The following is a 56,581-nucleotide window of genomic DNA, read 5'->3' as shown; positions in this document are numbered from 1 at the left end:
CGGGCACCGCGCCCGCGCGGCCGTCGGTGGCCTCGTTGCCCGCGATGACCAGGTCGTAGCCCTCCACCGTGCCGATGGCCTTGGCCAGCACCTTGGCGGTGGTCAGCGCGTCGGAGCCGTGCAGCGACTCGTCGGAGACGTGGACGGCCTTGTCCGCGCCCATGGACAGCGCCTTGCGGATGGCGTCGGTCGCGCGGTCGGGGCCCATCGCGACGACGGTGACCTCGCCGCCGTGCGCCTCCTGGAGCAGCAGCGCCTCTTCGACCGCGCGCTCGTTGATCTCGTCGAGGACGGCGTCCGCGGCGTCGCGGTCGAGGGTGTGGTCGGTGTCGCGGAGCTTGCGCTCGGACCAGGTGTCAGGCACCTGCTTGACCAGGACGACAATGTTCATAGGTCCTCTTCGACCTCCTGCGGACGGGGCTGCGGCGTGACGGGGCGGCGGGAGTGGGACGGGTTCCGCCGGGGTCGTTCGTGACCCTGCCACGTCATCGCCGCGGTGGCACGGTGGTGTCGACCACCCCGATGTTACCCGCCAGTAGCCCAGGTGCAAGCCGCAGCAAGCACCGCCCGCGCGTGACGATGCTCACGGGAAACTCTGCCCGAGCTGCACCGAACGCCGTTAGGGGCCAACATCCCCCACCCCCTATCCGGCTAGGTTCGATCTCATGATCCGGCGAGTTGCGATCATCACCGACTCCACCGCGTGCCTGCCCGACCAGCTGGTCGAGAAGCTGGGCATCGTCGTGGTGCAGATCCAGGTCCGCGTCGGCGACCGGGTGGACGACGAAGCGCGCGTCCCGGTGCCCGAGCTGGTCGACGCCATGCGGCAGCGCCTGGACGTGGCCACCACCCCGCCCGACCCCGGCGCGTTCTTCTGGGCCTACCAGGAGGCCGCCTCGGCGGGCGCGGAGGCGATCGTGTCGCTGCACGTGTCCTCCGGGCTCTCGCGGACCGCGGAAGCCGCCCGCGCGGGCGCGGCGCAGGTGCGCATCCCCGTGCACGTGGTCGACACGGGCACGTGCGGGATGAGCCTGGGCTACGCGGTGGTGGCCGCGGCGACCGTGGGGCAGATCGGCGGCGACGCCGAGCAGGTGGCGGCAGCGGCGCGGCACAGCGCCGCCCGCAGCACCGAGCTGATCTACGTCGACACCCTGGAGTACCTGCGGCGCGGCGGGCGGATCAGCGCCTCGGCGGCGTTCCTGGGCTCGGCGCTGTCGATGAAGCCGCTGCTGACCGTGTCCAAGGGCCTGATCTCGCCGCTGGAGCGGGTGGTGGGCGCGGAGCGCGCGATGCGCAGGCTGGTCGACGTCGCGGTGAAGCGGGCGGGCGAGCAGCAGGTGGACATCGCCGTGGAGCACTTCGACGCCGCCGAGCGGGCCCAGGCCGTGCTGGAGCAGCTCACCGAGCGGCTGCCCCGCGCGCGCCGGGTGCTGCTGACCCCGGTGAGCACCGCGATCGGCGCGCACGTCGGCCCTGGGGCGCTCGGGGTGACCGTTTCGCCGGTTTAGGAACTCCTCGCCAGGTTTGCGCGTTGAGCGGACGGGGAAGGAGGTAGTCATGGCATCGCTGTTCAGCAAACTCGCGGCGTTCGCACGCAGCCCTCAGGGACGCCGGGTTACCGAAAAGGTCAAGTACGCCGCCCAGGACCCGCGAAACCGGGCCAAGGCGCAGCAGCTGCTGCGCAAGTTCAAGAAGCGCTGAGGGACCCGATCTAGGTCGACGGTCTCCGCGCCACCCCGGTCCCCGGCTCCGGCTCCGCCGCGCTCTCCGGCGGCGGTTCCGGAGCCTCTTCCGGCGCCTTCCGCACGGTCGCCTCCGAAGTCGCTTCCCAAGGCGCCTCCGCGAGCTCCTCGCCCGCCGGGCGCACCGGCAGGCCGACCACCGGGTTGCGGAAGATCGGCCGGGTGGCGAAGTCGTCCTCCGGCCAGCGCAGCTCCAGCCGTTCCCCGTCCGGTTCCGGGGCGGGCGCGGGCTGCGGCGGCGCGGGCTCCGCGGGCGCGGGCTCCGTCACCATGCCGTCCTCGCCCTCCTCGGCTCGCTCGACCTCCTCGGCCTCGGTGCGCCTGAGCATCACCGCGGTGAGCACGCAGCCGACCGCGAACGACAGCGCGCACAGCCCCAGCACGACGGCCGCCGTCACGCTCATCGCCCGCCGCCCACCTTGCCCCGGCGCCGCATCAAGCACCCACCCGCTGGTCGACCAGCCCGGTGATCGGCGCGGGCGCCTCCGGCGCGACGCCGCCCGCGCGCAGCCGTCGCAGCTGCGCGGCGGCCAGCCGCGCCTCGGCGATGTGCCGCCGCGCCCGGCGCGCGGCGACCTCGACCACGAAGGCGGCCCGCACCCTGGTCAGCTCCTCCTGCTCGGCCAAGCGCCGGACGGTTTCCGCGCGTCTGCGGATCATGGTGCGCTCGAACGCCTCGCGCTCGTGCTCGCGCCGCGAGCGGGACTCCTCCTCCAGGTGCCTGCACCGCTCGGCGGTCTCCCGCAGCACCCGGTCCACCTGCCCGCGCACCCGGTCCGCGTGCGCCCGCAGCCGCCGCTCCTGCTCCCGCTGCCTGCGCGCCAGCTCGGCCTCGCGCCGGTCCAGCTCCGCGGTCCGGCGGGCGGCGGCCTCGCGCAGCTCGACGGCCTCCCGCACCAGCTCGCGGCGCAGCTCGGCGACCTGGGCGGCGACCTCCGGCGCGGGCGTCCCGGCATCCGCCCGGTCCGGGCGGGTGGCCTCCAGCAGCTCGCGCAGGTCCGCCACCCGCGCCAGCGCCGAGGCCCGGTCGGGGTCGGCGCGGCGCAGCTCCTCCTCCAGCCGGTCGACCCGGTCGAGCAGCTGTCGTCGGCGGAAACCCCGGAAGGCGATGCCGAAATCCGCGCGACGCGGAATGGTCCCCGACTCTTTCGCACCCATGCCCGCCCCATCGGCTCCGGTTATCAAGATTCGCCGAGGATAGCGACGCACTGATCAGTCGTCCTGAACGCCGTATGAACCCGCTCATGGGTAAAGTCACCCGTTAGAGTGGATTTTTTCCGACAACTTTCCGAAACTACCCCAACAGAACGTTACTTCTCGTCACCCGATGAGGCTAATTATGGTAAAAAGTGTGGGGTACGAAAAAATGTGTGTTGCAGCAAACAATCAGTTGACCGGCAGTCGGGATTCACCCGAACCGGTGACATGCGGACCGGACGGCCGGTGCCTACCCGCCAGTAACGGGCAACTACCCTGGGCCGGGTGACCGTCGAGCCACTGCCCCTCACCGGTGAGCGGACCGTGCCGGGCGTCCCGCAGGAGAACTACTGGTTCCGCCGCCACGAAGCCGCCTACCTCGACCTGGCCCCCCTGTGCGCGGGCGCCGAGGTGCTGGAGGCGGGCTGCGGCGAGGGCTACGGCGCCGCCCTGCTCGCCCAGGGGGCCGCGCGGGTGGTCGCGCTGGACTACGACGAGCTCACCGCCGCGCACGCCCACCGCGCCTACCCCGAGTTGGCGGTGCTGCGCGGCAACCTGGCCGCGCTGCCGCTGCGCGACGCCTCCGTGGACGTGGTGGCCAACCTCCAGGTCATCGAGCACCTGTGGGACCAGGAGGGCTTCCTGGCCGAGTGCGCGCGGGTGCTGCGCCCCGGCGGCAGGCTGCTGGTCACCACCCCCAACCGGCTCACCTTCTCCCCCGGCCGCGACACCCCGCTCAACCCGTTCCACACCAGGGAGCTGGCCCCCGACGAGCTGGCCGGGCTGCTGGTCGGCGCGGGGCTGCGGGTGGAGCGGCTGGCCGGGCTGCGGCACGGCCCCCGGCTGCGCGAGCTGGACGCGGCCTTCGGCGGCTCGCTCATCGACGCCCAGGTCCGCGTGGTCGTCGACGGCGGCGGCCGGTGGCCCGCCGACCTGCTGGCCGCCGTGAGCGCGGTGCGCGGCGACGACTTCGAGATCACCGACGACGACCTCGACACCAGCCTCGACCTGGTGGCCGTGGCGGTGCGCCGGTGACCGGGCAGGGGTCCGAGGGGACGTTCTGCCTGGTGCTGCACAGCCACCTGCCCTGGCTGGCGCACCACGGCGCCTGGCCGGTCGGCGAGGAGTGGCTCTACCAGGCGTGGGCGCACTCCTACCTGCCGGTGGTGGACCTGCTGCGGCGGTTCGCCGACGAAGGCCGTGAAGACGTGCTCACCCTCGGCGTGACACCGGTGCTGGCCGCCCAGCTGGACGACCCGTACTGCCTGCGCGGCCTGCACGACTGGCTGGGCAACTGGCAGCTGCGGGCGCACGGCGCGGCTCGCGGGCTGCCCGACCTGGCCGCCCGCGAGCACCGCGCCTCGCGGTGGGCGCTGGAGGAGTTCGAGACCCGCTGGCGGCACGGCTTCTCGCCGCTGCTGCGGTCCCTGGTGGACTCCCGCGTGGTCGAACTGCTCGGCGGCCCCGCCGCGCACCCGTTCCAGCCGCTGCTGGACGAGCGGCTGCGCGCGTTCGCGCTGCGCACCGGCCTGGACGACACCCAGCGGCGGATCGGCACCCGCCCCGAGGGCATCTGGGCCCCGGAGTGCGCGTACGCGCCGGGCATGGAGGCCGGGTACGCGGCGGCGGGCGTGCGGCGGTTCGTGGTGGACGGTCCGTCGCTGCGCGGGCAGACCTGGGCGGGCCGCACCGTCGGCGACTCGGACGTGGTCTGCTTCGGCCGCGACCTGGAGGTGTCCTACCGGGTGTGGTCGCCCAAGGTCGGCTACCCCGGCGACCCGGCCTACCGCGACTTCCACACCTACGACCACCCCAGCGGCCTCAAGCCGTCGCGGGTGACCGGGGTGCACGTGGACCCGCGCGACAAGAAGCCCTACGACCCCGACCTGGCCGCGGCGGCGGTGCGGCGGCACGCCGAGGACTTCGTCGACGTCGTGGTCGCGCGGCTGAGGTCGCTGCGCGAGCGGCACGGCCGCGCGCTGGTCGTGGCCGCCTACGACACCGAGCTGTACGGGCACTGGTGGCACGAGGGCCCGGCCTGGCTGGAAGCCGTGCTGCGCGCGCTGCCCGAGGCGGGCGTGCGCGTCACCACGCTGCGCGGCGCGGTCGAGGCGGGCCACGTGGCCGGGCCGGTGGAGATCCCGCCGTCGTCGTGGGGCGCGGGCAAGGACTGGCACACCTGGCACGGCCCGCAGGTCAGCGACATCGTGCACGGCAACGCCGAGGTGCAGCGGGAGCTGCTGGAGCTGGACCTGTCCGGCCCGGTCCGCGACCCGGTGGCCGACCAGGCGGTGCGCGAGGCGCTGCTGTCGCTGTCCAGCGACTGGGCGTTCATGGTCACCAAGGACTCGGCCGCCGACTACGCCCGCTACCGCGCCAAGGTGCACGCCGACCGGTTCGCCGAGCTGGCCGCGCTGTGCCGCACCGGACGGGGCAGCACCGGACGGGGCCACGAGCGGGCCGCCGAGCTGAGGCGGGTGGACGGCCCGTTCGGCCACCTCGACGCGCGGTCCCTCTGATGCCCGCCCACCGGGAATGGGAGGATGCGCCATGCGCGTGCTGATGTTGTCGTGGGAGTACCCGCCGGTGGTCGTGGGCGGTCTGGGCAGGCACGTGCACGCCCTGGCGGCGCACCTGGCGCGGCAGGGGCACGAGGTGGTGGTGCTGTGCCGCCAGCCCGCGGGCACCGACGCCATCACCCACCCGACGACCGACGAGGTGTCCGGGGGCGTGCGGCTGATCCGCGTCGCCGAGGACCCCGCGCACCTGGTGTTCGAGCGCGACCTGGTGGCGTGGACGCTGGGCATGGGCCACGCGATGATCCGCGCGGGCCACGCGCTGCTGCGCGACTGGCGGCCGGACGTGGTGCACGCCCACGACTGGCTGGTGACGCACGCGGCGGTGGCGCTGGCCGAGGCGAGCGGCGCGCCGCTGGTGGCCACCGTGCACGCCACCGAGGCCGGGCGGCACAGCGGGTGGCTGTCGCACGTGCTCAACCAGCAGGTTCACTCGGTGGAGTGGTGGCTGGCCAACCGCGCCGACGCCCTGATCACCTGCTCGGCCGCGATGCGGACCGAGGTGGCGCACCTGTTCGACGTGGACCCGGCGGCGATCACCGTGCTGCACAACGGGATCGAGCCAGGGCGCTGGCGGGTGCGGCCCGCCGACGTGGCCGCCGCGCGCGAGCGGCACAGCCCCGACGGCGCCCCGCTGCTGCTGTTCTTCGGGCGGCTGGAGTGGGAGAAGGGCGTGCAGGACCTGATCGCCGCGCTGCCCCGCGTGCGCCGGTGGCACCGGGGCGCGCGGCTGGTCGTGGCGGGCGAGGGCACGCACCGCGACTGGCTGGTGGAGCAGGCGCGCAAGCACAAGGTGCGGCGCGCGGTGGACTTCGTCGGCCACCTGTCCGACCGGGAGCTGGCCGGGGTGCTGGCCGCGGCGGACGCGGTGGTGCTGCCCAGCAAGTACGAGCCGTTCGGCATCGTGGCCCTGGAGGCCGCCGCGGCGGGCGCGCCGCTGGTGGCGTCCACCGCGGGCGGGTTGGGCGAGGTCGTGCTGGACGGCCAGACCGGCCTGTCCTTCGCGCCCGGCGACGTGGACGCCCTGGCGCGGGCGGTGCGCTCGGTGCTGGCCGACCGCCCCGCCGCCCAGCGCCGCGCCCGCGCCGCCAAGACCCGCCTGGCCACCGACTTCGACTGGTCCCGCATCGCCGCAGGCACCGCCGAGGTCTACCGCGCCGCCACCCCCGGCCCGCCCCGCGCGCTGGGCCGCCCCAAGATCGCCACCGGCAACGCCTTCCTCTGACCCGCGAGTCGAACGCTCAGGACCCCCGAGTTCAACGCTGAGGACCCCCGAGTTCAACGCTCGCGGGTTGCGTGCGTCAGGCGAAGCTCCGGACCCAGGCCCGCTGCCACGGCGTCTCCACCGCGCGGTGGTTCAGGTGCTCCCGCGTCCACGCCACGGCCTCGTCCGCGGGCACGCCGGACAGGATCGCCAGGCACGCCACCACCGTCCCGGTCCGCCCCACGCCGCCCCCGCAGGCCACCTCGACCCGCTGCCCGCTCTTGGCCCGCTCGTGCAGGTCCTTGATCAGCGCCACGGCGGCGGCGCGGTCGGTGGGCAGCAGGAAGTCCGGCCAGTGGACCCACTCGTGCGGCCAGGTCAGCCGGTCGTCGAACTTGCGGCGCAGCGTCTTCCCGCCCAGGTAAAGGCCGTAGTCGGGGACGCCGTCGGCGGTCGAGCGCTTCAACCCGCGACCGCGCACGCGGGTGCCGTCGGGCAGTTCTATCGCGCCTGGCAGGGTTTTCACAGGTTGCTCCCGTTCCGTGCTCGTTCCAGGGCTTCACGGGCCTTGCGGGCCATGTCCTCGACGGCGGCGCGGCGCACCGCGTCCGCCTCGTAGTCCTCGCGCCGGTCGCGCACCACGCGCGCGGGAATCCCCACCGCGACCTTGTAGTCCGGGATGTCCCCCCGCGCCACCGCGTGCGCGCCGAGCACGCAGCCCCGGCCGATCCTGGTGCCCCTGGTGACCGTGACCTTGGTGCCCAGCCAGCAGTCCGGGCCGATGCGCACCGGCGACTTCACGATGCCCTGGTCCTTGATCGGCCGGGTGATGTCGGCGGTCACGTGGTCGAAGTCGCAGATGTAGACCCAGTCCGCGACCAGCGTCGCCGCGCCGATCTCGACGTCGAGGTAGCAGTTGACGGTGTTGTCCTTGCCGAACACCGCCTTGTCGCCGATGCGCAGCGAGCCCTCGTGGCAGCGGATGGCGTTGCCGTCGCCGATGTGCACCCACCGGCCGATCTCCAGCCGCCCGTAACCGGGGCGGCAGTGCAGCTCCACCTTGCGGCCCAGGAACACCATGCCGCGCAGCACCACGTGCGGGTTGGCCAACCGGAACTTCAACAGCCGCCAGTAGCGGACGAGGTACCACGGAGTGTACGCACGGTGGCGCAGCACCCAGCGCAGCGACGCGAGGGTGAGGAAGCGGGCCTGCGCCGGGTCGCGGCGGCTGCCGCGCCACCTGGTCCACACGGGAGCACCCCACATGCTGGTCATGCCGGCACCCTAACCAGCGCGCCACCGCCGGACTCGACGAACCCGTGCCGCAGGTACAGCGCCAGTGCGTGCCGGTTGCCTTCGGCCACCCGCAGCACGACCCGCCTCGGCGCGGCCCAGCGCACCACCGAATCCACCAGCGCGTCGCCCACGCCGCGTCCGCGCGCGGACGGCGCGACCCACAGGGAGATCAGCTCCACGTGCCCGTTGTCGGGCATCCCGCTGACCATGCCCACCGGCTCGCCGCCCAGCCGCGCGACCGCGTTGTACGAGCCGGTCAGCCGCTCCCGCCAGCGCCGTTCACCCGCGTCCTGCCAGTCCGCCAGGGACGAGCCGAACGCCTCCGGGGCGTCCCGCAGCGCCGCCAGCCGCAGATCGCGCCATAGCCGCCAATCGGCCACCTCCAGCGCGCGCACCTCGATCACCCGTCCAGGATGGTGCACATGACGACCCCGCTCATCATCGACACCGACCCCGGCGTGGACGACGCGTTCGCGCTCGCGCTGGCGGTGGCCAGCCCGGAGGTCGAGCTGCTCGGCGTGACCACCGTGTTCGGCAACGTCGGCCTGGAACGCACCACGCAGAACGCGCTGCGGCTGCGGGCCCTGCTCGGGCGCGAGGACGTGCCGGTGGCGGCGGGCGCGGACCGGCCGCTGGTGCACCCGCAGCCGCACCTGTCCACCGCGCACGGCTCCGACGGGCTGTCCGGCTTCGCCCACACCCTGCCGGAGCCGACCACCGGCGTCGACGAGCGCGACGCGGTCTCGCTGCTGCGAGAGCTGCTGGAGGCCGCCGACCGGCCGGTCACCGTGGTGCCCATCGGCCCGCTGACCAACATCGCCGCCCTGCTGGCCGCGCACCCCCGGCTGAAGCCGAAGATCGGCAGGCTGGTGATCATGGGCGGCGGGATCGGCGGCGGCAACGTCACCGCCCGCGCGGAGTTCAACCTGTGGAGCGACCCGGAGGCGGCGCGGCGGGTGCTGGTCGAGGAGGACGTGCCCACCACCCTGGTCACCGTGGACCTGACGTGGCGCTGCGCGGTGGACGGCGCGTGGCTGGAGCGGGTGGGGCGCGCGGGCGCGGGCCGGGCGCTGGTGGGCCTGACCCCGGACTACCGGGAGTCCTACCGGCGGTCCCTGGGCTGGGACGGCATGGCGCTGCACGACGCCGTCGCGGTCGCCGAAGCGGTGCGGCCCGGCCTGCTGCGGACCACCCGCTACCCGGTCGAGGTGGACTGCGCGTTCGGCCCCAGCCGCGGCGGCCTGGTCGTGGACCAGCGGCTGACCACCGACCAGGCGAAGAAGGTGGACGTGGCCACGGACGCCGACCTGGACGAGGTCCGCGCGTTCATCCTCGACCGCCTGACCACCCTTTCCTAACCCCTCCCGGCGAGTCGAACGCTCAGGTACCGCGAGTTCGTCGTTGGGGTGTGGTGGGGGTGCGCTCGCCGCGCGGCAGGTCGCCAAGGATGGCGGGTCGCGCCGTCCCCGCTGCCCTGAGGCGTCGGCAAGTACCACCCGACGGGGGCGGAGAGGTCGGTAGCTACTACCCGAGGCACGGAAAGCGCGGGGTCGGAGGGCGCGAAAGTGCGGGTCGGGGTGCGCGAATGTTGAATTCGGGGGTTCTGAGCGTTCGACTCGCGAGGGCGACACGCCCAACACGCCCATAAGTGGATGACACCGAGGGTGGGCATGGCGCGTCCTAGGTGCGCTCGGCGTGGGTGAGCAGGTAGACGGGGCGCCTGCCGACGCGGGTCAGGGCCACGGTCGCCTCGGCGGAGCCGGACGGCTTGAGCCTGCGGCGCAGCGCGTTCGGGTCGACGTCCAGGCCGCGCACCAGGATCTCCAGCCTGCCCACGTCGTGCGCGCGCAGCACGGACCGCAGCGCCTTCTCGGTGTAGTGCCCGTGCTCCACCACCCGGAACGCGCGCACGCCCGGCGGGGGCTCGGGGCCGGTCAGGTAGGCGATCCGCTCGTCGAGCTGGGCCAGGCCGAACCGGGCCGCGTAGTGGCGCACCAGACCGGCCCGCACCACCGCGCCGTCCGGGTCCACCAGCCACTCCCCAGGCGGCGTCACCGGGCAGTCGTCGGGCTCGGCGTCGGTGATGGTCCACGCCGGGGCCCCCGAGCGCAGCACCGTGGCGCGGCGGGACACCCCCGGCGTGGCCAGGCCGCCGGTCCACAGGCACGCCTCGCGCACCTGCCCGTCCAGCGACACCAGCTCCACCTCGTCCGCCCACGGCGCGACGGCGAAGTCCACGCCCGGCGCGCACTTCACCGCCAGGTCGCGGCCCCGGTAGGCGGCGGCCAGCTCGTCCAGCGGGGGCGCGAAGTCCTCCGGCCGCCACGTGCGGCGGCCCGCCGAGTCGCGGCGGGCCGGGTCGGCCAGCACGGCTGTGCCGCGCGAGACGGGGCGCAGCGCGTCGGCGCGCAGCAGCACCTTGTCCGGGCCGAGGTTGTGCCGGGCCATGGCCAGCCGCACCGGGTCGAGGTCCGAGCCGAGGGAACCCTCGGGCAGCGCGGCCAGGTCCGCGCCGATCGAGCACGTCACGTCGTGCACGACGCGGCCCGCGAACCGGGCCGCCCGGTGCCGCGCCACCTCGGCGGCGGTCGCCTGCTGGAGCGCCTCGTCGGTGAACAGCCCGTCCGCGAAATCCACTTTGGACATGGCTTTTCGGCGCAGCAGCAGGGTTTCCAGCACCGCCGCGAAGTGGTCCGGGGCGACCCGGCGGGCGGCGGCCACGTCCGCCAGCCGGGACTCGGGCGTCAGCGGCAGGTCCGCCAGCGCCGACAGCGCGGCGCACCCGGCGTCGGAACGCAGGTACGCCACGTCGTCGAGGCTGAAGCCGTAGCCCACTACAGCGGCTTGCGGCCGGTCACCGACACGTTGTAGAAGACCTCTCTGGGCAGCACCTTGGCCAGCACGTTCTCGTCCAGCCAGGACAGCCGCTGCCAGGTCCGGTAGGCGAACATCGCCCAGCCGAAGCCCAGCTTCTCCCTGGGCACCGCGGCCTCGAAGGTGCGCACCGGCCAGCCGAACAGCGCCGCCGACAGCTCCTCGGTCACCGCGCGCACCTCGACCGCGCCCGCGCCGCGCGCGGTGCGCTCCAGCTCCGACGGGTCGAAGGTGTGCAGGTCCACCACGGCCTCCAGGGCCGCGGCGCGGGAGGACTCGTCCAGCTCGGCCTGCGGACGCCGCCACGAGTTCAGCGCGGGCACCTGCTTGGTCACGTTGGTGGTCAGCCACCAGGTGAGCTGGCCGAGCTTGCGGGCGTAGAAGTTGCCGATGTTGGTCGGGTCGCCCGCGAAGACGAACCGGCCGCCCGGCTTGAGCACCCGCAGCACCTCGCGCATCGCGGCGGGCACGTCCGGGATGTGGTGCAGCACCGCGTGCCCGACGACCAGGTCGAAGGTGTCGTCGTCGTAGGGGATGCGCTCGGCGTCGGCGACCCGGCCGTCCACCGGCAGGCCCAGGTTCTCCGCGTTGCGCAGGGCCACCTCGACCATGCCCGGCGAGAGGTCGGTGACCGAGCCCTTCTCGATGACGCCGCCCTGCATCAGGTTGAGCAGGAAGAACCCGGTGCCGCAGCCGAGTTCCAGGGCGTGCCGGTAGGGGCCGACGCCGCCGGAGACGGCGCGGAAGCGGTCCGTGGCGTAGGTGATGCAGCGCTCGTCGTAGGAGATCGACCACTTCTCGTCGTACGTGCCCGCTTCCCAGTCGTGGTAGAGCACGTTGGCGAGCTTGGGGTCGGCGTAGGCCGCCTGGACCTCCTCGGCGGTGGCGTGCGGATGCGGCTTGGGGTCACTTTCCACTGAACTGCGCCTTCCCCGGACCGTTCTCGATGAACGACTTCATGCCCGCCTTCTGGTCCTCGGTGGCGAACATCGCCGCGAACAGGTGGCTCTCCAGCTTCAGCCCGCTGCCCAGGTCGGTGTCCAGCCCGCCGTCGATGGCGGCCTTGGCGGCGGCGTAGGCGCGCGCCGGGCCGTTGACGAACTGGCCCGCCCAGCGCTTGGCGGCCGCGTACACGTCGTCGGGGGCGACGACCTCGTCCACCATGCCGATGCGCAGCGCCTCCTCGGCGCCGACGAACCGGCCGGTGTAGATCAGGTCCTTGGCCCGGCTCGGGCCGATCAGCCGGGGCAGCCGCTGCGTGCCGCCCATGCCGGGGATGACGCCGAGCAGCACCTCCGGCTGGCCGACCTTGGCGTTGTCGCCCGCGATGCGCCGGTCCGCGCACAGCGCCAGCTCGAACCCGCCGCCCAGGGCGTAGCCGGTGATCGCGGCGACGGTCGGCTTCGGGATCTCCTCGACCGCGCGCAGCGCCGAGCTGAACGCGCCCGCGCGGGCGGCCATCTCGGCGTAGGACAGCTCGGCCATCTCCTTGATGTCCGCGCCCGCGGCGAACACCTTCGGCCCGCCGTAGACGATCACGGCGCGCACGTCGTCGCGCTGGGCCGCCTCCTGGGCGGCGGCCCGGATCTCCTCCTGGACCTGCCGGTTGAGCGCGTTCATCGGCGGGCGGTCCAGCCGGATGGTGCCGATGCCGTCCTCGACTTCCAGCCCCACGAACTCGGCCACGGGTCCTCCTCGACCTCTCGGGCGGTGCGCCCCGCAGGTTACTACTGGGTAGGGGCGGCGCCGTCCTTGCGGCGGGCGAAGTAGCGCTCACCCGACCGGGTCAGCTCCAGCGGCTGGTTGAACGTCTTGGACAGGTTGTCCTCGGTGAGCACGTCGTCGAGCAGGCCCTGCGCGACCACACCGCCCTCGCGCAGCAGCAGCGCGTGGGTGAAGCCCGGCGGGATCTCCTCCACGTGGTGGGTGACCAGCACCATCGCGGGCGCGTCCGGGTCCAGCGCCAGCTGCGACAGCCGCGCCACCAGGTCCTCCCGGCCGCCCAGGTCCAGCCCGGCCGCGGGCTCGTCGAGCAGCAGCAGCTCCGGGTCGGTCATCAGCGCCCTGGCGATCAGGGTGCGCTTGCGCTCGCCCTCGGACAGCGTGCCGTAGGCGCGGTCGGCCAGGTGCTCGACGCCCAGCGCGCCCAGCAGCTCCCTGGCCCGGCCGGTGTCGAGCTTGTCGTACTCCTCGCGCCAGCGGCCCAGCACCGCGTACCCGGCGCTGACCACCACGTCCACGACCTTCTCGTCGGCCGGGATGCGGCCCGCCAGCGCCGCCGAGGACAGCCCGATGCGCGGGCGCAGCTCGAACACGTCGGTGCGGCCGATGCGCTCGCCCAGCAGCGACACCCTGCCCTTGGTCGGGTGCAGCTCGGCGCCCGCCAGGCGCAGCAGGGTCGTCTTGCCCGCGCCGTTGGGGCCCAGCACCACCCAGCGCTCGTCCAGCTCCACGTCCCAGTCGACGTCCCCGACCAGGGTGGTCCGGCCACGTCGAACGGACACACCCTGCATGTGGATGACCAGATCCTCGTTTTCCACGCCTGCCCTGCCTCGCCCCGTCGACGCCACGACGAGGGCCATTGTTTCCGACCCGCCCGGAGACCGGGGACGGCGGGGCAGGTGTCGGGGAACACGTCCGCCGCGCGGGCCGCGCGGCGCTGTGCGCGTCGGTCACCCCTGCCAGGATCAAGGGCATGGCTCACGACTCCACGGTGCTGGCAGGTCGACCGTTCCCGCTGGGCGCGCACCCGGAAGCCGGTGGCGTGCGCTTCGCCGTGTCCGCGCCCCCGGCCGAGGCGGTCGAGGTGTGCCTGATCGGCGAGGACGGCTCCGAGGAGCGGGTGGAGCTGCCCGAGCGCACGTTCGGCGTGTGGCACGGCCTGGTCCCCGGCGTGACCCCCGGTCAGCGCTACGGCTACCGCGTGCACGGCCCCTACGACCCCTCGCGCGGCCTGCGCTGCAACCCGGCCAAGCTACTGGTCGACCCGTACGCGCGGCGGGTGGAGGGCAAGGTCACCGACCTGGACGCGGCGCTGGGCTACCTGGACGACCCGATGCTGGGCCCGCCCTCGCCGGTGGACACCCTGGGCAAGGTGCCGCTGTCGGTGGTGACCTCGCCGGGCGGGCCGGACACCGGCGCGAAGCCGGAGGTGCCGTTCGAGGAGGCGGTGATCTACGAGCTGCACGTGCGCGGGTTCACCAAGCGGCACCCCGGCGTGCCCGAGCACCTGCGCGGCACCTACCTGGGGCTGGCGCACCCGGCGGCGGTGGAGCACCTGGTGCGGCTGGGCGTGACCACGGTGGAGCTGCTGCCGGTGCACGCCTTCATCGACGAACCCGCCCTGGTCCGCGGCGGCAGGCACAACTACTGGGGCTACTCGACGCTGAGCTACTTCGCCCCGCACCCGGACTACGCCGCCGAGCCGGGCAAGGAGGTCGAGGAGTTCCGCACCATGGTGGCCGCGCTGCACGCGGCGGGCATCGAGGTGGTGCTGGACGTGGTCTACAACCACACCTGCGAGGGCGGCCCGGACGGCCCCACGCTGTGCTACCGGGGCTTCGACGCGCCGGGCTACTACCTGCACATCGCGGGCGGCGGCACGCTGGACATCACCGGCTGCGGCAACACCACCGAGGCGGGCTCGCCGCAGGTGGTGCGGCTGGTGACCGACTCGCTGCGGTACTGGACCACCGAGATGGGCGTGGACGGGTTCCGGTTCGACCTGGCCTCCACCATGGGCAGGCCCGGCGGCGGCTGGTTCGACCGCTCCTCGGCGCTGCTGACCGCGATCACCTCCGACCCGGTGCTGTCCCGGTGCAAGCTGATCGCCGAGCCGTGGGACGCCACCGGCGACGGCTACCGGGTGGGCGACTTCGGCGTGCAGTGGGCGGAGTGGAACGGCCGCTACCGCGACACCGTGCGGGACTTCTGGCGCGGCTTCACCGGCGTGCGCGACCTGGCCTACCGGCTGTCCGGGTCCTCCGACCTGTACGCGGGCGACCTGCGCAGGCCGTGGCAGTCGATCAACTTCGTCACCGCGCACGACGGGTTCACGCTGCGGGACCTGGTGTCCTACAACGACAAGCACAACGAGGCCAACGGCGAGGACAACCGCGACGGCACCAACGACAACCGCTCGTGGAACTGCGGCGCGGAGGGCGAGACCGACGACCCGGCGGTGCTGTCGCTGCGGGCGCGGCAGGCGCGCAACCTGCTGGCCACGCTGCTGCTGTCCACCGGAACCCCGATGCTGACCGCGGGTGACGAGATGTGGCGCACCCAGGGCGGCAACAACAACGCCTACTGCCTGGACGACGAGACGTCGTGGGTGGACTGGAAGCTGTCCGACGAGGCCGAGTCGATGCTGGCGTTCGCCCGGCGGGTGATCTCGCTGCGGGCGACCAGCCCGGCGCTGCGGCAGCCGGAGTTCTTCGAGGGGCGCTCCACCCCGGACGGCGCGCCGGACCTGGTGTGGTTCCGGGCCGACGGCGAGGAGATGGCCGAGACCGACTGGTTCGACGAGGGCAGGCGGTTCCTGGGCATGTGGGTCGACGGGTCGACCAGCCTGTCGCGCACCCGCGAGGGCGAGCTGGTCTCGGACGACTCGTGGCTGCTGCTGCTGCACGCCGGTGCGGACCCGGTGCCGGTGGTGCTGCCGGGGCCGGAGTACGGCCACCGGTACGAGCCGGTGATCGACTCCACCACGGCCGACGGCGCGCCCGCCACACCGGGGGCGTTCACGCCCGGCTCCACCCTGACCCTGCCCGCCCACTGCCTGCTCCTGCTGCGCATCCCCGGCTGAGACCGTCCGGGATGGATCGGGGTCGGAGGCAATCCTGGCTGGTGGGAGGAAGTGCGGGCGGCCGGTGGCCGTGCCACGATCCGAGGGGTGAACCGCCCGTTGCTGACCTGGTGCGACCGGACGATCGACCTCCTGCTGGTGGCGTCGTGCGGGTGTAGCCGGACGCGACGCGGCCGTTGAAAGCGCACCGAAGCGCACCGCCCTCCCAGTGCCGTGTCGCGTCTTGATCGCTACCCCGAACCCGAGTAGCCATCCGGAGCGATCTCACCATGACCTCCACCCTCATCCGCGCCGACCTGCACCCCGCGCTGGACGGCGCGCCGCTGCGCGGCCTGGTCCACCCCGAGCGCGACCTGTGGACGCCCCGCCAGCTGCGCGAGCTGACCTCCACCGTGGCCCGCGAGCTGGCCGCCCCGCTGCACGAGATCCTGCGCTACGACCCCGACCGGCGCTGGTGGGCCCGCCTCGGCCTGACCGAGGGCGTCGAGCTGTGGCTGCTGTCCTGGCTGCCCGACCAGGGCACCGAGCCGCACGACCACGGCGGCTCGTCCGGCTCGTTCGCCGTGCTCACCGGCGCCCTCGACGAGGACTACCGCTACCCCGGCGGCCCGATCCGCAGCGCCCGGCGGCGGACCGGCGCGGCCATCGGGTTCGGCGCGGGCCACGCCCACCGGGTGCGCAACACCGGCCGGGTCGGCGCGGCCAGCGTGCACGCCTACTCACCCCCGCTGGTCCCCACCCGCGAGTACCCGAGCTTGGCCGACATCCCGGCCGAGATCCCACCCCTGCCCGCGCTGCGGCTCCCGCTGGAGCGGCTGCGCGAGCTGGCCGACCAGGAGGGGCCGTGACGGTTCTGGACGAGGTGCTGGCGCGGGCCCGCGCCGGACTGCGGCGGGTGGCGCCGCGCGAGGTGCCCCAGCTGCGCGACGCGCTGCTGGTGGACATCCGGCCGCACCACAACCGGGTGACCGAGGGCGAGATCCCCGGCTCCATCCCGGTGGAGCGGATCGTGCTGGAGTGGCGGCTGGACCCGCACGGCGAGCACCGGCTGCCCGGTTTCACCGCCGACACCACGGTGGTGGTGCTGTGCAACGAGGGCTACGCCTCCAGCCTGGCCGCCCGCGACCTGCAGCGCATCGGCCTGCGCAACGCCACGGACCTCGACGGCGGGTTCCGCGCGTACGCCGCCGAGGGCCTGCCGATCCGCGCGGGCGGCACCACGCCGGTGACCTGAGCCGGTAGCGTCTCCAGCTCCGTGTGGAAGGTGCTGACGGCGGCGGTCCTGGTGGCGCTGCTGGTGTGGGAGCCGCGTTCGTTCCCGGTCGGGCTCGGCGGGGCCGCGTGCGGCCTGCTGGCCGCGCTGACGGCGTTGCAGGTGGGCCAGGTGCTCGGCGCGCTGCTGTTCCGCGTGCGGGTGTCGCTGCTGGTGATCGGCGTCGGCGGCGAGCTGCGCACGTGGAACGGCCCGCGCAGGCGGGTGGTGCTGCGGTCGGTGCCGCTGCTGATGACCGTGGGCCTGACGTCGGTGCGCGCGCCGGTGCGGCCCAGGCTGTGGCTGACCGCGCTGGTGTCGGTGCTGCTGACCGCGCTGCTGGTGGCGGCGAGCTGGCTGCCGGGCGGCCCGTTCTGGCGCGGGTTCGCCGTGGCCGGGACCGCGGTGCTGGTCAACGCGCTGGTGCCGCGCCGGGGCGCGGGCACCACCTCCCCCGGCTGGTTCCTGTTCGCGCTGCCCCGGCTGACCGGGCGGCCGGTGGCCGAGCTGGAGGCCACGCCGATGGTCAACGAGGTCTCCGACGCGCTGAACGCGGGCGAGCTGGACACCGCCGAGCGGGTCGCCGAGCAGCTGCTGCGCGAGCACCCGGACCTGCTGGTGGCGATCGGCTCGCGGATCGGCGTGCTGACCCTGCGCGGCCGGTACGCCGAGGCGCTGCGGGCGGTCAGCGCGCTGGCCGGGCGCACCGAACTGGACCAGCGGGACATGGCGTTCGTGATGGCGGAGATGGCCAGCTCGGCGGCCAACGCGGTGGAGGCGGGCCAGGTGCCCGCCGAGGTCGGCCTGCCCGCCGCCCAGCGGGCCGCCGAGGGCGCGCTGCAGCTGGGCTACCCGACGCACCGCTTCGCCGGGACGCTGGCGCAGCTGGCCCTGCTCGGCGGCGACCCGGCCCGCGCCGAGGAGCTGGCCAGGCAGGCCGCGTCGGCCAGCGAGAGCGGGCTGAGCCGGGCCGACGCGCTGGCCACCGTCGCGCGGGCGCAGATGGCCTCGGGCGACAACGCCGCCGCCCGGCGGACCCTGGTCGAGGCGGTGGAGCTGGCCGGGTGGTCGCCGCGCGTGGCCGAGACCAACGCCCGCCTCACCATCGACTGACCCCACCCCGAACCGAGCGTCCGGGCACCGCGAACCGGGCGTTCGGGCCGTCGGGTGGTGCTTACCGGCCCGCGACGGCGTGCCGGGTGGTACTTGCCGACGCACCCAGCCGGGCCGGTAGTGGTTACCGGCCCGGCGGAGGGTGTCGGGTAGTACTTGCAGACGGGGTTAGTTGGCCAGGACCACTCGGCCGAGTTCGGCGCGGGAGGCGAGCAGGTCGTGCCGGGGCAGCACGCGCACGGTGTAGCCGACCGAGCCCGCGTGCGGCAGCGGCACCTCGACCTCGTAGTTGCCGTTGCCGACGTAGCGCATGGTCTCCGCCACCGCGTCGTGCAGCTCGTCGGAGTCGCCGACCCTGCCCAGCACGGCCTGCACGTCCACCTCGGACGGCTCCAGCCCGGCCAGCTCGACCCGCGCCCGCACCCGCACCGGCGCGCCCAGCAGCGGCGTGGCCGAGCCCTCCGGCTCCAGCTCGGAGTCCAGCACCCGCACCCGCGTCCAGGACGCGCGCAGCCGCTGCCGGTACGCGGCCACCTCCTTGGCGCCCCGGTAGCCGTCGCCGACCACCGAGGCCGCCGAGGCGGCGGCGGGCGCGTACAGGTCCTGCACGTACTCCCGCACCATCCGGGTGGCCTGCACGGCCGGGCCCAGGGTGGTCAGGGTGTGCCGGACCATGGCCAGCCAGCGGGTCGGCACGCCGTCCTCGCCCCGGTCGTAGAACAGCGGCGCGACCTGGCTGCCCAGCAGGTCGTACAGCGCCGCGGCCTCCAGGTCGTCGCGCCGGTTCGGGTCGCCGACGCCGTCCGCGGTCGGGATCGCCCAGCCGTTGCCGCCGTCGTACAGCTCGTCCCACCAGCCGTCCCGGATGGACAGGTTGAGGCCCCCGTTGAGCGCGGACTTCATGCCCGAGGTGCCGCACGCCTCCAGCGGGCGCATCGGGTTGTTCAGCCACACGTCGCAGCCCCAGTACAGGTAGCGGGCCATCGACATGTCGTAGTCGGGCAGGAACACGATGCGGTGCCGCACGCCCGCGTCGTCGGCGAACCGCACGATCTGCTGGATCAGCGCCTTGCCGCCGTCGTCGGCCGGGTGCGACTTGCCCGCCACCACCAGCTGCACCGGCCGCTCCGGGTGCAGCAGCAGGGCGCGCAGCCGCTCCGGGTCGCGCAGCATCAGGGTGAGCCGCTTGTAGGTGGGCACCCGGCGGGCGAAGCCGACGGTGAGCACGTCCGGGTCGAACACCGAGTCGGTCCAGCCCAGCTCCAGGGCGGAGGCGCCGCGCTGCAGCCACGAGGCGCGGGTGCGCCTGCGGACCTCGTGCACCAGCTTGGCGCGCAGCCCGTTGCGCAGCTCCCACAGCCGCTGGTCGCTGACCTCGTCGCCGCGGCCCTCCCCGAACAGCTCACCCATCTCGGTGGCCGCCCAGGTGGGGCCGTGCACACCGTTGGTGACCGACCGGATCGGCACCTCGGCGGCGTCGAAGCCCGGCCACAGGCCGCGGAACATGTCCCGGCTGACCGCGCCGTGCAGCTTGGACACGCCGTTGGCGCGCTGGGCCAGCCGCAGGCCCATGTGGGCCATGTTGAACAGGCCGGGGTTCTCCTCCGCGCCCAGCGCCAGCAGCCGCTGCGTGTTCACCCCCGGCACCAGGGTCTCCGCGCCGAAGTAGTGCTGCACCAGGTCCACCGGGAACCGGTCGATGCCCGCGGGCACCGGGGTGTGGGTGGTGAACACGGTGCCCGCGCGCACCGCCGCGAGCGCCTGGTCGAAGTCCAGGCCCTCGCCGGTGATCAGCTCGCGGATGCGCTCCAGGCCCAGGAAGCCCGCGTGTCCCTCGTTGGTGTGGAACACCTCGGGGGAGGGGTGGCCGGTCAGGTCGCAGAACGTGCGCACCGCGCGCACGCCGCCGATGCCCGCCAGGATCTCCTGGCGGATGCGGTGGTCCTGGTCGCCGCCGTAGAGCCGGTCGGTGACCCCGCGCAGGTCCTCGTCGTTGCCCTCGACGTCGGAGTCGAGCAGCAGCAGCGGGACGCGCCCCACCTGGGCCTTCCACACCTTGGCCCGCAGCACCCGGTCGCCGGGCATGGCCACGTGCACCAGCACCGGGGCGCCGGAGGACTCGGTGAGCAGCTCCAGCGGCAGGCCCTGCGGGTCCAGCACCGGGTAGTGCTCGATCTGCCAGCCGTCCAGCGACAGCGCCTGGCGGAAGTAGCCGGAGTGGTAGAGCAGGCCGACCGCGATCAGCGGCACGCCCAGGTCGGAGGCGGCCTTGAGGTGGTCGCCCGCCAGCACGCCGAGGCCGCCGGAGTAGTTGGGCAGCGCCTCGGTGACGCCGAACTCCATCGAGAAGTAGGCGACCGCGCCGGGCAGCGGGGCCGCGTCCGGCTCGCCGTGCTCGCGGCGCTGCCGCAGCTCGTCCTGGCGCTGCTGGTACCAGCGCGGCTCGGTGGTGTAGCGGTGCAGGTCCTCGGCCAGCCCGCGGACCCGCCCGAGGAACTCCTCGTCGCGGGCCAGCTCCTCCAGCCGTCCCCGGTCGACCACGGACAGCAGCCGCAGCGGGTCGCCGCTGTCGGCCCACGCCGCGGCGTCCACCGACGCGAACAGGTCCTGCGTCGGCTGGTGCCAGGTCCAGCGCAGGTTCGTGGCGAGCGCGCCCAGTGCGGACAGCGGCTCGGGCAGGCTGGCTCGGACGGTGAACCGGCGAAGTGCTCGCATGGCGTCGGACCTTATCCCCCATCCAGCGGTGCGAAGCAACAGTCACCCGAACCGATGCAGGGACCGATCCAGTCCGACCTGCGGAAACACCGTGATCACCCGACCGGCGCGACAACTGTGAAGCACCGCCGGGGCCCGCCGCCGACGCTGCTCCACCCGCGTGACGCGGTCGCCCGCGCGCGGGAGTTCGCGGTCCGATCGAGGAACCTTCATGATCAGCGGGTGTGAGATTCATCCGGACGGGGTAGGAAGAGCAGTGATAACAGTCCCCGGTGGCGCACGCCTTGATCGAAGAGGGCAAGATTTGACCAGCAAGCGTCACACCAGGTGGAAGGGGCGCTGCCGATGAGCGGCCGACTCGGCATCGACGATGTCTCCCCCGCGGTCAGCTGCGGCCGCTACCCGGCCAAAGCCGTGGTGGGCGAGCACATCCCGGTCCGCGCGACGGTGTGGCGCGAGGGCCACGACGCCGTGGCCGCCACGGTCACCTGGCGCGGTCCCGGCGACCGCGTCGCCAGGCAGACCAGGATGACCCCGGACGGGGCCGGCCTGGACCGCTGGGCCGCGGTGATCGTGCCCGACGCGGAGGGCGAGTGGACCTTCCGGGTGGACGCCTGGAGCGACCCGTGGGCCACCTGGCTGCACGCCGTCGAGGTCAAGATCGCCGCCGGGCAGGGCCCCGGCGAGCTGGCCAACGACCTGGAGACCGGCGCGCGGCTGCTCGACCGCGTCTCCCGCAGGCCCGACCGGCGCAAGGACAAGCCGCTGCTGGCCAACGCCGCCGCCGCGCTGCGCGACGAGGACCGGCCGCTGGCCGAGCGGGTCGCCCCCGCGCTGGCCGCCGACGTGCGCCGGGTCATGCACGAGCACCCGGTCCGCGAGCTGGTCACCAAGGGCAGGCCGCAGCGGGTCTGGGTGGACCGCAAGCGCGCCGCCTTCGGCTCCTGGTACGAGTTCTTCCCCCGCTCGACCGGGGGCGTGGACGAGTCGGGCGTGCCGGTGCACGGCACCTTCGCCACCGCCACCAAGGAGCTGGACCGGATCGCCGCGATGGGCTTCGACGTGGCCTACCTGCCGCCGATCCACCCCATCGGCCGGGTCAACCGCAAGGGCCCCAACAACACGCTGACCGCCACCGAGGACGACACCGGCTCGCCGTGGGCGATCGGCGCCGACGAGGGCGGCCACGACGCGATCCACCCGCAGCTGGGCACCATCGACGACTTCGACGCCTTCGTGGCCCGCGCCCGCGAGCTGGACCTGGAGATCGCGCTGGACCTGGCCCTGCAGTGCGCGCCGGACCACCCGTGGGTGCTCAAGCACCCGGAGTGGTTCACCACCCGGCCCGACGGCACCATCGCCTACGCCGAGAACCCGCCCAAGAAGTACCAGGACATCTACCCGGTCAACTTCGACAACGACCCCCAGGGCATCTACAACGAGGTGCTGCGGGTGGTCCTGCACTGGGTCGAGCACGGGGTGCGGATCTTCCGGGTCGACAACCCGCACACCAAGCCGCCGGACTTCTGGGCCTGGCTGATCTGGACGGTGAAGGACGCTCACCCGGACGTGCTGTTCCTGTCCGAGGCGTTCACCCGCCCGGCCCGGCTGTACGGCCTGGCCAAGCTGGGCTTCACCCAGTCCTACACGTACTTCACCTGGCGCACCACCAAGGAGGAGCTGACCGAGTTCGGCGAGGAGCTGGTCCGGCACTGGGACGAGGCCCGGCCCAACCTCTTCGTCAACACCCCGGACATCCTGCACGAGTCGCTGCAGCACGGCGGCCCCGGCATGTTCGCGCTGCGCGCCGCGCTGGCCGCGACCATGTCCCCCACCTGGGGGGTGTACTCCGGCTACGAGCTGTTCGAGCACGAGGCCGTGAAACCGGGCAGCGAGGAGTACCTGAACTCGGAGAAGTACCAGCTGCGCCCGCGCGACTACGCGCGCGCGGTGGCCGAGGGCAGATCCCTGGAGCCCTGGCTGCGCAAGCTCAACGCCATCCGCCGGGCGCACCCCGCGCTGCAGCAGATGCGCACCCTGAAGTTCCACCACGTCGACAACCCCGCGCTGATCGCCTACTCCAAGCAGGACCCGGAAACCGGGGACACGGTCGTCGCGGTGGTGAACCTGGACCCGCACAACGCCCAGGACGGCACCCTCTGGCTCGACCTGCCCTCCCTCGGCCACGACTGGCACGAGCGCTTCATCGCGCACGACGAGGTCACCGGCGAGACGTGGGACTGGGGCCAGGCCAACTACGTCCGGCTGGAACCCTGGCGCGCGGCGGCGCACGTCGTGGGGTTGCAGCGCAGGTTCAGCAGCTAGTCCCATTCCGGATCTGACCGGTCCCCGCGTCCACCAGGTGCGCGGGGGCCGGTCGAACGTACCCCCGACGAGGTGGGGCGAAGGTGGAGCACATGCAGGAAGAACCCCGACCCGACGCGGCGCTCGGCCTCACCGGCGTGCCGCACACGGGTGAGGCCGTCGGCGCCGACGGCCTGCTGGTCGAACCCCAAGCGGAGGACTTCCGCTCCGCGAGCCTCGTCCCGCGCGACCCCGCCTGGTTCAAGGGGGCGGTGTTCTACGAGGTCCTCGTGCGGGCCTTCAGCGACTCCAACGGCGACGGCACCGGCGACCTCAGGGGCCTGGCCTCCCGGCTGGACTACCTGGAGTGGCTGGGCGTGGACTGCCTGTGGCTGCCCCCGTTCTACGCCTCGCCGCTGCGCGACGGCGGCTACGACATCTCCGACTTCCGGGCCGTGCTGCCGGAGTTCGGCACCGTGGAGGACTTCGTCTACCTGCTCGACGAGGCGCACCGCCGGGGCATCCGGGTGATCACCGACCTGGTGCTCAACCACACCTCCGACGCCCATCCCTGGTTCCAGCAGTCCCGCGCCGAGCCCGACGGCCCGTACGGCAACTTCTACGTCTGGAGCGACGACGACTCCCGCTACTCCGACGCGCGGATCATCTTCGTCGACACCGAGACCTCCAACTGGACCTACGACCCGGTGCGCGGCCAGTTCTACTGGCACCGCTTCTTCTCCCACCAGCCGGACCTGAACTACGAGAACCCCGACGTCCAGGAGGCCATGCTGGACGTGCTGCGGTTCTGGCTGGACCTGGGCATCGACGGGTTCCGGCTGGACGCGGTGCCCTACCTGTTCGAGCAGGAGGGCACCAACTGCGAGAACCTGCCGCGCACCCACGACTTCCTCAAGCGCTGCCGCAAGGTCGTCGACGACGAGTACCCCGGCCGGGTGCTGCTGGCCGAGGCCAACCAGTGGCCCTCCGACGTGGTGGAGTACTTCGGCAACCCCGAGGTCGGTGGCGACGAGTGCCACATGGCCTTCCACTTCCCGCTGATGCCGCGCATCTTCATGGCGGTGCGCCGGGAGTCGCGCTTCCCGATCTCGGAGATCCTGGCGCAGACCCCGCGCATCCCCGACGGCTGCCAGTGGGGCATCTTCCTGCGCAACCACGACGAGCTCACGTTGGAGATGGTCACCGACGAGGAGCGCGACTACATGTACGCGGAGTACGCCAAGGACCCGCGGATGAAGGCCAACATCGGCATCCGCAGGCGGCTGGCCCCGCTGCTGGAGAACGACCGCAACCAGCAGGAGCTGTTCACCGCGATGCTGCTGTCGCTGCCCGGCTCGCCGGTGCTGTACTACGGCGACGAGATCGGCATGGGCGACAACATCTGGCTGGGCGACCGGGACGCGGTGCGCACGCCGATGCAGTGGACCCCCGACCGCAACGCCGGGTTCTCCGGCTGCGATCCCGGCCGCATCTACCTGCCGGTGATCATGGACCCGGTCTACGGCTACCAGGCGCTCAACGTCGAGGCGCAGCTGAACAACCAGTCCTCGCTGCTGAACTGGACCCGCCGGATGATCGAGGTGCGCAAGCAGCACCACGCCTTCGCCGAGGGCGACTTCGACGACCTGGGCGGCTCCAACCCGAGCGTGCTGGCCTACCGGCGGCGCTGGCGCAGGCCCGACGGGCAGGAGGACGTCGTGCTGTGCGTCAACAACCTGTCGCGCTTCCCCCAGCCGGTGGAGCTGGACCTGGCCGAGCACCGCGGCGCGCGACCGGTCGAGCTGACCGGCGGGGTGCGCTTCCCCACCATCGGCGAGCTGCCGTACCTGCTGACCCTGCCGGGGCACGGCTTCTACTGGTTCCAGCTCGTGGACTCCGGCGACGACGGCGAGGGCAGGTGAACGACGTGACCGACGCTCACGACCTGGTGAAGAAGGTGCTGGCGGAGCTGCCCGCCTGGCTGCCCGCCCAGCGGTGGTTCGGCGGCAAGGACCGTCCCGTCACGGGGGTCCGGGAGCTGACCTCCACCGTGCTCAACGCCGAGGACCCGGTGCTGGTGCACCTGGTGGTGGAGGTGGAGCAGCAGGACCGCCGCGCCCCCTACCAGCTGCTGGCCACCGACCAGGTGGAGCACTGCGACGCGACCGCGGACCTGGAGCTCAACGGGCGCCTGCTGGACCTGGTGGCCCGCGACGCGCGGATCGGCGACCTGCGCTTCGAGCGCGAGCCGGGCGTGGAGATCCCCACCGGTCTGCGGGGCAGGCCGGTCACCTCCGAGCAGAGCAACACCTCGCTGGTCTACGGCAGCCAGTACATCCTCAAGCTGTTCCGCAAGCTCACCCCCGGCCCCAACCCGGACCTGGTGCTGCAGCGCGCGTTGCAGGAGGTCGGCTGCGAGCACATCGCCCGCCCGCTGGGGTCGATCACCGGGGTGCTCGACGGCCGGGAGACCACCGTCGCGATGCTCCAGCAGTTCGTGCCCGACGCGGTCGACGGCTGGGCCATGGCCACCACCAGCGTGCGCGACCTGATGGCCGAGGGCGACCTGCACGCCTACGAGGTGGGCGGCGACTTCGCGGGCGAGGCCAGGCGGCTCGGGCAGGCCGTGGCGACGGTGCACGCCAACCTGGCCGACGCGCTGGGCAGCCAGCGCGCGGACGCCGACGACATCGAGCGCTCGGTGCGCGCGATGGGCGAGCGGCTGGACCGCGTGGTGGCCTCGGTGCCCGAGCTGGAGCCGTACGTGCCCGCCCTGCGCGAGGCGTTCGAGCAGGCCCGCGACACCCCCGGTGGGGTGGTCATCCAGCACATCCACGGCGACCTGCACCTGGGCCAGGTGCTGCGCACCGTGCACGGCTGGCTGCTGATCGACTTCGAGGGCGAGCCCGGAGCGCCGATCTCGGAGCGCACCGCGCTGCGCTCGCCGCTGCGCGACGTGGCCGGGATGCTGCGATCCTTCGACTACGCGGCGCACCAGCTGCTGGTCGGGCAGCCGGAGGACCACCAGCTGGCGGTGCGCGCGCTGGAGTGGTCGCGGCGCAACCGCGCGGCGTTCACCGAGGGCTACGCCGAGGCCGCGGCGGAGTCGGTGGGCGACCCGCGGCAGCGCGGCTACCTGCTGCGGGCGTTCGAGCTGGACAAGGCGGTCTACGAGGTGGCCTACGAGTACGCGAACCGGCCGGAGTGGTTGACGGTCCCGCTGTCGTCGATCGCCCGGATCACAGGAGAGGGAGCGTGAGCGGCAAGTGAGTGCCATCCAGCCCCACGACGTCGACCGGCTGCTGGCCGGCTCGCACCACGACCCGCACTCCGTGCTCGGCGTGCACCACGTGCGCGAGGGCGTCGTGGCGCGCGCGCTGCGGCCGGGGGCCCGCGCGGTGTCGGTGATGGCGGGCGACAAGCGGTTCGAGCTCGACCGGGTGGCCGACGGGCTGTTCGCGGGCGAGCTGCCCGACCACCCCGGCGACTACCGGCTGGAGGTCGACTACGACGGCCACCTGGTCGAGGTCGACGACCCGTACCGGTGGCTGCCCACGGTGGGCGAGCTGGACCTGCACCTGATCGGCGAGGGCCGCCACGAGCGGCTGTGGGACGTGCTCGGCGCGCACGTGCGCAGCTACGACACCCCGAACGGGGAGGTGCGCGGCGTGTCGTTCGCGGTGTGGGCGCCGACCGCGCGCGGCGTGCGGGTGTGCGGCGACTTCGACGGCTGGGACGGGCGGGCCAACCCGCTGCGGTCGCTGGGGTCCTCGGGCGTGTGGGAGCTGTTCATCCCGAACCTGCCGGTGGGGTCGCGGTACAAGTTCCGCATCCTGGGCCAGGACGGGGTGTGGCACGAGAAGGCCGACCCGATGGCGTTCGCCACCGAGACGCCGCCCGCCACCGCGTCGGTGGTGACCGAGTCGTCCTACCAGTGGGGCGACGACACCTGGCAGGCGCGGCGCGACGCCACCCAGTGGGTCAACGCGCCGATGAGCGTCTACGAGGTGCACCTGGGGTCGTGGCTGCCCCAGAAAGACGGGCGCAGCCTTGGCTACCGGGAGCTGGCCACCGAGCTGGCCGACTACCTGGAGGAGACCGGGTTCACCCACGTCGAGCTGCTGCCCGTCGCGGAGCACCCGTTCGGCGGGTCCTGGGGCTACCAGGTGACCTCCTACTACGCGCCGACCTCCCGGTTCGGCTCGCCGGACGACTTCCGGCACTTCGTGGACGTGCTGCACCAGCGGGGCATCGGCGTGATCGTGGACTGGGTGCCCGCGCACTTCCCCAAGGACGCCTGGGCGCTGGCCCGCTTCGACGGCACGCCGCTGTACGAGCACGGCGACCCCCGGCGCGGCGAGCACCCCGACTGGGGCACGCTGGTGTTCGACTTCGGCCGCAACGAGGTGCGCAACTTCCTGGTGGCCAACGCGCTGTACTGGATCGAGGAGTTCCACGTCGACGGCCTGCGGGTCGACGCGGTGGCCTCCATGCTGTACCTGGACTACTCCCGCGAGGAAGGGCAGTGGCTGCCCAACCAGTACGGCGGCCGGGAGAACCTGGACGCGGTGCGGTTCCTGCAGGAGCTCAACGCCACGGTCTACAAGCGGCACCCCGGCGTGGTCATGATCGCCGAGGAGTCCACCGCGTGGCCGGGCGTGACGCGGCCGACCCACCTGGGCGGGCTCGGGTTCGGCTTCAAGTGGAACATGGGCTGGATGCACGACACGCTGCACTACCTGTCGCGCGAGCCGGTGCACCGCTCCTACCACCACAACGAGATCACCTTCTCGCTGGTGTACGCCTGGAGCGAGAACTTCGTGCTGCCGCTGTCGCACGACGAGGTGGTGCACGGCAAGGGCTCGCTGTGGCAGCGGATGCCCGGCGACGACTGGAACAAGGCCGCGGGCCTGCGCTCGCTGCTGGCGTTCATGTGGGCGCACCCCGGCAAGCAGCTGCTGTTCATGGGCGGCGAGTTCGGCCAGCCGCAGGAGTGGTCGGAGTCGCGGTCGCTGGACTGGCACCTGCTGGACGCGCCGCTGCACGCGGGCGTGCGCAGGCTGGTGTCCGACCTCAACGCCGTCTACCGCGCCACCCCGGCGCTCTACAGCGTCGACGACCGGCCCGAGGGCTTCGAGTGGATCGACGCCAACGACTCGGGCGGCAACGTGCTGAGCTTCCTGCGCCGGGGCCAGGACGGCTCGCTGCTGGCGTGCGTGGCCAACTTCGCCGGGCAGCCGCACCACGACTACCGGGTGGGTCTGCCGCTGGCGGGGCGGTGGCGCGAGGTGGTCAACACCGACTCGGGCGACTACGGCGGGTCCGGCGTCGGCAACATGGGCGCGGTCGAGGCCGAGGAGCGGCCGTGGCACGGCCGCCCGGCCTCCGCGGTGCTGCAACTGCCGCCCGCGGGCGTGCTGTGGCTGGTGCCCGAGGCCAAGCCGGTGGCGGCGATCCCCGAAGAACCGTCGACCCTGCTGTGAGCCGGTCGCGGGGCGGTGTCCGCCTGGCACCGCCCCGCCGCGGTCCTCAGCCGCCGGAGCAGGTCGCTGAGCGCTGCGATCGGCTTCACCCACCGTAAGATCGGCTCATGGCGCTGGCCGACGACGAACTCAACGCCCTGCTCGCCGACCTCGAATCGGATCGGGTGGAGCGCAAGGAGTCCGCGGGGAACACCGACAAGATCGCCCAGGCGATCTGCGCGTTCGCCAACGACTTGCCCGGCCACCGCGAGCCCGGTGTGCTCTTCGTCGGCGTCAAGGACGACGGATCGCCCGCGGGCACACCGATCACCGATCAACTGCTGCAGAACCTGGCCTCGTACCGCGATCAGGGCAACATCCTCCCACCCCCTTCGATGGCGGTGCGGAAGGTGGAGCTGCCCGGCGGCGAGGTGGCCGCCGTCGAGGTCCAGCCCAGCAACTCCCCCCCGGTTCGGTACAAGGGGCAGATCTGGGTCCGCGTCGGTCCTCGGCGCGGCGTCGCCAATTCCGAGGACGAGCGGATGCTCAACGAGCGCCGCCGGTCGCTGGACCTGCCGTTCGACAGCAGGCCGATCAACGGCGCGACCCTCGACGATCTCGACCTCCAGCTCTTCCAGGAGGTGCTCATACCGCAGTTGGTGCCGCCGAACGTGCTGTCCGCCAACGGTCGAACGGTCCACCAGCGCCTCGCCGCGCTGCGGTTGACCTCACCGGACGGCACTCCGACAGCGGCGGGGATCATCACGATCGGCAAGGACCCCCTGCAGTGGGTGCCCGGCGCCTGGGTCCAGTTCCTGCGGATCGCGGGCACCACGCTGGCCGATCCGGTGAAGGACGAGAAACGACTCGACGGCCCGCTGCCCACCGTCCTCCGCCAATTGGACGAAATCCTCGGCCTCAACATCAGCTCGGTGGTCGACTTCACCTCCGAAGCAACTGAACGGCGGGTTCCCGACTACCCGATAGCGGCGCTCCAGCAGGTTGCGCGGAACGCGGTCATGCACCGCAGCTACGAGCACACCAATTCCCCGGTGCGCATCACCTGGTACGAGGACAGGGTGGAGGTCGTGAGTCCGGGGGGACCGTTCGGCGCGGTCACGGTCGACACCTTCGGCAGCGGCATGACCGACTACCGGAACCCGACGTTGGCCGAGGTGATGCGCGGACTCGGCTACGTCCAGCGCTTCGGCGCGGGAATCCCCACGGTCTTTTCGAGCCTGGCCAGGAACGGCAACCCCGAACCGACTTTCAGACCGACCGAGTCCTACGTGGCAGTCGCGCTGAGGAGGCGGTAGTGAGTGCTCCGGTGATCGCCTTCTTCAACAACAAGGGCGGGGTCGGGAAGACGTCACTGGTGTACCACTTGGCCTGGATGCTGGCCGACCTCGGCAACCGCGTCGTGGCGGCGGACCTCGATCCCCAGGCGAATCTCACCTCGGCTTTCCTCGACGAGGAGCAGTTGGAGGAACTCTGGACGAGGCCGGGACCGCGGCAGACCGTCTGGGGGAGCATCCAGCCGTTCCACGCAGGCGAGGGCGGCATCGCACCCGTCGAGCCCACCCCCACCGCGGAGGAACGGCTGAAGCTCCTACCGGGTGATCTCGACCTCTCCTCGTTCGAGGACGACCTCAGCAGCGCTTGGCCGAAGTGCCTGGACGGGGACGCGCGCTCCTTCCAGGTCATCTCCGCTTTCTGGACGATCGTGCAGGAAGCGGCGCGCGCGCACCGGGCGGATCTGGTCCTGGTGGACGTCGGGCCGAGCCTGGGAGCCATCAACCGGGCCGCTCTGGTGGCGTCGGACCACGTGGTCGTCCCGGTGGCCCCCGACCTGTTCAGCTTGCAGGGGTTGCGGAACCTCGGTCCGGCCCTGCGCTCCTGGCGGTCCGGGTGGCAACAGCGACTGACCGCCCGCCCTTCCTCGGCCGCCGCATCACCGGCGGGGCGGATGAACGCACTCGGTTACGTGGTGCTGCAGCACGGCATACGCCTCGACCGGCCGATCAAGGCGTACCAGAGGTGGATGGACGAAATCCCGCGCGAGTTCCGCTCGGCGGTTCTGGGCAGCACCGGCGAAGCGCCCGCCATCGACGTCGACCCGCAGTGCCTGGGACAGCTGAAGCACTACCACGGCCTCATGCCGCTGGCTCAGGAGGCGAGAAAACCCATCTTCCACCTCACCAGTGCGGACGGCGCGTTCGGCGGGCACTTCCAAGCGGCTCTTGACGCGTACGGCCATTTCGAACAACTGGCGCGGAGGATCGCCGCAGAGGTGCGGGCACAACCCCCGTCGCCGTGATCACCTCCGCCGACAGCCCGCACGCAGGGGGTGCCGCGGGGCACAATGGACCGATGCGGCGCGCTTCGGCTCGGCTGGTCAACGCGGTGGTGCTGGTCGCCCTGGTGGTCTCGGGGTGCACCCAGGCGGTCCGGGGCTTCCCGGTGGCGGGTTCGGTGATCACCAGGGGCGAGGTGGACACCGGGTTCATCAGGGGCACCGACGGCGGCCCGATCGACCAGCTCGCCGCGACCGCCATCACCGACGTGGAGGACTTCTGGGAGCAGGCGTTCCCGGCCACGTTCAACCAGCCGTGGCGCCCGGTGTCCGGCGGCATCTACTCGGTCGACACCGCCGACCCGGCCGCGAAGCCGCCGCCGTGCACGGAGAAGGCCAGCGACGTGGAGGGCAACGCGTTCTACTGCCCCAGCGCCGACGCCATCGCCTGGGACCGCGCGGCGCTGCTGCCGGTGCTGCAGGACCGGTTCGGCGACACGGCCGTGGTGATCGTGCTGGCCCACGAGATGGGGCACGCGGTGCAGCGCCGCATGGGCATCACGCCCGAGGCGGAGCGCCGCGACCCGCAGCGCTACCCGACCATCCTGACCGAGGCGATGGCGGACTGCTTCGCGGGCTCGTTCCTCAAGTGGGTCAACGACGGCAAGGCCGAGCACCTGGACATCGGCGCGGACACGCTGGACTCGGCGCTGGGCGCGCTGGTCGACTTCCGCGACCCGGTGGGCACCTCCCCCAACGACCGGTCCGCGCACGGCAACGCCTTCGACCGGGTGTCCGCGTTCCAGGACGGCTACCAGCAGGGCGCCAAGTTCTGCGCGGGCATGACGGTGCAGAACCGGGCGTTCACCCAGCAGTCGTTCACCACCGCCGACGACCGCGACCGCGGCGGCAACCTGCCGTTCGACGAGATGCTGACCTCGATCACGCCCGATCTGAACACCTACTTCCAGGCGCTGGTGACCACCTCGGGCGGGACGTGGGCCCAGCCGAGGGCGACCACCACCGAGCAGGAGCCGGACTGCTCCGGCGACCAGGGGCCGGTGGCGTTCTGCCCGGCGGACAAGGCGGTGGAGATCGAGGTGGAGGAGGACCTGCCGGAATTGCACGCCAGGATCGGCGACTACGCCACGGGCGTGCTGCTGGCCAGCCGGTACGGCCTGGCCGCGATGGCCGCGCTGAACAAGGACCTGCGCGGCGAGGACGCCGCCGCCACGGCGCTGTGCCTGGCCGGGGCCTACACCAACGAGGTGTTCACCCGGCAGCAGGGCTTCGGCCTGTCCCCCGGCGACCTCGACGAGGCCGTGCAGGTGCTGCTGGCCTACGACTACGCGGCGCGCGACGCGCAGGGCGGCTCGGCGATCGAGCCGGGCTTCAAGCGGGTGGAGGTCTTCCGCGGCGGCGTCCTCGAAGGCTCCAAGCCCTGCGGCCTCACCTGACCCCGTCGGCAAGTACTACCCGACGGGGTCGGGAGGGCCGGTAACTACTACCCGAGGTGCGGCAGCGCGGGGTGGGAGTGCGCGAAAGTGCGGGTCAGGGTGTCCGAACGCTCGGTTCAGGTGTCGGAACGCGCGACTCGCGGGGGCGACACGCCTGACACGCCCATGAATGGGTGACACTGAGGGGCGGGCGTGGCGGTCCTGAGCGTTGACCTCGGGGGTGCCGGGGTCCGACTCGCGAGGTGGGGATGGGGCGGCAGGTCAACGCAGTAGTGTTCACCCCGCAGGAGCGGCACGGATCTGGACGGGGCTTGGTGATGGCTCGACGGGCTTGGGGTGGCGCGGCGCTCGTCGCGGCGGTGGCGGTGCTGCTCAGCGCGTGCACGCAGAGCGTCCCCGGGGTCGCGCGGTTCGAGCGCCCCGACGTGAGCAAGGTGGCGGGGCTGGAGATCACCACCGGGGAGAGCGGGCCCAAGCCGGGCGTCCCGGACGCCGACCTGGCGGTGGAGAACGGCGACGGCGGCGAGATGGACCGGCTGGCGATCAACGCGCTGGCCGACGTCGAGGAGTACTGGACCGAGCAGCTGCCCGCCAACTTCGGCGGCAAGAAGTTCGAACCGGTCAAGCGGCTGGTGTCCTACGACTCGACCGGCCGGGGCGTCGACATCTGCCGCACCAACACCGCGGGCGTGGCCAACGCGTTCTACTGCTCGCTGGACGACAGCATCGCCTGGGACCGCGGCGACCTGCTGCCCATGCTCAACGACGCGTTCGGCCCGATGTCGGTGGTCACCGTGCTGGCGCACGAGATGGGCCACGCGGTGCAGTACAAGCTCGGCTCCGAGGGCGGGGTCACCCAGGCCACGCCCAGCATCATCAAGGAGCAGCAGGCCGACTGCTACGCGGGCAACTTCTTCCGCTGGGTGGCCGAGGGCAAGTCCCGGCACTTCCGCATCTCCACCGGGCCGGGCCTGAACCAGGTGCTGGCGACGATGTTCTTCATCCGCGACGCGGCGGGCACCAGCGCGGAGAAGCAGGGCGCGCACGGCAGCGCGTTCGACCGCGTGGCGGCCTTCCAGTTCGGCTTCGCGGGCGACCCCAAGCGGTGCGCGCAGATCGACGACGCGGAGATCAAGGCGCGGATCACGCAGCAGGCGTTCGACGCGGACGACAAGGACACCGGGCAGGGCAAGGGCAACCTGGCGGTGGACGACCGCAGGTCGCTGGACCTGCTGGAGGACAGCCTGCGCGACGCCTACAAGCAGAGCGGCGCCACCCCGCCCGCGCTCAAGGAGGGCGCGGCGGAGTGCGCCGACGCGCAGGAGACCTCGCCGGTGTCCTACTGCCCGGCCACGAACGTGATCGCGGTGGACCTGCCGGAGCTGGTCCGGATCGGCACGCCGCCCAAGCGCGGGCAGAAGGGCGGCATCGGCGACTTCGCCGCGTTCGCCGAGATCGCCTCGCGGTTCGCGCTGTCGATCCAGAAGGCCACCGGCTACCCGCTGGAGGGGCCCGCCGCCGGGCTGCGGACCGCGTGCCTGACCGGCGCGTGGGCCGGGACCACGACCAAGCAGACCGCCCGGCTGAAGCTGTCCTCGGGCGACCTGGACGAGGCGGTGGCCGAGCTGCTGGCCGACAAGAGCCTCATCGCCGCGGACGTGAACGGCACCGTGGTGCCCTCCGGCTTCGCCCGCGTCGAGGCGTTCCGGGACGGCTTCTTCGAGGGTTCCGGCCTCTGCACCCGCAAGTACTCCGGCTGAGCCGGGGGCTGCCCCAGGGGCAGCCCCCGCGCCGGGGTCAGAACAGGGCGCTGGCCAGGTTGCGGCGGGCGGCGGCCACCCTCGGGTCGTCGACCGGGAACAGCTCGAACAGGCCGACGAGGTGCTCGCGGACCTTGTCCCGGTCCTCGCCGAAGACCCGGCGCACGGTGTCCACCAGGCGCTTGAACGCCTGCTCGACCCGCTGGTCGGCCACCTCCGCGTCGGCCGCGGCCAGCTGGGCGTCCACGTCGTCGGGGTTGGCGTCGGCCTTGGCCAGCACGTCCTGGCCCAGCTGCTCGGCGCGGGCGGTGAACCGGACCTGGGCCAGCGCGGCCTTGGCCTCGGTGTTGCCCGGCTCGGCGGCCAGGATCGCCTCGTAGGCGGCCTCGGCGGCGGCGTAGTCGCCCAGCTCGAACGCCTCCTCCGCGGCCTGGAAGCGCGGGTCCTCCGGCTCGGGCTGCGGCTCGCCCCGGTTGGCCTCGGCGGCCCGGATGCCGGGCAGGCGGTCGCGCAGGGCGTCCAGCAGCCGGTTGATCCACTGGGTGAACTCCGCCTCGGGCAGCGGCCCGGCGAAGGCGTCCACCGGCTGGCCCGCGGCGACCGCCACCACGGTCGGCACGGACTGCACGCCGAAGGCCTGGCCGATGCGCGGGCTGGCGTCCAGGTCGACCCTGGCCAGCAGCCAGGCGCCGCCGCCCGCGCGGGCCGCGCGTTCCAGCACCGGGGACAGCTGGCCCGCCTCGGGGCTCCACGACGCGGTCAGCTCGACCACGACGGGGATCTCCAGCGAGCGCTCCACGACCGACTGGAAGGTGGCCTCGGTGACGTCGAGGACCCAGGGGCTCGCGCCGGAGTCACCCGGCGCCGAGCTCGGCGGCGGGGCGGCGGCGCGTTGCCGGGACGCTTCGGCCCGAGCCTTCAGCGCGCCGAGGTCGACCGCCCCGGACAGCGCGGCGGACAGTGCTGCGGTCTTTCGAGGGTCTGGCCTTGTCACTCCCCCATCCTGGCACGAGTGCCAGCCCGCTAGCTCGCGGACCGGCCCCATCGCCACCGGGGCGGGATCACCCCCGCGCCAGGTGCTGCTCGACCCGCTCGACCTTGGCGGTCAGCTGCCCGGTGTGGCCGGGCCGGATGTCGGCCTTGAGCACCAGGCTCACCCTCGGCGCGGTGGCCTGGACCGCCTCGGTGGCCTTCCTGACCACCGCCATCACCTCGTCCCACTCCCCCTCGACCAGCGTGAACATGGCGTTGGTCTCGTTGGGCAGCCCGGACTCCCGGACCACCCGCACGGCCTCCGCGACGGCCGCGGCCACGCTGTCGGATTCCCCGCCGAGCGGGCTGACGCTGAACGCGACGAGCACTGTCGCCTCCTGGACACATCGGTTGGTACCCACTGGTAGCTTCGCCGCATGACGCCCCAACCGCTGCCGTTCGACCCGATCGCGCGCGCCGCCGAGCTGTGGGAGAAGCGGATCGGATCGTCAACGGCGATGGCGGCGGTCACGAGTGTCATGCGGGTACAGCAAATCATCCAGTCCGCCGTGGACGCCGCGCTCAAGCCGCACGGGCTGACCTTCGCCCGGTTCGAGGCGCTGGTGCTGCTCACCTTCTCCCGCACGGGCAGCCTGCCGATGCGGGTCATGGGCGAGCGGCTGCAGCTGCACCCGACCAGCGTGACCAACATCGTCGACCGGCTGGAGGGCGACGGCCTGGTCCGCCGCACCCCGCACCCGACCGACCGGCGCACCACCCTGGTGGAGATCACCGAGGCCGGGCGGGAGCGGCGCGAGGCGGCCACCGAGGCGGTCACCGCCGTGGAGTTCGGCCTGCGCGGCCTGACCGAGCGGCAGACCGAGCAGCTCACCGACCTGCTGGCCAAGGTCCGCCGCGCCGTGGGCGACTTCACCGACTGACCCCGGCCCCCCACCACTGCCATCCCACCCCGCCCCACTGCGTCGGCAAGTACTACCCGACCCGGCCATCAGGGCCGGTTACTACTACCCGGCACGGCGCGCGCCCGGCCGAAAGCGGGCCACGCGCGGGCCATGCGCGGTCTGGACGCTCGGTTCGCGGTGTCCGGACGCTCGGTTCGTGGTGCGCGAACGCGCGACTCGCGGGTGGGAGCGCTCTCGCGGGGGCGGGTAATTCGGTTGGCGAGTGGGGGTGGGGCGGGAAGGGTGGTGGGGTGCGCGAGGTGAAGGCGTTGGTGACCGTGGGCGGCCGGTACGTGGGGTCGACCGCGTTCACCGTGGACAGCCCGTGGTGGAACGACGTGGAGCCGGTGACCGAGCACCTGGACCGGGCCCTGGGGGTGACCACGGCGGTGCTGCGCCTGGTCTCCACCACCGGCGAGGGCGGGCGTGACGGCGAGGTGGTCTACCAGGTGGAGGCCGACCGCGTCCCGGCAGGCCTGTCCACCGGCGAGCACCACGAGTTCCCCGACGCCCCCAAGCGGCTGCCGTGGGCCCGTCCCGGCGGGCCCGCGGAACTGGTGGCCTGGGCGGACCGGCACGTCTCGCGCACCGGCAAGGCGGTGCAGGTCAAGACGTGGAACCTGTCCTGCCTCTACCGCCTGCCGGTCGGCCGGGCGGTGGTCTGGGCCAAGGCCACGCCGCCGTTCATGGCCGACGAGGGCCGCGTCGTGGGCATGGTGGCGGAGGTGGACCCCACCCTGGTGCCGGAGGTGCTGGCCGCCGAGCCGGGCAGGCTGCTGATGGCGGACGCGCCCGGCCGCGACTGCTGGCACCCCACCGAGGACGAGATCACCCGCGTCGTGCCCCGCTGGGTGGCCGCGCAGGCCGCGCTGGCCGGGCCGCCACGACTGCGCGCGCACGGCGTCGAGGTGCCCGCGCACGGCCTGCCGGACACCCTGCTGCACGGCGACTTCCACCCCGGCAACTGGCGCTCCGGCGGCGTGGTCCTGGACTGGGCCGACGCGCACTGGGGCCACCCCGCGCTGGACGCCGCCCGGCTGCTGGGCTTCACCGCCCCCGAGGCGCACGCCCTGATCGAGCGCGTGTGGACCCAGGCGTGGCTGGAGCACCGACCGGACAGCGATCCGGCCGGTGCGCTGCGCCACGCCCGCCGCGCCGTGCACCTCGTGGGGGCCAGGATCTACCAGGAGTTCCTGGACAACATCGAGGACAGCGAGCGGGTCTACCACGAGGGCGACCCGGAGGCCGAGCTCGCGCGGGCTCAGTCCGTGGTGGTCTGAGGGGCGGCCTGCGGGGCCTGCTCGTCGAGCCTGCCGGTCTTGAGCGCCCAGCGCTCGAAGACCACGGTCCCGAACGGCGGGACGCTGGCGACCAGCGCGAGGAAGGTGGTGCGCCGGTCCCACCGGTGCGCCAGCATCAGCGTCACGAGCACGTAGCCGACGAAGATCGCGCCGTGGATCGGCCCGAAGACCTTCACGCCGATCTCGTTGCCGACCACCACGTACTTGAAGAACATGCCGATCAGCAGACCGGCCCAGGACACCGCCTCGGCCAGGGCGAGGAGGCGGAAGCGACCCACGGGGCTGGTGAACATGTCCCCATTGTCCCGTTGTGACCGGCTTCACCGGGCGTCGGGGTCAGTCCTCCCAGCGGAACACCTTCGCCGCGACGAACCCGACCACGAGGGTGAACCCGAGCAGTACCGCCGAGGGCAGCAGCAACGCCTCGACGCCCTTGCCGCGCACCAGCACGTCCAGCATCCCGTCGTTCATGTGCCGCAGCGGCAGCGCGTTGGACACCGTCCGCAGCCACGCGGGCGCGTCCTCCAGCGGGAAGAACGAGCCGGACAGGAACGCCATCGGCATCACCAGCAGGTTGGCCGCGCCGTTGGCCGACTCCTCGGTCCTGGCGAACGCCCCGACCAGCATCCCGATGGCGAAGAACGCGGTGGTGCCCAGCACCAGCAGCGGCACCGCGAGCCACCACTGGCCGTTGAGCCGCAGCCCGAACGGCGGGGTCAGCGCGACGCCCACGAACAGCGCGCCCTGCACCAGCGCCGTGCCGACGCTGACCAGCACCCGCGAGCTGAGCACGGTGGTCGGCCCCACGGGCGCGAGCCGGATGCGCCGCAGCACCTGCTTCTTGCGCCACGCGGCCAGCGTCAGCGCCGCCCCGGACACGCCGGAGATGGACACCGCCCAGGACAGGATGCCGGGGGCCAGGAACTGGATCGGCTTGAGCGAGGCGTCCTCGACCGACCGGGCCCGCAGCGAGAACGTGGGCGGGGCGCCGGTCGCGGCGAGGTTGGCCTTGTCCACCACGCCGGACACGATGCCCACGACGGTGCCCGACGCCACCTGGTCGCTGGCGGCGTAGACGACGCCCACGTCGTGCCCGCGCACGACGACCGCGGCGGGCAGGTCGCCGTCGCGGACCTGCCGCTCGGCCGCGTCGGGGTCGTCGAACCGCCGCAGCTCCAGCACCCCGGCCTGCTCCAGGGCGGTCACCACGGGGCCGTCGCCGACCACCGCGACCCCGGTCCGGTCGCCGCCCCCGCCGTTGAAGATCAGCCCGAAGACGACCAGGAACATCAGCGGGAAGAGGAAGGTGAAGAACACCGCCATGCGGTCGCGGAGGAAGCCCTTGACCATGGCCGTGGCCAGGCTGGTGAAGGCGGTCACGCCCGGTACTCCCGTCCGGTGAGGTGGAGGAAGACGTCCTCCAGGGTGGCCGTGCGCACCTGGAGGCCGTCGAGCGTGCCCCGCTCGGCGAGCGCGGACAGCACGGGCGCGGGCTTGCGCGTGGAGATGGTCAGCGACACGTCGTCCTCGTAGGCGTGCTCGACGCCGTTGATGGCGCGGGCCTGCTCGGTGCTGATCGCGCCGCGCTGGAGCACGACCTGCGTCGGCGCGTCCAGCCCGCGCACCAGCGTCGCCGGGGAGTCCATGGCGAGGATGCGGCCCCTGTCCATGATCGCGACCCGGTCGCACAGGATCTCGGCCTCGTCCAGGTAGTGCGTGGTGTAGACGATGGTCTTGCCGCGGGCCTGGATCTCCCGCAGCACGTCCCACAGGTTGCGCCGCGCCTGCGGGTCCAGCGCCGCGGTCGGCTCGTCCAGGAAGACCACGTCCGGGTCGTGCACGAGGGCGCAGGCGATGGACAGCCGCTGCCGCTGGCCGCCGGAGAGCCTGTCCTCCCGCACGTCGGCCTTGTCGCCGAGGCCGACCAGTTCCAGCATCTCCATCGCGGTGGTGTCGCCGACGCCGTACAGGGAGCCGAAGGTCAGCAGCTGCTCCTTGGCGGTCAGCTTCTCAAAGAAGCTGGACGCCTGGAGCTGGACGCCGATCCTGGGCAGCAGCGCGGGGTTGCGCGGCCACGGGTTCTCGCCCAGCAGCGTCACGTGCCCGGAGTCGGCCTGGCGCAACCCCTCGACGATCTCCAGCGTGGTCGTCTTGCCCGCGCCGTTCGGCCCCAGGATGCCGAAGAACTCCCCCTCCGCGACGGTGAACGACACCCCGTCCACCGCGTTCAGCTCGCCGTAGCTCTTGCGGATGTCCGCGGCCACGACGGCAGGCATTCTCACCCCAGTCATGGGCTGGAACGTAGATGGCGGACCCCGCATTCGAGCGGTTTTCACCAGATCGCGAACCGAGTCGAGACCTTGGTGCACCGGATGGCGACGCTGCGCGGTCGGTCCTCCGCGCAGCGTCGCCGATCCGCCAGTATCCACCCGGAGAGCCGATCACTTGGTGAGGCGCCAACGATCCCGGCGCACCGCGCGCAGGTGCCCGCGTCCGTCCGGAGTGGACAGACGTGCGCGGGGCGGCGGGACCGCCCGGAGGAGCCGCCACCCGCGCGGGGCCACGCAGGTTCCGCGAGGCCGCCACCGGGGGTTTGTCCTGTTCCGGACAGGGTCGACCGTTGACATCACCGGACCGGCGGTGTGTGATTCGGCCATTATGACAACGTTGTCCCCGAACGGTGCGGCAGGAGGCCGCAAAGTGCGGCGCGCCACGATGAACGACGTGGCGCGGCTGGCGGGCGTCAGCATCAAGACCGTCTCCCGCGTGGTGAACGACGAGGCGGGGGTGCACCCGGCCACCGCGGAGCGGGTGCTCGCGGCCATCGACCAGCTCGGCTTCCGGCGCAACCTCAGCGCCCGCAACCTGCGGCGCGGCTCCTCCACCGGCACCATCGGGGTGGTCCTGGAGGACGTGGGCAACCCCTTCTACTCCGGGGTGACGCGCGCGGTGGAGGAGGTCGCCCGGCTGCGCGGCAGGCAGGTGATCACCGGGTCCTCCGACGAGGACCCCTCCCGCGAGCGGGAGCTGGCGCTGGAGTTCTGCTCGCGCCGGGTGGACGGGCTGCTCATCGTGCCCGCCGGGCTCCAGCACGGCTACCTGGTGCCGGAGATGCGCGCGGGCACCCCGGTGGTGTTCCTGGACCGGCCCGCGGGCGACGTGGTCGCCGACACCGTGCTGGTGGACAACATCGGCGGCACCGCCGAGGCGGTGCTGCACCTGGCCGCGCACGGTCACCGGCGCATCGCCTTCCTCGGCGACTCGCCGGACATCTTCACCGCCAACGAGCGGCTGCGCGGCTACCGCGAGGGCTGCGCGCGGGCGGGCATCGGCCTGCACGAGTCGCTGGTGGTGATGGGCCCGCACGACGAGGACTCGGTGCGCCGGGCGCTGCACCACCTGCGGCGGGCCGCCGAGCCCGCCACGGCGGTGGTCACCGGCAACAACCGCATCACCGTGCACGCGCTGCGCGCGCTGGCCGGTGCGGTGCGGCGGCCCGCCCTGGTGGGCTTCGACGACTTCGAGCTGGCCGACCTGCTCACGCCACCGGTGACGGTGATCGCGCACGACGCGAGGGCGCTGGGCAAGGCGGCGGCCGATCTGCTCTTCGCCCGGCTGGACGGGGACGGCGCACCGCCGCGCCGCGTCGTGCTGCCGGTGCGGTTGGTGGCAAGGGGATCAGGGGAGGTTCGCGCGTGAGTTCCGGGGACAACCGGCCGGTCGCGCTTCCGGCAAACCAGCCCAAGCAGTTCTACCGGGGTGGCGCGTCGATCGCGGCGCTGCGGGGCGAGCCCGCGGCGGAGTACGGCCCGGAGGACTGGGTCGCGTCGACCACGACGCTGTTCGGCAGGGACGAGGCGGGCCTGTCCCGCCTGCCCGACGGGCGGCTGCTGCGCGACGCGGTGCGCGCCGACCCGGTGGCCTGGTTGGGCGAGCGGCACGTGGCCGAGTTCGGCGCGGACACCGCGCTGCTGGTCAAGCTGCTCGACGCCGGGCAGCGGCTGCCGGTGCACTGCCACCCGTCCAACGAGTTCGCCGCGCGGCACCTGGGGTGCAGGCACGGCAAGACCGAGGCGTGGATCGTGGTGGGCACCACCGGGGACGACCCGACCGTCTACATCGGATTCCGCGAGGACGTCTCCCCCGAGCTGGTCGCCGACTGGGTGTCCACTCAGGACAGCGAGGCGATGCTGGCCGCGCTGAACCCGGTGCGGGTCTCCCCCGGCGACGCGGTGTTCGTGCCCGCGGGCCTGCCGCACGCGATCGGCGAGGGGGTGTTCATCGTCGAGCTGCAGCAGCCCACCGACTTCTCGATCACGCTGGAGTGGAAGGGCTTCCTCAACGACGCCGACGCGGGCCACCTCGGGCTGGGCTTCGACACCGCGCTGGGCTGCGTGGACCGGCACGGCCGGGCCGGGTCGCTGGACGAGCTGATCCGGCGCACCGGCGACCGCGCCGACGCCTCGGTCGACCTGCTCGGCCCCCAGGCCGCGCCGTTCTTCCGGGCCGACCGGCTGCACGTGGCCGGGCGGGCCGAGCTGGAGCCGTCGTTCGCGGTGCTGGTGGTGCTGGAGGGCGCCGGCGAGCTGGGTGGGCTGCCGCTGCGCCGGGGCAGCACCGTCGTGGTCCCGCACGCGGCCGGGGAGCAGGTGCTCACCGGTGACCTCGTGGCGGTGCGGTGCAGGCCGCCGCTGGTGGAGGGCTGAGACTGGAGGCTGACATGGGCGAGCCGTTACTGGAGGCGCGCGACCTGGTGAAGACCTACGGCAGCGTGGAAGCGCTGCGCGGGGCGTCCTTCACCGCCTACGCGGGTGAGGTCGTCGCGCTGATCGGGGACAACGGCGCGGGCAAGTCGACGCTGGTGAAGTGCCTGTCCGGGGTGGAGCAGCCGGACTCGGGCAGCGTCCTGCTCGACGGCGAGCCGGTGCGGCTGGACTCGCCCACCGCCGCGCGGGCGCTGGGCGTGGAGACGGTGTACCAGGACCTGGCGGTGGCGCCGGACCTGGACCCGGCGGCGAACCTGTTCCTGGGCCGGGAGCTGCGCAAACCCGGCCCGCTGGGCTGGTTCGGCGTGCTGGACGACAAGGAGATGCGGCGGCGCGCCGCCGAGTCGTTCCGCGACCTGGGCGTGTCGCTGCAGAGCGTGGACGTGCCGATCGGGGCGCTGTCGGGCGGCCAGCGGCAGAGCGTCGCGGTGGCCCGGTCGGTGGTGTGGGCCAGCAGGCTGGTGTTCATGGACGAGCCGACCGCCGCGCTGGGCGTGGTGCAGCGCGAGCGGGTGCTCGACGTGGTCCGGCGGGTCCGCGACCAGGGCATGGCGGTCGTGCTGATCAGCCACAACATGCCCGAGGTGCTGGCCGTGTCGGACCGGGTGGAGGTGCTGCGGCTGGGCAGGCGGGTGGCCCGCTTCACCACCGCGCGGACCACCGTCGAGGAGCTGGTCGGGGCGATGACCGGCGCGCTGTCCCAGGAGGGCGCATGACCTCCCTGGCGCGCAGGCTCGCGAGTGCCAACACGCTGTGGATCGGCCTGGTGCTGCTGGGGCTGATCGCGGTGTTCGGCGCGCTGCGGCCGGACGCGGTGCTGACCGTGTTCACCCTGCAGACCACCCTGGTGGAGACCTCGGTGCTGCTGGTGCTGTCGGTCGGCATGACCTACGTGATCATCACCTCCGGCATCGACCTCTCGGTGGGCTCGGTGCTGGTGTTCTCCGGCGTCACCTCGGCGATGACCATGAACGCGCTCAACGGCGGCGACGCCACCGGCGCGGGGTGGGGCACCGTCCTGGTCGGGCTGGCCGTGGCGCTGCTCAGCGGCGCGGCGTGGGGGCTGCTCAACGGCCTGCTGGTGGCCAGGGCGGGCATCCCGCCGCTGATCGTCACCCTCGGCTCGTTCGGCGCGGCGCTGGGCGCGGGGCAGCTGCTGTCCGACGGCTCCAACGTCAGCGGCGTCCCGGACGTGCTCGGCGAGGGGCTGGGCACCGGCACCTGGTTCGGCGTGCCCAACCTGGTGCTGCTGGCCGCCGCGGTCACCGCGGTGGGCGCGCTGGTGCTGGGCACCACCCGGTTCGGCCGCCACACCTACGCCATCGGCTCCAACGAGGAGGCGGCGCGGCGGGCGGGCATCGGGGTGACCGGGCACCTGGTGCGGGTCTACCTGCTGGCCGGGGTGCTGGCCGGGCTGGCCGGGTTCATGGCGCTGGCCTACTTCCGCGTCGCGTCCGTCACCGGGCACGACACGGACAACCTCAACGCCATCGCCGGGGTGGTGCTGGGCGGCACCAGCCTGTTCGGCGGGGTGGGCTCGGTGGTCGGCACGGTGCTCGGGGTGTTCATCCCCGCCGTGCTGCGCAAGGGGTTCGTGATCGTGGGCGTGAACGTGTACTGGCAGCCCATCGCGGTGGCGCTGGTCCTGGTGGCCGCCGTGTGGTTCGACCAGTCGCGCAGGAAGGCGCGCAACCAACGCTGAGAACGGGAGGGACCATGTCGACGAGGACATCCGCGGTGCTGGCGGCGTTGCTGCTGAGCCCGTCGCTGCTGGCCGGGTGCGGCGGCGGTGGGCAGATCGGCGACTCCGGCGGCTCGGCCGACGCCAAGAAGATGGTGCTGATCCCCGGCGTGGCGGCGGAGCCCTTCTACACCTCGATGGAGTGCGGCTTCCGGGAGGCCGCCGCCGCGGCGGGCTACGAGGTCGACGTGCAGGCGCCCGCGCGGTTCGAGTCCACGCTGCAGACGCCGATCGTGACCGGCGTGCTGGCCGACAAGCCGGGCGCGGTGCTCATCGCGCCCACCGACGACAAGGCCATGGCCGGGCCGATGAAGCAGCTCAAGGACGCCGGGATCAAGGTCGTCGAGGTGGACACCAAGCTGCAGGACACCTCGGTGGCGGTGTCGTCGGTGTCGTCGGACAACGAGCAGGGCGGGCGGTTGGCCGCGCGGACGCTGGCCGAGCTGGTCGGCGGCGGCACCGGGTCGGTGCTGGTGCTCAACACCAAGGCGGGCACCTCCACCACCGACGCCCGCGCCAAGGGGTTCGAGGAGGAGGTCGGCAAGTACCCGAACCTGAAGTACGTGGGGCAGCAGTACACCGACAACGAGCCCGACCAGGCCGCGTCCAAGGTGACCGCCACGCTGGCCGCCAACCCGGACCTGATCGGGGTCTTCGCCACCAACCTCAACACCGGCGAAGGCGCGGCGACCGGGCTGCGCAACGCGGGCCGCACCGGCGCGGTGAACCTGGTCGGCTTCGACGCCAGCCCCAAGCAGGTGGAGGACCTGCGCTCGGGCGTGGTGCAGGCGCTGATCGCGCAGGACCCGGCCACCATCGGCCGGACCGGGGTGGAGCAGGCGGTGGCGGCCATCGAGGGCAAGCCGGTCAACCGGGACGTGGAGACCGACCTGGTCGCGCTGACCAAGGCAGACATGGAGGCCAACTCGAAGTACTTCTACAAGCAGCGGTGCTGATCCGAAGGGACGTCGGGTAGTAGCCAGCGGCCCGCGCGAGCGGCTCGGGTGGTACTTGCAGGCGGTCAGAGGTACTTGTTGGCCAGTTCGGAGTACTCCCGCTCCAGGTCGTCGGCCAGGTAGGCGACGTAGGACCACGGCACGTCGTGCACGTGGTCGCGCATCCCGATCAGGTGCCGCTTGGCGCGCGGCGCGTCGTCGGCGAGCGCGAACGCCGCCGCGAACAGGTTGTGCGCCTGCAACGCGCGCGGGTGCGGGCGCTGCGGGACCGCCTCCCACTTGTCCGCGGCGGCGGCGATCTCGTCGTGCACCCGGCTGAAGTAGCGCAGCTTGAGCGTGGCGATCTTCAGCGCGCTGCGCGCCCGCACGGCCTCCTCGAACTCCTCCAGGAAGATCTCGAAGTGGGCCAGCGGCAGCATCGCCACCACCGGGTCACCCTCGGGGGCGTGGTCCGCGCTGCCCTGCGCGAACGCCATCATCTCCTCGGCCGAGCCGCCCCACTTGGCGGCCAGTATCTGCAACCGGGTCCAGTGCGCCGGGTACAGCGTCGGGCAGCGCGCCACGATCTCGCGCCACACCTCGTCCTTCTGCTCCCGGCTGACCTGCAGCCCCATCCCGGCGGTCTGCAGCTGCGCCCACGGCACGGCGTCGCGCGGCAGCAGCTTGGCCGCCTCGTGCAGCGGCGCGACGGCCTTGCGCAGGGTGGCGAAGAAGACCTTGAAGCGGTCCTTGCCCACCGCGTCGGCCCGGCCGGAGCCGCGAACGGCCCACGCCTCCCGGATGAACGCGGTGCCCGCCAGCAGCCACAGGTCCGGGTCGCCGTTGGACTTGGCCAGCTCCAGCAGCTCGTCGGCGTGGCCGATGGCGTGCTCGCCGAGCACCTCGACCCGCAGCGCGCGGACCTCGGGCTCGTCCCGGCACTCGGCCAGCACGGTGGTGGCCGCTCTCAGGTGGCCCGCGTCCATCTCCTCCGCGGCGATGTCCAGGATCGCGTCGTCGTAGGTGTGGTCGCGCACCACCGCGCGGGCGACCGTGGCGGGCCGCCTCCTCCGGAATATCCCCACCCCACCGACCTTACTTACCGCCGGGCGTCGGTGGCCCGGTTCCCGATTGCTCTTGTGGCGCCGGGCACACCTGCGGTGGAGTACGACTTCACGCCGAAGGGGGAAACCATGAGGACCACCGCGGCCATGGCCGTGACCGCAGCCCTGCTCTTATCCGGCGCTCCCGCGTTCGCGCAGGACGCCCAGCGGCTCCACGGCCAGTTCCTCGACCAGCGCATCACCTGGTCGCCGTGCGCCGAGCCCGAGCTCGAAGGGCTGGAGTGCGGCACCTTCGCCACGCCGTTCGACTGGCGGCGGCCCGGCGACGAGCGCGCCATCACCATCGCGGTGAGCAGGTCGCTCCCGGCGGGCGGCCAGGCCGCCAGGGGCAGCGTGCTCACCAACCCCGGCGGCCCCGGCGGGGCCGGGCGGATCCTGCCCCGGCTGTTCCAGACCCGGCCGAGGGTCGCCGACAACTTCGAGGTCGTCGGCGTCGACGTGCGCGGCACCGGCGCGAGCGACAACGTCACCTGCGGCGGCTACAGCTGGTTCGGCCTCGCCGACCCGCGCGACCGCTCCCGCGCCAACCTGGACCTGCACTACGACGCCGCCGAGCTGCAGGCCACCGCCTGCCAGGTCCGCTCCGGCGAGCTGGGCCGCGTGGTCGACACCGAGCAGACCGTGCGCGACCTGGACCTGCTGCGGCACCTGCTGGGCCGGGAGGAGGTCAGCTGGATCGGCTACTCCGGCGGCACCTGGCTGGGCGCGCACTACGCCACCCACTTCCCGCAGCGCGTGGACAAGTTCGTGCTCGACTCCGTCGCCGACTTCACCGGCACCTTCCAGGACGTCTTCGACGACTTCGGCATGGCCACCGAACGCCGCCTGCGGGTGGACTTCCTGCCCTGGGTGGCCCGCCACGACGCGGTCTACCACCTGGGCGACACCGCCGACGCGGTGTGGCGGTCCTACGAGCGCACGCGGGCGGCGCTGGCGGCCGAGCCGATCGCGCTGCCGGACGGCTCCTGGCTCAACGGCGCCATCCTCGACCTCGTCGTCCGGCGGGGCCTCTACAGCAAGCTGACCTTCCCGGACATCGCGGAGTCACTGGCGGCGCTGGCTTCCGGGGCGGCCGCCGCGGCGGCCCTCGCGGACATCGGCACCGCGGCGCGGTTCGCGGACGCCGAGTCCGCCACGCTCTACACCGTCACGTGCAACGACACGCCGTTCCGCGGCGACCGGTCCGACCTGGCGCGGCAGGGCGACCGGCAGGGCAAGCGGTACCCGTTCTTCGGCCACCACCAGGTCCTCGCGCCGTGCGCGTCCTGGGACCGCCCGCCGCTGCGGCTGAAGACCCCCGACGGCGAGGGCGTCCCGCCGGTGCTGATGGTGCAGTCCGTGCGCGACCCCGCCACGTCGCTGGAAGGCGCGCGGCGGGCGCACCGCGGGTTCGCGGGCTCCCGGCTGATCACCGTCGAGGACGAGGGCGACCACGGCATCTACGCCGTCGGCAACGCGTGCGTGGACGACCTGGTGGAGTCGTTCCTCGTGGACGGCGTGGTGCCCGCCGCCGACCTCACCTGCCCCGGCACGCCGCTGCCCGAGCCCACCGCGGCCCGGTCCGCGCCGCTGCCGCTGGGGTGGCCGCTATAGGCCGCCCGCCTGGCGCCTGCGCGCGGCGTAGACGCCCGCCTCGGTGCGGCGGTCGAAGCCGAGCTTGTGCAGCAGCGAGGAGACGTAGTTCTTGACCGTCTTCTCCGCCAGGTACAGCCGACCGGCGATCTGCCGGTTGGTCAGGCCCTCCGCGATCAGGTCGAGGATCCGCCGCTCCTGCGGGCTCAGCGCCGCGTAGCGCGGGTCCTCGACCGGGCCGCCGCGCAGGCGCTGCAGCACCGTGGCGGTGACCCCGGAGTGCAGCAGCGACCCGCCGTCGGCCAGCGTGCGGATGGCCGAGACCAGGTCGTTGCCCGAGACCTGCTTGAGCATGTACCCGGCGGCCCCCGCCATGATCGCGCCGAACAGCGCCTCGTCGTCGGAGTACGAGGTCAGCATCAGGCACGCGGGCGGCGGCTGGACGGTGGAGCGGATCTCCCGGCACACCGTCACGCCGTCGCCGTCGGGCAGCCGCACGTCGATGATCGCCACGTCCGGCCGGTGCTCGGCGGCGGCGGTCACCGCGTCGGTGGCGGTGCCCGCCTCGCCGACCACCGTGATGTCCGGTTCCACGTCCAGCAGTTGGTGAAGACCGCGCCGCACGATCTCGTGGTCGTCGACGAGCAGCACCGAGATGGCCATCCAGCTCCTCCTACCCCGCTACCAACGGTGCGGACCACCGGACCGTCACGCCGTGGCCCGCTCGTGAGGAGACCTCGCACGACCCGCCCCACCGCGTGGCGCGGGTCGCCATGTTCGCCAGGCCCCCGGTGTGCCGCGCCCCGCCCTCGGGCAGGCCGTTGCCGTCGTCGCGCACGACCAGCTCCAGCAGCGTGCCAGCCCGGTCGACGGTCACGTCCACGTGCACCTTGCTCGCCCCGGCGTGCCTGCCCACGTTGGCCAGCGCCTCGCGCAGCGTGGCCAGCAGGTCCGGCCGCACCTCGTCGGGCACCACCGAGTCCAGCGGCCCGTCGACCGCCAGCGTCGGCTCGAAGCCCAGCAGCCGGGTCGACTCCTGCACCACGCGCAGCAGCTGCGCGGGCAGGCTGAGGTTGCCGGTCGCGGGCTCCCGCAGGGAGAAGATGGTGCGCCGGATCTCCCGGATGGTCTGGTCGACCTCGTCGACGAAGTCGGCCAGCCGGGTGGCCACCACCGGCTGCTCCACCAGCCCGTTGAGCCCCTGCAGCGCCAGCCCGAGGCCGAACAGCCGCTGCACCACCAGGTCGTGCAGGTCGCGGGCGATGCGGTCGCGGTCCTCCAGCACCGCGATGCGCCTGCTCGCGCCCTGCACCCTGGTGAACTCCAGGATCAGCGCCGCCTGCCGGGCGAACGCCTCGACCAGCGACACGTCCGAGGGGGTGAACTGGGGCCGGTTCCGCGCGCGGGCCACCAGCAGCACGCCCAGCACCCGCTCCCCCGCCGCCATCGGCACGATCACCACCGGGCCGATCCGCTCGAAGTGGCCGGGCAGCCCGTCGAGCACCCGCGGCGTGCCGCTGGAGAACACCTCGCGGCTGGCGCTGCCCTCCCGCGACACGGTGAACCCCGGCAGCGGCCCGTCCATCACCCGCACCTCCAGCTCGCCGCGCGCGTCGGGCAGCGCCAGCACGGCGCTGACGCCGTCGGCGGCCAGCCTGGCGCGCACCGCGACCTGGTGCAGCGCGTCGGGGTCCGGGGTGCCGGTCAGCAGCGCGCGGGTGACCTCGTTGGACGCGCGCAGCCACACCTCGCGCTGCCGGGACTCCTCGTACAGGCGGGCGTTCTCGATCGCGATGCCCGCCGCGGCGGCCACCGCCACCACCACCTCGTGGTCGGCCTTGGTGAAGTCGGCGCCGTTGTCCTTGTCGGTCAGGTAGAGGTTGCCGAAGACCTTGCCGCGCACGCGCACCGGCACGCCCAGGAAGCCGGGCCCGGTCGGGTCGAAGGCGGTGCCGTCGAAGTCGGCGCGGTGCTCGCCGTCGCCGTAGGCGAACTCCAGCAGCTGCCGGTTGGGCCCGACCACGGCCAGCGCGCCGTAGCGGGCGCCGACCAGGCTGCACGAGGACTCCACGATGCGGCGCAGCACGTCGGGCAGGGACAGGTCGCTGGCCAGCGACACCACCGCGCTCAGCAGCCTGCGCATCCGCTCCTGGGACAGCACGACCTCGGCGGTGCGGTCGGTCAGCTCGCGCAGCAGGCCGTCCAGCCGCGTCGCGCCGCCGTCCGCCGAACCCGTCACCCGACCCACCCTCCCAGCAGGCGAGCTTCGAGGTTAGCGCCTGGCGGGGGTACCGCCCTAGGGGGCGTGAGTGGGACACGATCAGGGGATACGTCTGGGGAACGCACCCAGTGCGGCTAGGGAATGCGGCGGCCGGTGAGCAGCTCCAGCTCGACCACCAGGTAGTGGTCGCCGCCGCCCCAGCCGCGCGAGGGCAGCCCCAGCCCGTCCAGCCGGGCCAGCTCGCAGCGGTCGGACACCTCGGACACGTGCCCCACCGCCAGCACGCTCCAGCCCTTGGACAGGTCGTGCGCCAGGTCGTCGATCTCGAACGCCACGACGGTGTCGCGGGCGGTGAGCGCGGCGCTGCCCTCGGGCAGCCGCATCACCACGGACTCGCCGTCCAGCGCGTACACCACGGGGTGCGCCGCGGGCAGCGCGCGGTCGGTGAAGACCAGCCTGCCCACGGGGGTGCGGGCGAGCAGCCGCAGGCACTCCTCACGGGACAGCACCTCCAGACCAGCCGCGTCGTACATTGGCGCCTCTTATCCCCCAATTGCCGTACCCATACCGTCGGCTGTGTGGTCGTCGCTGCCTAGAGTCGGAAGTCCCGGCTTCCTTTTACCACCCGCTTGGGGGAATTTCCGTGCGAATCCTCGACGTGCCGGCTTTCCTGCGGAGACTCGGCGTGACGGAGGCAGAACCTCCCGGCGTGGCGGCGCTGGGGCGGCTGCACCGGGCCTTCGTCGAGCGCGTGCCCTACGAGGCGGTGGAGATCCAGCTGGGCCGGTTGACCCCGCTCGATCCGCTGGTCTCCGCAGACCGGATCGTCCGGCTGCGCCGCGGCGGCTACTGCTTCCACCTCAACGGCGCGCTCGCCGAACTGCTGCGCGCCCTGGGCTACCGGGTGGCCCTGCACCCCGGCGGCGTGCAGGGCCACCCGGACTCGCCCGCCGGGGTCGGCCACGGCCACCTCGCGCTGACCGTGCGGGACTTGCCCGACTCCGACGAGGTGTGGCTGGTCGACGCGGGCATGGGCGACGGGCCGCACTCGCCGCTGCCGCTGCGCGAGGGCGTCCACCGGCAGGGACCGTTCACCTTCCGGCTGCGGCGCTCGGAGGTCACCGACGGGTGGCGGTTCGACCACGACCCGCGCGGCGGCTTCCACGGCATGGACTTCTCGACGGCGACCGCGCGGATGGCCGACTTCGCCGACAAGCACCTGGAGCTGTCGACGTCACCGGAGTCCGGCTTCGTGCGGACCTTCGGCGTGCTGCGGGTCGACGGCGGCGGGCGGGACGTGCTGCGCGCGCTGACGCTGTCGCGGATCTCCGGGACGACGACGAGCACGGTGCTGGAGCGCGAGGCGGACTGGTCCGCCGCGCTGGCCGACGTCTTCGGCCTCACCTTCCCCGCGCACGAGCGGAAAATCCTGTGGGCCAAGGCGGTCGCCCAGCACGAGGCTCACGTGAGCCCGACGGTGAACCCCTCGTCCTGAACACCCCGGTACAGGCGCGGCGCGTAGCGGGTGGCCGCCCGGTCCAGCACCGGCACCAGCCGGGCCGCGTCGCCCAGCGGCACCCGGTACCGGCCGTCCGGGCGGGCCAGGTGCGCCATGCCGGGGTGCCGGGCGCGGAAGGCGTTCGGGTCGGCGGGGAACAGGTCCAGCCGCACCATGGTCTTGCGCAGCAGCAGGGTGGCCAGGCTGGTGACGCGCTCGCGGGTGCGCGAGACCGACACCGCCGAGAGCTCGTGCCACGGCACCGCCCACGGCGTGCCCTGCGGGTCGTCCCACCGCACGCCGGGCACCTCCAGCACCAGCAGGCGCGGCCGGGAGACCTTCTTCCAGGACACCAGCACCAGCACCGGGATGGCGGTCAGCACCAGCCCGATGACCAGCGCGACGCTCCCGCCGACGGGTTCGCCGTCCCGGAACGCGATGACCGCGCCCGCCAGGCCGGACAGCCCGAAGAACAGGGCCACCACACCGCCCACCACCACCCGCCTGCTGTCGCGGGTGCCGATGTCCACCACGACCTGGTCCACGTCTCCCCCTTCGCCGCCGGTCCGCCCGGCAGTCAACCACTTCCGGGGGTCAGCGGTCCGGCGGACCCGCCAGCAGCCGGTCGGCCGCCGCGTACGGGTCCAGCTCGCCCGCCGCCACCCGCCTGGCCAGCGCCTCCAGCGCGGCCCCGCCGACCCGGCCCGCGAAACCCGCCCGCAGCCGCGCCACCGCGATGGCCTCCACCTCGCCCGCCGCCCGGCGCGTGCGGCGGCGCTCCAGCTCGCCCCGGCCGACCAGCCAGTCCCGGTGCGCGTCGATCGCCGCCACCACGTCGGCCACGCCCTGGCCGGTGGCCGCGACGGTGCGCACCACCGGGGGCCGCCACAGCCCGGCCTCGCGCTCGCGGCGGCCGAGGGACAGCGCGTGCTTGAGGTCGCGGACGGTGGCGTCGGCGCCGTCGCGGTCGGCCTTGTTGACCACGAGCACGTCGGCGATCTCCAGGATGCCCGCCTTGGCCGCCTGCACCCCGTCGCCCATGCCCGGCGCGAGCAGCACCACCGCGGTGTCGGCCAGCGCGACCACCTCGACCTCGGACTGGCCCACCCCGACGGTCTCCACCAGCACCACGTCGAAGCCCGCGGCGTCGAGCACCCGCAGCGCCTGCGGCGTGGCCCAGGACAGCCCGCCCAGGTGGCCCCTGGTGGCCATGGAGCGGATGAACACGCCGGGGTCGCCCGCGTGCTCGCCCATCCGCACCCGGTCGCCCAGCAGCGCGCCGCCGGAGAACGGCGAGGACGGGTCCACCGCCAGCACCCCGACCCGCTCGCCTCGCGCGCGCAGCGCCCGGACCAGCGCGGAGGTGGAGGTGGACTTGCCGACGCCGGGGGCGCCGGTCAGGCCGACCACCCTGGCGCGCCCGGTGAACGGCGCGAGCGCCCGCGCGACCTCGCGCAGCCTCGGCCCCGCCTGCTCGACCAGGGAGATCAGCCTGGCGACCGCGCGCGGTTGTCCGGCACGCGCGCGGTCGACCAGTTCCGCCACGTCAGCGGTGCGGGCCACCTCAGCCCTTGGGCACGCGCACGATCAGCGCGTCGCCCTGGCCGCCGCCGCCGCACAGGGCCGCCGCGCCCACGCCGCCGCCGCGGCGCTTGAGCTCCAGGGCCAGGTGCAGCGCGATGCGGGCCCCGGACATGCCGATCGGGTGACCCAGGGCGATCGCGCCGCCGTTGACGTTGACCTTGTCCTCGGCGATGCCGAGCTGCTTGGTGGAGACGACGCCGACCGCGGCGAACGCCTCGTTGATCTCGACCAGGTCCAGCCGCGCCGGGTCGATGCCCTCCTTGGCGCAGGCGGCCTTGATCGCGTTGGACGGCTGCTCGTGCAGGCTGGCGTCCGGGCCCGCCACGACGCCGTGCGCGCCGATCTCGGCCAGCCAGCTCAGCCCCAGCTCCTCGGCCTTGGCCTTGCTCATCACGACCACCGCCGCCGCGCCGTCGGAGATCTGCGAGGCCGAGCCCGCGGTGATGGTGCCGTCGGCGGCGAAGGCCGGGCGCAGCTTGGCCAGGGTCTCCGCGGTGGTGTCGGGGCGCACGCCCTCGTCGGTGCTGAACAGCACCGGCTCGCCCTTGCGCTGCGGGATGGCGACCGGGGTGATCTCCTCGTCGAACACGCCGTTCCGGGCGGCCTTGGCGGCCAGCTGGTGCGAGCGCGCGGCGAAGGCGTCCTGCTCCTCGCGGGTGACGCCGTAGCGGGCGTTGTGCTTCTCCGTGGACGCGCCCATGGCGACCTGGTCGAACGCGCAGAACAGGCCGTCGTGGGACATGTGGTCGAGCATGGTGACGTCGCCGAACTTGAAGCCGCCGCGCGACTTGGGCAGCAGGTGCGGGGCCTGGGTCATGGACTCCTGGCCGCCCGCGACCACCACGTCGAACTCGCCCGCGCGGATGAGCTGGTCGGCCAGCGCGATGGCGTCGAGGCCGGACAGGCACACCTTGTTGATGGTCAGCGCGGGCACCGTCATCGGGATGCCCGCCTGCGCCGCGGCCTGGCGGGCCGGGATCTGGCCCGCGCCCGCGGTGAGCACCTGGCCCATGATCACGTACTGGACCTGCTCGGGGGCGACGCCCGCCCGCTCCAGCGCCGCCTTGATCGCGACGCCGCCGAGCTGGGCGCCGGAGAAGTCCTTCAGCGAACCGAGCAGTCGACCCATCGGGGTGCGGGCCCCGGCGACGATGACGGAACCGGACACAGCGGCCTCCACGCGAGTGTGAGCGGTTGTTAACCTGTCACGATACCGAGCGTTACCGCCCGGTAGCCTGTGAGGCGCCGCACAGCGTGGCCTGCACCGATTCGGTGGCTAGGGTGCCGGGACATGGAGCAGCTGCGCGAGTTCGTCACCGCTGTCGACCACGTCGGGATCGCCGTGCCCGACCTGGACGCCGCCATCGCCTTCCACGTCGAGCACTTCGGCCTCGAAGTGGCGCACGAGGAGGTCAACGAGGAGCAGGGCGTGCGCGAGGCCATGCTGCGCGCGCCGGGCGACCCCGAAGGGACGGCGATCCAGCTGCTGGCGCCGCTGACCCCGGAATCGACGATCGCCAAGTTCATCGGCCGGTCCGGTCCCGGTCTGCAGCAGCTCGCCTACCGGGTGTCCGATGTGGAGGCTGCCGCGGAGGCGTTGCGCGCCAAGGGGTTGCGCCTGCTGTACCAGTCCCCTCGGCGGGGCACCGCGGGCAGCCGGGTGAACTTCGTGCACCCCAAGGACGCGGGCGGCGTGCTGGTCGAGCTGGTGGAGCCCGCCGCCGGGCACTGACCGGCCAGTGCGTTGGCTCACAGCGAGGATCTCTGAATCGGTTACCCGTGGGTAACCTCCGGCAACTCAACGCACCCCCCAGTGGAGGGAACGCCGTGCAGAAGATCCTCGACGCGATTCTCGGTGACGAACCCGAAGCCCTCGCCTCGCTGCCCGTCCCCGAGAGCTACCGGGGCGTGACCGTGCACGCCGACGAAGCCGACATGTTCCGCGACCTGGCCATCAGCGACAAGGACCCGCGCCAGTCCCTGCACGTCGACGAGGTCCCCACACCGGAAGTGGGGCCGGGCGAGGCGCTGGTGGCGGTGATGGCCAGCGCCATCAACTACAACACGGTGTGGACCTCGATCTTCGAGCCGCTGCCCACGTTCGCCTTCCTCAAGCGCTACGGCGGCAAGCACGACCTGCCCTACCACGTGGTCGGCTCGGACCTGGCGGGCGTGGTGCTGCGCACCGGGCCGGGGGTGGGCGCGTGGCAGCCCGGTGACCGGGTCGTGGCGCACTGCCTGGACGTGCGGCTGGAGCACCCGGACGGGCACGGCGACACCATGCTCGACCCGGAGCAGCGCATCTGGGGCTTCGAGACCAACTTCGGCGGACTGGCCGAGCTGGCGCTGGTCAAGGCCAACCAGCTGATGCCGATGCCGCGCCACCTGACCTGGGAGGAAGCCGCCTCCCCCGGCCTGGTCAACTCCACCGCCTACCGGCAGCTGGTCTCGGTCAACGGGGCGAACATGAAGCAGGGCGACACGGTGCTCATCTGGGGCGCCTCGGGCGGGCTGGGCTCCTACGCCACGCAGTTCGCGCTCAACGGCGGCGCCACGCCGGTGTGCGTGGTCTCCTCGCCGGAGAAGGCGGAGCTGTGCCGCCGGATGGGCGCGGAGCTGGTCATCGACCGGTCGGCGGAGGGCTACCGGTTCTGGAAGGACGAGCACACCCAAGACCCGGCGGAGTGGAAGCGCTTCGGCGCGCGCATCCGGGAGCTGACCGGGGGCGAGGACCCCGACATCGTCTTCGAGCACCCTGGCCGGGAGACCTTCGGCGCCAGTGTTTACGTGGCCCGCAAGGGGGGCACGATCGTGACGTGCGCTTCGACCAGCGGGTACCTGCACCAGTACGACAACCGCTACCTGTGGATGAACCTGAAGAGGATCATCGGCTCGCACTTCGCCAACTACCGGGAGGCGTGGGAGGCGAACCGGTTGATCGCCAAGGGTCGCGTTCACCCCACACTGTCCAAGGTGTACTCGATGGAGCAGACCGGGCAGGCCGCCCACGACGTGCACCGCAACGCCCACCAGGGCAAGGTCGGCGTGCTGTGCCTCGCCCCCGAGGAGGGACTGGGCGTGCGCGACCCGGAACTGCGCGCCGCGCACCTCGCGGAGATCAACCGCTTCCGCGGCGTGTAAAGGAAATCGCACCGATGCGCGACCTGCCAGTGCCGGTCGCGCGTCGGGAGCGGGTAGCGTGAGCGCCATGGGCCTCGCCGACGACCGTGACCTTGTCCCCCTGGGCTCCGGCTTCGACATCGTCAAACGCGGCTACGACCGCGGGCAGGTCGAGGACCACCTGGAGCGCCTCGACTCGGACCTGCGGCTGCTGGCCGCCGACCGCGACGCGGCGGTCTCGCAGACCAACGACCTCGCGCGCCAGCTCGAAGCGGCCCGCTCGGAGGTCGCGGAGCTGCGCGGCCAGGTCGAGCGGCTGTCCCTGCCGCCCACCACGCTGGAGGGCCTGAGCGAGCGGCTGCAGCGGATGCTGCGCCTGGCCCAGGACGAGGCCACCGAGATCAAGGCGCGCGCCGAGGCCGAGGCCGGGCACATCAGGACCAAGGCCGAGACCGACGCGAGCGCGCTGCGCGCGCGGTACGAGCAGCTCATCGCCGAGCAGGACCAGCGCCGCACCGAGATGGAGGCCGAGCACCGGGGCGTGCTGGAGAAGGCCCGCGCCGAGGCCGAGCGCATCGTCGGCGAGGCGCGCGACGCGGCGGCGAAGCTGGACGAGGAGTCCCAGCAGCGGCGGGCCACCGTCGAGGAGGACTTCGAGATCGCGATGGCGGCCCGCCGCGTCGAGGCGATGAAGTCGCTGGCGGAGCAGGAGGCGTCGAGCAAGGCCGAGGCGGAG

52 protein-coding genes and 1 pseudogene (1 of these 53 cut by a window edge) are annotated in these 56,581 nt (G+C 73.1%); 30 read left to right on the top strand and 23 right to left on the bottom strand.

Annotated features, from left to right (window positions below):
• On the bottom strand, nt 1-391 hold the beginning of the coding sequence (locus IEZ00_RS09120) for an electron transfer flavoprotein subunit beta/FixA family protein (RefSeq protein ID WP_189222749.1). It extends 392 nt beyond the left edge of the window; 391 of the gene's 783 nt are visible here — the first part of the coding sequence; the start codon lies at nt 389-391; the stop codon falls past the left edge of the window.
• Nucleotides 392-665: 274 nt separating this feature from the next.
• Here IEZ00_RS09120 and IEZ00_RS09115 point away from each other — a divergent pair, with 274 nt between their 5' ends.
• A complete protein-coding gene (locus IEZ00_RS09115; RefSeq protein WP_189222748.1) occupies nt 666-1,508 on the top strand; it encodes a DegV family protein in 843 nt (280 codons plus the stop codon).
• Nucleotides 1,509-1,557: 49 nt separating this feature from the next.
• A complete protein-coding gene (locus IEZ00_RS09110; protein ID WP_189222747.1) occupies nt 1,558-1,701 on the top strand; it encodes a hypothetical protein in 144 nt (47 codons plus the stop codon).
• 10 nt (nt 1,702-1,711) lie between these two features.
• Here IEZ00_RS09110 and IEZ00_RS09105 read toward each other — a convergent pair whose 3' ends face one another.
• The gene (locus IEZ00_RS09105; RefSeq protein WP_189222746.1) at nt 1,712-2,146 is read right to left on the bottom strand and encodes a hypothetical protein; all 435 of its coding nucleotides are present in this window, start codon (nt 2,144-2,146) and stop codon (nt 1,712-1,714) included.
• A gap of 31 nt (nt 2,147-2,177) precedes the next feature.
• Nucleotides 2,178-2,900, bottom strand: a complete 723-nt coding sequence (locus tag IEZ00_RS09100) for a hypothetical protein (RefSeq protein ID WP_189222745.1) — start codon at nt 2,898-2,900, stop codon at nt 2,178-2,180.
• A gap of 324 nt (nt 2,901-3,224) precedes the next feature.
• On the opposite strand from IEZ00_RS09100, the gene IEZ00_RS09095 reads away from it, so the two are divergent.
• From IEZ00_RS09095 to IEZ00_RS09085, 3 genes are read left to right on the top strand one after another with little or no spacing between them, the layout of a single operon-like run.
• Nucleotides 3,225-3,974, top strand: a complete 750-nt coding sequence (locus IEZ00_RS09095; protein ID WP_189222744.1) for a class I SAM-dependent methyltransferase — start codon at nt 3,225-3,227, stop codon at nt 3,972-3,974.
• Nucleotides 3,971-5,458 carry a 1,4-alpha-glucan branching protein domain-containing protein gene (locus IEZ00_RS09090; protein WP_189222743.1) on the top strand — a complete coding sequence of 496 codons (1,488 nt, stop codon included), beginning with the start codon at nt 3,971-3,973 and terminating at the stop codon, nt 5,456-5,458. Before IEZ00_RS09095 ends, IEZ00_RS09090 begins: the two co-directional genes overlap by 4 nt.
• Before the next feature lie 31 nt (nt 5,459-5,489).
• Nucleotides 5,490-6,740 carry a glycosyltransferase family 4 protein gene (locus IEZ00_RS09085; RefSeq protein WP_189222742.1) on the top strand — a complete coding sequence of 417 codons (1,251 nt, stop codon included), beginning with the start codon at nt 5,490-5,492 and terminating at the stop codon, nt 6,738-6,740.
• A 76-nt stretch (nt 6,741-6,816) separates the two neighbouring features.
• On the opposite strand, the gene IEZ00_RS09080 is transcribed toward IEZ00_RS09085, so the two are convergent.
• The 3 genes from IEZ00_RS09080 to IEZ00_RS09070 are packed head-to-tail and all read right to left on the bottom strand — an operon-like array spanning nt 6,817 to nt 8,419.
• Nucleotides 6,817-7,245 carry a protein-tyrosine phosphatase family protein gene (locus IEZ00_RS09080; protein WP_189222741.1) on the bottom strand — a complete coding sequence of 143 codons (429 nt, stop codon included), beginning with the start codon at nt 7,243-7,245 and terminating at the stop codon, nt 6,817-6,819.
• Nucleotides 7,242-7,994, bottom strand: coding sequence for an acyltransferase (locus IEZ00_RS09075; RefSeq protein WP_189222740.1), 753 nt, complete (start codon nt 7,992-7,994; stop codon nt 7,242-7,244). The genes IEZ00_RS09080 and IEZ00_RS09075 overlap by 4 nt, the downstream gene beginning before the upstream one ends.
• Nucleotides 7,991-8,419, bottom strand: a complete 429-nt coding sequence (locus IEZ00_RS09070; protein WP_189222739.1) for a GNAT family N-acetyltransferase — start codon at nt 8,417-8,419, stop codon at nt 7,991-7,993. The genes IEZ00_RS09075 and IEZ00_RS09070 overlap by 4 nt, the downstream gene beginning before the upstream one ends.
• Before the next feature lie 18 nt (nt 8,420-8,437).
• Between IEZ00_RS09070 and IEZ00_RS09065 the strand changes: the two genes are divergently transcribed.
• Entirely contained in the window at nt 8,438-9,373 is a 936-nt protein-coding gene (locus IEZ00_RS09065) for a nucleoside hydrolase (protein WP_189222738.1), read from the top strand.
• Nucleotides 9,374-9,695: 322 nt separating this feature from the next.
• Here the strand turns inward: IEZ00_RS09065 and IEZ00_RS09060 are convergent, their stop codons facing one another.
• Genes IEZ00_RS09060 through IEZ00_RS09045 form a run of 4 tightly spaced genes read right to left on the bottom strand, consistent with a single transcriptional unit; the run spans nt 9,696 to nt 13,402 of the window.
• Nucleotides 9,696-10,850: a THUMP-like domain-containing protein gene (locus IEZ00_RS09060; protein WP_189222737.1), complete on the bottom strand. Its 1,155-nt coding sequence runs from the start codon at nt 10,848-10,850 to the stop codon at nt 9,696-9,698.
• Nucleotides 10,850-11,806, bottom strand: coding sequence for a class I SAM-dependent methyltransferase (locus tag IEZ00_RS09055; RefSeq protein ID WP_189222736.1), 957 nt, complete (start codon nt 11,804-11,806; stop codon nt 10,850-10,852). The genes IEZ00_RS09060 and IEZ00_RS09055 overlap by 1 nt, the downstream gene beginning before the upstream one ends.
• Complete coding sequence (locus IEZ00_RS09050; protein WP_189222735.1) at nt 11,796-12,575, bottom strand: enoyl-CoA hydratase/isomerase family protein; 780 nt, start codon at nt 12,573-12,575, stop codon at nt 11,796-11,798. Before IEZ00_RS09050 ends, IEZ00_RS09055 begins: the two co-directional genes overlap by 11 nt.
• A 41-nt stretch (nt 12,576-12,616) precedes the next feature.
• Nucleotides 12,617-13,402 (bottom strand): ABC transporter ATP-binding protein, encoded by a 786-nt coding sequence (locus tag IEZ00_RS09045; protein WP_229795481.1) that lies wholly within the window; start codon nt 13,400-13,402, stop codon nt 12,617-12,619.
• Between the two features lie 182 nt (nt 13,403-13,584).
• Here IEZ00_RS09045 and glgX point away from each other — a divergent pair, with 182 nt between their 5' ends.
• The 4 genes from glgX to IEZ00_RS09025 all read left to right on the top strand — a co-directional run bounded on the left by glgX (nt 13,585) and on the right by IEZ00_RS09025 (nt 18,058).
• The gene (glgX, locus tag IEZ00_RS09040) at nt 13,585-15,693 is read left to right on the top strand and encodes a glycogen debranching protein GlgX (RefSeq protein ID WP_189222733.1); all 2,109 of its coding nucleotides are present in this window, start codon (nt 13,585-13,587) and stop codon (nt 15,691-15,693) included.
• Nucleotides 15,694-15,962: 269 nt separating this feature from the next.
• Nucleotides 15,963-16,541: a cysteine dioxygenase gene (locus IEZ00_RS09035; protein WP_189222732.1), complete on the top strand. Its 579-nt coding sequence runs from the start codon at nt 15,963-15,965 to the stop codon at nt 16,539-16,541.
• On the top strand, nt 16,538-16,927 hold the full coding sequence (locus IEZ00_RS09030; RefSeq protein ID WP_189222731.1) for a rhodanese-like domain-containing protein: 390 nt from the start codon (nt 16,538-16,540) through the stop codon (nt 16,925-16,927). The genes IEZ00_RS09035 and IEZ00_RS09030 overlap by 4 nt, the downstream gene beginning before the upstream one ends.
• Nucleotides 16,928-16,948: 21 nt before the next feature.
• The gene (locus tag IEZ00_RS09025; RefSeq protein ID WP_189222730.1) at nt 16,949-18,058 is read left to right on the top strand and encodes a tetratricopeptide repeat protein; all 1,110 of its coding nucleotides are present in this window, start codon (nt 16,949-16,951) and stop codon (nt 18,056-18,058) included.
• Between the two features lie 168 nt (nt 18,059-18,226).
• Here IEZ00_RS09025 and glgP read toward each other — a convergent pair whose 3' ends face one another.
• Nucleotides 18,227-20,773, bottom strand: coding sequence for an alpha-glucan family phosphorylase (gene glgP, locus IEZ00_RS09020; RefSeq protein ID WP_189222729.1), 2,547 nt, complete (start codon nt 20,771-20,773; stop codon nt 18,227-18,229).
• A gap of 345 nt (nt 20,774-21,118) precedes the next feature.
• Here glgP and IEZ00_RS09015 point away from each other — a divergent pair, with 345 nt between their 5' ends.
• From IEZ00_RS09015 to IEZ00_RS08980, 8 genes are all read left to right on the top strand, one after another.
• Complete coding sequence (locus tag IEZ00_RS09015) at nt 21,119-23,098, top strand: alpha-1,4-glucan--maltose-1-phosphate maltosyltransferase (protein ID WP_189222728.1); 1,980 nt, start codon at nt 21,119-21,121, stop codon at nt 23,096-23,098.
• 92 nt (nt 23,099-23,190) lie between these two features.
• Entirely contained in the window at nt 23,191-24,999 is a 1,809-nt protein-coding gene (treS, locus tag IEZ00_RS09010) for a maltose alpha-D-glucosyltransferase (protein WP_189222727.1), read from the top strand.
• 5 nt (nt 25,000-25,004) lie between these two features.
• The gene (locus IEZ00_RS09005) at nt 25,005-26,336 is read left to right on the top strand and encodes a maltokinase N-terminal cap-like domain-containing protein (protein ID WP_189222726.1); all 1,332 of its coding nucleotides are present in this window, start codon (nt 25,005-25,007) and stop codon (nt 26,334-26,336) included.
• Between the two features lie 7 nt (nt 26,337-26,343).
• Nucleotides 26,344-28,560, top strand: a complete 2,217-nt coding sequence (gene glgB / locus IEZ00_RS09000) for a 1,4-alpha-glucan branching protein GlgB (protein WP_189222725.1) — start codon at nt 26,344-26,346, stop codon at nt 28,558-28,560.
• 107 nt (nt 28,561-28,667) lie between these two features.
• Nucleotides 28,668-29,855 (top strand): RNA-binding domain-containing protein, encoded by a 1,188-nt coding sequence (locus IEZ00_RS08995; protein ID WP_189222724.1) that lies wholly within the window; start codon nt 28,668-28,670, stop codon nt 29,853-29,855.
• Nucleotides 29,855-30,856 (top strand): ParA family protein, encoded by a 1,002-nt coding sequence (locus IEZ00_RS08990; protein WP_189222723.1) that lies wholly within the window; start codon nt 29,855-29,857, stop codon nt 30,854-30,856. The genes IEZ00_RS08995 and IEZ00_RS08990 overlap by 1 nt, the downstream gene beginning before the upstream one ends.
• Before the next feature lie 53 nt (nt 30,857-30,909).
• Nucleotides 30,910-32,289: a neutral zinc metallopeptidase gene (locus tag IEZ00_RS08985; RefSeq protein WP_189222722.1), complete on the top strand. Its 1,380-nt coding sequence runs from the start codon at nt 30,910-30,912 to the stop codon at nt 32,287-32,289.
• A gap of 317 nt (nt 32,290-32,606) precedes the next feature.
• Nucleotides 32,607-34,049, top strand: a complete 1,443-nt coding sequence (locus IEZ00_RS08980; RefSeq protein WP_189222721.1) for a neutral zinc metallopeptidase — start codon at nt 32,607-32,609, stop codon at nt 34,047-34,049.
• Nucleotides 34,050-34,086: 37 nt separating this feature from the next.
• Here IEZ00_RS08980 and IEZ00_RS08975 read toward each other — a convergent pair whose 3' ends face one another.
• Both IEZ00_RS08975 and IEZ00_RS08970 read right to left on the bottom strand, forming a co-directional pair.
• Nucleotides 34,087-35,043 (bottom strand): tetratricopeptide repeat protein, encoded by a 957-nt coding sequence (locus IEZ00_RS08975; protein ID WP_189222720.1) that lies wholly within the window; start codon nt 35,041-35,043, stop codon nt 34,087-34,089.
• A gap of 67 nt (nt 35,044-35,110) precedes the next feature.
• On the bottom strand, nt 35,111-35,410 hold the full coding sequence (locus tag IEZ00_RS08970) for an MTH1187 family thiamine-binding protein (RefSeq protein ID WP_189222719.1): 300 nt from the start codon (nt 35,408-35,410) through the stop codon (nt 35,111-35,113).
• 48 nt (nt 35,411-35,458) lie between these two features.
• On the opposite strand from IEZ00_RS08970, the gene IEZ00_RS08965 reads away from it, so the two are divergent.
• On the top strand, nt 35,459-35,962 hold the full coding sequence (locus IEZ00_RS08965) for a MarR family winged helix-turn-helix transcriptional regulator (protein WP_189222718.1): 504 nt from the start codon (nt 35,459-35,461) through the stop codon (nt 35,960-35,962).
• A gap of 272 nt (nt 35,963-36,234) precedes the next feature.
• Complete coding sequence (locus IEZ00_RS08960; RefSeq protein ID WP_209622194.1) at nt 36,235-37,263, top strand: phosphotransferase; 1,029 nt, start codon at nt 36,235-36,237, stop codon at nt 37,261-37,263.
• Here IEZ00_RS08960 and IEZ00_RS08955 read toward each other — a convergent pair.
• From IEZ00_RS08955 to IEZ00_RS08945, 3 genes are read right to left on the bottom strand one after another with little or no spacing between them, the layout of a single operon-like run.
• A complete protein-coding gene (locus tag IEZ00_RS08955; RefSeq protein ID WP_189222717.1) occupies nt 37,245-37,577 on the bottom strand; it encodes a DUF3817 domain-containing protein in 333 nt (110 codons plus the stop codon). The genes IEZ00_RS08960 and IEZ00_RS08955 overlap by 19 nt on opposite strands.
• Before the next feature lie 43 nt (nt 37,578-37,620).
• Complete coding sequence (locus tag IEZ00_RS08950; protein WP_229795335.1) at nt 37,621-38,664, bottom strand: ABC transporter permease; 1,044 nt, start codon at nt 38,662-38,664, stop codon at nt 37,621-37,623.
• A complete protein-coding gene (locus IEZ00_RS08945) occupies nt 38,661-39,575 on the bottom strand; it encodes an ABC transporter ATP-binding protein (protein WP_209622197.1) in 915 nt (304 codons plus the stop codon). The genes IEZ00_RS08950 and IEZ00_RS08945 overlap by 4 nt, the downstream gene beginning before the upstream one ends.
• A 424-nt stretch (nt 39,576-39,999) precedes the next feature.
• Between IEZ00_RS08945 and IEZ00_RS08940 the strand changes: the two genes are divergently transcribed.
• The 5 genes from IEZ00_RS08940 to IEZ00_RS08920 are packed head-to-tail and all read left to right on the top strand — an operon-like array spanning nt 40,000 to nt 44,747.
• Nucleotides 40,000-40,983 carry a LacI family DNA-binding transcriptional regulator gene (locus IEZ00_RS08940; RefSeq protein ID WP_189223302.1) on the top strand — a complete coding sequence of 328 codons (984 nt, stop codon included), beginning with the start codon at nt 40,000-40,002 and terminating at the stop codon, nt 40,981-40,983.
• Nucleotides 40,980-41,990 (top strand): class I mannose-6-phosphate isomerase, encoded by a 1,011-nt coding sequence (locus IEZ00_RS08935; protein WP_189222716.1) that lies wholly within the window; start codon nt 40,980-40,982, stop codon nt 41,988-41,990. Before IEZ00_RS08940 ends, IEZ00_RS08935 begins: the two co-directional genes overlap by 4 nt.
• A gap of 14 nt (nt 41,991-42,004) precedes the next feature.
• On the top strand, nt 42,005-42,766 hold the full coding sequence (locus tag IEZ00_RS08930) for an ATP-binding cassette domain-containing protein (RefSeq protein ID WP_189222715.1): 762 nt from the start codon (nt 42,005-42,007) through the stop codon (nt 42,764-42,766).
• A complete protein-coding gene (locus tag IEZ00_RS08925; RefSeq protein ID WP_189222714.1) occupies nt 42,763-43,752 on the top strand; it encodes an ABC transporter permease in 990 nt (329 codons plus the stop codon). The genes IEZ00_RS08930 and IEZ00_RS08925 overlap by 4 nt, the downstream gene beginning before the upstream one ends.
• Nucleotides 43,753-43,766: 14 nt before the next feature.
• A complete protein-coding gene (locus IEZ00_RS08920; protein ID WP_189222713.1) occupies nt 43,767-44,747 on the top strand; it encodes an ABC transporter substrate-binding protein in 981 nt (326 codons plus the stop codon).
• 65 nt (nt 44,748-44,812) lie between these two features.
• On the opposite strand, the gene IEZ00_RS08915 is transcribed toward IEZ00_RS08920, so the two are convergent.
• Nucleotides 44,813-45,811 carry a hypothetical protein gene (locus tag IEZ00_RS08915; protein WP_229795333.1) on the bottom strand — a complete coding sequence of 333 codons (999 nt, stop codon included), beginning with the start codon at nt 45,809-45,811 and terminating at the stop codon, nt 44,813-44,815.
• A 108-nt stretch (nt 45,812-45,919) separates the two neighbouring features.
• Here IEZ00_RS08915 and IEZ00_RS08910 point away from each other — a divergent pair, with 108 nt between their 5' ends.
• Nucleotides 45,920-47,443, top strand: coding sequence for an alpha/beta hydrolase (locus tag IEZ00_RS08910; RefSeq protein WP_189222712.1), 1,524 nt, complete (start codon nt 45,920-45,922; stop codon nt 47,441-47,443).
• On the opposite strand, the gene IEZ00_RS08905 is transcribed toward IEZ00_RS08910, so the two are convergent.
• From IEZ00_RS08905 to IEZ00_RS08895, 3 genes are all read right to left on the bottom strand, one after another.
• Nucleotides 47,438-48,085: a response regulator gene (locus IEZ00_RS08905; RefSeq protein ID WP_189222711.1), complete on the bottom strand. Its 648-nt coding sequence runs from the start codon at nt 48,083-48,085 to the stop codon at nt 47,438-47,440. The genes IEZ00_RS08910 and IEZ00_RS08905 overlap by 6 nt on opposite strands.
• Before the next feature lie 10 nt (nt 48,086-48,095).
• Nucleotides 48,096-49,661 (bottom strand): sensor histidine kinase, encoded by a 1,566-nt coding sequence (locus IEZ00_RS08900; protein ID WP_189222710.1) that lies wholly within the window; start codon nt 49,659-49,661, stop codon nt 48,096-48,098.
• 116 nt (nt 49,662-49,777) lie between these two features.
• The gene (locus tag IEZ00_RS08895) at nt 49,778-50,176 is read right to left on the bottom strand and encodes a pyridoxamine 5'-phosphate oxidase family protein (protein ID WP_189222709.1); all 399 of its coding nucleotides are present in this window, start codon (nt 50,174-50,176) and stop codon (nt 49,778-49,780) included.
• A gap of 152 nt (nt 50,177-50,328) precedes the next feature.
• Here IEZ00_RS08895 and IEZ00_RS08890 point away from each other — a divergent pair, with 152 nt between their 5' ends.
• Nucleotides 50,329-51,138 (top strand): arylamine N-acetyltransferase family protein, encoded by an 810-nt coding sequence (locus IEZ00_RS08890; protein WP_306344666.1) that lies wholly within the window; start codon nt 50,329-50,331, stop codon nt 51,136-51,138.
• Here the strand turns inward: IEZ00_RS08890 and IEZ00_RS08885 are convergent.
• The 3 genes from IEZ00_RS08885 to IEZ00_RS08875 are packed head-to-tail and all read right to left on the bottom strand — an operon-like array spanning nt 51,105 to nt 53,893.
• Nucleotides 51,105-51,686, bottom strand: coding sequence for a hypothetical protein (locus IEZ00_RS08885; protein ID WP_189222707.1), 582 nt, complete (start codon nt 51,684-51,686; stop codon nt 51,105-51,107). The genes IEZ00_RS08890 and IEZ00_RS08885 overlap by 34 nt on opposite strands.
• Before the next feature lie 49 nt (nt 51,687-51,735).
• On the bottom strand, nt 51,736-52,704 hold the full coding sequence (gene meaB, locus IEZ00_RS08880) for a methylmalonyl Co-A mutase-associated GTPase MeaB (protein WP_189222706.1): 969 nt from the start codon (nt 52,702-52,704) through the stop codon (nt 51,736-51,738).
• 1 nt (nt 52,705) lies between these two features.
• Nucleotides 52,706-53,893, bottom strand: coding sequence for an acetyl-CoA C-acetyltransferase (locus IEZ00_RS08875; protein WP_189222705.1), 1,188 nt, complete (start codon nt 53,891-53,893; stop codon nt 52,706-52,708).
• 123 nt (nt 53,894-54,016) lie between these two features.
• Between IEZ00_RS08875 and mce the strand changes: the two genes are divergently transcribed.
• The 3 genes and pseudogenes from mce to IEZ00_RS08860 form a co-directional block, all read left to right on the top strand.
• Nucleotides 54,017-54,457: a methylmalonyl-CoA epimerase gene (mce, locus tag IEZ00_RS08870; protein WP_189222704.1), complete on the top strand. Its 441-nt coding sequence runs from the start codon at nt 54,017-54,019 to the stop codon at nt 54,455-54,457.
• A 95-nt stretch (nt 54,458-54,552) separates the two neighbouring features.
• Nucleotides 54,553-55,866 (top strand): crotonyl-CoA carboxylase/reductase, encoded by a 1,314-nt coding sequence (ccrA, locus tag IEZ00_RS08865; RefSeq protein WP_189222703.1) that lies wholly within the window; start codon nt 54,553-54,555, stop codon nt 55,864-55,866.
• 67 nt (nt 55,867-55,933) lie between these two features.
• Nucleotides 55,934-56,581: pseudogene (locus IEZ00_RS08860) on the top strand (chromosome segregation protein); the annotation flags it as partial.

The sequence above is a fragment of the Saccharothrix coeruleofusca genome (assembly GCF_014648515.1).
Taxonomy (GTDB): domain Bacteria; phylum Actinomycetota; class Actinomycetes; order Mycobacteriales; family Pseudonocardiaceae; genus Actinosynnema; species Actinosynnema coeruleofuscum.
This window is presented reverse-complemented; position numbering and strand designations above follow the sequence as displayed.

Coding starts and splice junctions, on each gene's coding strand:
- IEZ00_RS09115 (WP_189222748.1), top strand. CDS start 666: ATGATCCGGCGAGTTGCGATCATCACCGACTCCACCGCGTGCCTGCCC.
- IEZ00_RS09110 (WP_189222747.1), top strand. CDS start 1,558: ATGGCATCGCTGTTCAGCAAACTCGCGGCGTTCGCACGCAGCCCTCAG.
- IEZ00_RS09105 (WP_189222746.1), bottom strand. CDS start 2,146: ATGAGCGTGACGGCGGCCGTCGTGCTGGGGCTGTGCGCGCTGTCGTTC.
- IEZ00_RS09100 (WP_189222745.1), bottom strand. CDS start 2,900: ATGGGTGCGAAAGAGTCGGGGACCATTCCGCGTCGCGCGGATTTCGGC.
- IEZ00_RS09085 (WP_189222742.1), top strand. CDS start 5,490: ATGCGCGTGCTGATGTTGTCGTGGGAGTACCCGCCGGTGGTCGTGGGC.
- IEZ00_RS09075 (WP_189222740.1), bottom strand. CDS start 7,994: ATGACCAGCATGTGGGGTGCTCCCGTGTGGACCAGGTGGCGCGGCAGC.
- IEZ00_RS09065 (WP_189222738.1), top strand. CDS start 8,438: ATGACGACCCCGCTCATCATCGACACCGACCCCGGCGTGGACGACGCG.
- IEZ00_RS09045 (WP_229795481.1), bottom strand. CDS start 13,402: ATGCAGGGTGTGTCCGTTCGACGTGGCCGGACCACCCTGGTCGGGGAC.
- glgX (WP_189222733.1), top strand. CDS start 13,585: ATGGCTCACGACTCCACGGTGCTGGCAGGTCGACCGTTCCCGCTGGGC.
- IEZ00_RS09035 (WP_189222732.1), top strand. CDS start 15,963: ATGACCTCCACCCTCATCCGCGCCGACCTGCACCCCGCGCTGGACGGC.
- glgP (WP_189222729.1), bottom strand. CDS start 20,773: ATGCGAGCACTTCGCCGGTTCACCGTCCGAGCCAGCCTGCCCGAGCCG.
- IEZ00_RS09015 (WP_189222728.1), top strand. CDS start 21,119: ATGAGCGGCCGACTCGGCATCGACGATGTCTCCCCCGCGGTCAGCTGC.
- treS (WP_189222727.1), top strand. CDS start 23,191: ATGCAGGAAGAACCCCGACCCGACGCGGCGCTCGGCCTCACCGGCGTG.
- IEZ00_RS08995 (WP_189222724.1), top strand. CDS start 28,668: ATGGCGCTGGCCGACGACGAACTCAACGCCCTGCTCGCCGACCTCGAA.
- IEZ00_RS08985 (WP_189222722.1), top strand. CDS start 30,910: ATGCGGCGCGCTTCGGCTCGGCTGGTCAACGCGGTGGTGCTGGTCGCC.
- IEZ00_RS08980 (WP_189222721.1), top strand. CDS start 32,607: ATGGCTCGACGGGCTTGGGGTGGCGCGGCGCTCGTCGCGGCGGTGGCG.
- IEZ00_RS08965 (WP_189222718.1), top strand. CDS start 35,459: ATGACGCCCCAACCGCTGCCGTTCGACCCGATCGCGCGCGCCGCCGAG.
- IEZ00_RS08955 (WP_189222717.1), bottom strand. CDS start 37,577: ATGTTCACCAGCCCCGTGGGTCGCTTCCGCCTCCTCGCCCTGGCCGAG.
- IEZ00_RS08945 (WP_209622197.1), bottom strand. CDS start 39,575: ATGACTGGGGTGAGAATGCCTGCCGTCGTGGCCGCGGACATCCGCAAG.
- IEZ00_RS08940 (WP_189223302.1), top strand. CDS start 40,000: ATGAACGACGTGGCGCGGCTGGCGGGCGTCAGCATCAAGACCGTCTCC.
- IEZ00_RS08930 (WP_189222715.1), top strand. CDS start 42,005: ATGGGCGAGCCGTTACTGGAGGCGCGCGACCTGGTGAAGACCTACGGC.
- IEZ00_RS08925 (WP_189222714.1), top strand. CDS start 42,763: ATGACCTCCCTGGCGCGCAGGCTCGCGAGTGCCAACACGCTGTGGATC.
- IEZ00_RS08920 (WP_189222713.1), top strand. CDS start 43,767: ATGTCGACGAGGACATCCGCGGTGCTGGCGGCGTTGCTGCTGAGCCCG.
- IEZ00_RS08910 (WP_189222712.1), top strand. CDS start 45,920: ATGAGGACCACCGCGGCCATGGCCGTGACCGCAGCCCTGCTCTTATCC.
- IEZ00_RS08905 (WP_189222711.1), bottom strand. CDS start 48,085: ATGGCCATCTCGGTGCTGCTCGTCGACGACCACGAGATCGTGCGGCGC.
- IEZ00_RS08895 (WP_189222709.1), bottom strand. CDS start 50,176: ATGTACGACGCGGCTGGTCTGGAGGTGCTGTCCCGTGAGGAGTGCCTG.
- mce (WP_189222704.1), top strand. CDS start 54,017: ATGGAGCAGCTGCGCGAGTTCGTCACCGCTGTCGACCACGTCGGGATC.